Raw genomic sequence first — 54,862 nt, 5'->3', positions numbered from 1 at the left:
ACAATTGGCGTCACTTTCCAGGAGTATTCATGTTTGTTTGTGGGAACCAGCCTTGCGGCGCACGCTGGGAGCTGGACGAGGTCCAGATCCGCAATGAAGGGCAGGGGCCGGTGTTCCGTTGTCCGCAATGCGGCGCACGCAACCACGTCGAGGCGCGCACGGCGCGCGATGGCAGCACGGTCTACCGCCAGGTGCCCGCAAAGGCTGCGGAAAAGGCGCCCGCAAAGGCGCCCGCAAAGGCGACTTCAAAGGCGACTTCAAAGGCGGCCCCAAAGGCCCGCTCAAAGCCGGCACCGCGCTAGTGCCATCCGGCGGCAGGCCATGTCACCCTACCTGTGTGGGGTCAAATTCACATCGTTGACGGCTTAAGCTAGTTTGGGCAATACCGTTAAACACAACATGGACTTTGCCGATCTCCCTCAAAACTCCGCTTCCAATGCTGAATGCATGGGCTGGGCGAACGCTTCGCCGGATGTAATCGCGAAGGTGTTGAATTCGGCGCTGGCGGCGCAGGACCTTTCCGGGTTTGCCGCGCTGCTTTCGGATATCGCGCGCGACCGCGGCCTGAAGGGCGAGCGCGCCGCGCACCAGTCGATCTATGACATGCCGTACGCCAGCCTGCTGCCCAGGCAGAAGCACCTGCTGTCCGATGCATTCGAGCTGCTGCTCCTGCTCGGCCTGGAACTGCGTCCGCACGGCGCCGATGCCGATGCGGACATCGACACGGACGCCGACGAGTAAGCGTCCCCGCTGGCAGGCGCGGCGTCAGCCGCGCTCCAGCATGCCGATCTCGCGTACCGCCACCGACAGCATCGACAACCCCGCGGCCCCCGAGGCGCGCTGGTCCGCCAGCATGCGCGTGAAGCGTTCGAGCGCGCCGTGGCGGCTGGCCCGCCAGGCGTCGATCATGGCTTCAGGCGTATCGAGCCCGTCCGCGTGCGACTGCACGCTGACCGTCAGCGCGCGCTTGAGCCGCCCGAGGTCTTCCAGCGTGGTCGTGCGGGCCAGCAGGTCCCAGTGCGTGTCCGATGGCAGCGCCAGCGCGCGCTCGCGCAGCCAGCTGAAGCTCAGGTGGCTGTCCAGCGCGAAATAGACCCCTGCCACCAGATTCAGGCTGCGTTCGCATGCCGTCGCGACTTCGGCGATGTCGAGCGCGGCGGCGGAGATTTCGCTGCCGGCCACGCGCACGGCCAGCGCCTCGTCGACGCCTGCGTCCGTCAGCGCCCTAGTGCGCTCGGTCAACGCCGCGGCATCGGCCTGCGGCAGCAGCTGCGGTAGTTGCGGCACCAGCCACTGCGCCGCCTGCGCAAAGCGCGTCAGGTCTTCCGTGGTCTTGCTGCCGGTGCGCAGATAGCGGATGAACCACAGGCATGCGCGTTCCAGCAGCAGCGCCACGGCGCCGAACATGCGCGCTTGCTCGGCGTCGGCCACGCGGTTGTCGAGCGCATCGATTTCCTGCCACAGCGCGGTCAGGCCGAACACATCGCGCGCGATCAGGCAGGCGCGCACGATATCGGCCGGACGCGCGTCAGTCTCTTCCATGATCCGGTGCACGAAGGTGGCGCCGATGCGGTTGACCAGCATATTGGTCAGGTGCGTCGACAGGATCTCGCGGCGCAGCGGATGGCGCTGCATGGCCTCGCCGTAGCGCTGGCGCAGCGGCACCGGGAAGTAGTCGGAAAGCAGGCCGGAGACCAGCGCGTCTTCGGGCACGTCGGAGCCGAGCAGCTCGTCGTACAGCCACATCTTGCTGTAGGCCAGCAGCACGGCGCGCTCGGGCGAGGTAAGCCCTTCGCTGGCAAGCTTGCGCTCGGCGATTTCCTCGTCCGATGGCAGGAACTCCAGCGCGCGGTTGAGTCGCCCGGCGCGTTCCAGCCAGCGCACCAGCCGCCCTTCGCCGTCGAGCAGTGCGGCGCTGCTGCGCCCGGCCACGGACAGCGCCTGGGTCTGGTAGTAGTTGTCCTGCAGCACCAGCAGGCCGACCTCGTCAGTCATCTCGGCCAGCAGCTTGTTGCGCTGCTTCTCGGTCATCTCGCCGTCGCCGACCACCAGCCCGAGCAGGATCTTGATATTGACCTCGTGGTCCGAGCAGTCCACGCCCGCCGAGTTGTCGATGGCATCGGTGTTGATGCGCCCGCCCTTGCGCGCGAACTCGATGCGGCCCAGCTGGGTGAAGCCCAGGTTGCCGCCTTCGCCGACCACCTTGCAGCGCAGGTCGTTGCCGTTGACGCGCACCGCGTCGTTGGTGCGGTCGCCCGCCTGCAGGTGCGTCTCATGGCTGGACTTGACGTAGGTGCCGATGCCGCCGTTGTAGAGCAGGTCCACCGGCGCCATCAGGATCGCGTGGATCAGTTCGGCCGGCGACAGCGCCGCCGCCGTGATGCCCAGCACCGCCTGCACCTGCGGCGACAGCGGGATGGTCTTGGCGGTGCGCGGATAGATGCCGCCGCCGGCGGAAATCAGCGTGGCGTCGTAGTCGGCCCAGCTCGAGCGCGGCAGGCCGAACAGCCGCACGCGTTCCTGCAGGCTGCCCGCCAGATCCGGATCGGGATCGAGAAAGATATGCCGGTGGTCGAAGGCTGCCACCAGCCGGATATGCGGCGACAGCAGCATGCCGTTGCCGAACACGTCGCCCGACATGTCGCCGATGCCGGCCACGGTAAAGTCGGTGGTCTGGATATCGACACCCATCTCGCGGAAATGCCGCTTGACCGATTCCCACGCGCCGCGCGCGGTGATGCCCATCTTCTTGTGGTCATAGCCGACCGAGCCACCCGAGGCGAAGGCATCGCCCAGCCAGAAGCCATACTCGGCCGAGATCGCATTGGCGAAGTCCGAGAACGTGGCGGTGCCCTTGTCGGCGGCAACCACCAGGTAGGGGTCGTTGTCGTCGTGGCGCACCACCTCGGGCGGCGGCACCAGCTGGCCGCCGACGAGGTTGTCGGTCAGGTCCAGCAGCCCGCGCAGGAAGGTCTGGTAGCAGGTGATGCCCTCCTGCAGGAAGGCATCGCGGTCGCTGGGCGGGGGCGGGCGCTTGACCACGAAGCCGCCCTTGGAGCCCACCGGCACGATCACCGTGTTCTTGACCATCTGCGCCTTCATCAGGCCCAGCACTTCGGTGCGGAAGTCCTCGCGCCGGTCCGACCAGCGCAGCCCGCCGCGCGCCACGCGCCCGCCGCGCAGGTGCACGCCTTCCACGCGCGGCGAGTAGACCCAGATCTCGAACATCGGGCGCGGCTCGGGCAGGCCGGGCACCAGCGCGGGATTGAACTTGAACGACAGGTACGGGCGCGGCTGGCCTTCCTCTCCGCGGTGGAAATAGTTGGTGCGCACGGTGGCGCTGATCACGCCCAGGAACAGCCGCAGGATGCGGTCTTCGTCCAGGTTGGGCACCTTGTCCAGCGCCGCGCCGATGTCGGCCAGCAGCTTGTCGCAGCGCGCCTGGCGGGCGGTGTCGCCGGCCACCTGGCTGAAGGTGTCGAAGCGCGCCACGAACAGCGCGACCAGCATTGCGGCGATGGCGGCGTTGCCGGTCAGCGCGCGTTCGATATAGGCGTCGCTGAAGGTTGACCCCACCTGGCGCAGGTAGCGGGCGTAGGCGCGCAGGATGGTGACGTCGCGCGCGGCCAGCTCGGCGCGCAGCACCAGCCGGTTCAGGTCGTCGTTCTCGATCTCGCCGTGCCAGGCGCGCGCGAACGCATCCTCGAACAGCGCCTTGACGCGCGCGATGTCGAACTCCGCCGCGCCGCCGCCGTCGGCGATCTCCAGCCCGAAGTCGTGCACCCAGACCGGCACGCCGCTGTCGGGCTCGATCAGGTAGGGGCGTTCCTCATCCACGCGCACGCCCAGGTGTTCCAGCATCGGCAGGCTCAGCGACAGCGCGATCGGCTCGCCGGCGCGGTACACCTTGAAGCGGAATGCCCCCGGCGCGGCCTCGATCGGGCGGTACAGGTTCATCGCCATGCCATTGCCGCGCAGCGCCTTCTCCATCAGCTCGATATCGCGTACCGCGGTGCGGGCCGGGTAGTCTTCACGGTAGCCCGCGGGGAACGAGCCGCCATAGCGCCGCAGCAGCCGGTTGCCTTGCTCTTCGCCGTGGCTTTCGTGCAGTGCCTCGGCGAGGTCGTCCTGCCAGCGGCGGCTGGCGTGGACGATGCGCGTTTCCAGTTCGTGCGTGTCGACGTGCGGCATGCTGCCGGGATCGCCGCGCACGGTCAGCTGGATGCGCGCCAGCGGCGATTCGGACAGCAGCGGCGTGAACTCGCAACTGGTGCCGTGGAAGGCCGCGGTCAGCAGCTTCTGGATCTTCTGGCGCAGGTCGGTGTTGTACTTGTCCCGCGGCACGAACACCAGGCATGAGACAAAGCGGTCGAAGCGGTCGCGCCGCACGAAGAGCCGCGTGCGCTGGTGTTCCTGTAGCCGCAGGATGCCGGTGGTGATGTCGAACAGTTCATCCTCGGTGGCCTGGAACAGTTCGTCGCGCGGGTATTGCTCAAGGATGGTCACCAGCGACTTGTACAGGTGGCCCTTGGCGAGGAAACCGGCGCGCGCCAGGATATTGGCGCATTTGCGCCGCACCAGCGGGATCTCCGCGATCGGCGCCGTGTAGGCCGTCGAGGTGTACAGGCCGACGAAGCGCCGCTCGCCGAACAGCTGGCCGTTTTCATCGAGCAGCTTGACGCCGACGTAGTCGAGATAGCCCGGCCGGTGCACCGTGGCGCGCGAATTGGCCTTGGTCACGAAGATCGGCGAGCTGCCTTCGATGATGGCGGTGGCCGCGGCGGGCAGCGGCGTGAGGTCTTCGGCATCGCGCTCGCGCAGGCTTTCGCGCAGGATGCCCGCGCCGGAGTCCGGCACGCCGCGCAGGAAATAGCGCCCGTCCTGCGACACCAGCTGATAGTCGCGCTGTCCGAGGAAGGTGAAGTGGTCGTCCATCATCCATTCCAGGAAGGCGCGCGCCTCGACGCTGTCCGGCGAGGCGGCGTCCGGCGCCTGCGCCATGGCACTGATGGTGGTCCGGGTGATGTCGCACATCTGCGGCCAGTCTTCCACCGCCGCGCGCACATCGCCCAGCACCTGCGCGATGCCGCTGCGCAATGCCTCCAGCCGCGCGGCTTCGCCGCTGCGGTCGACCTCGAAATGGATAAACGATTCCAGGCGCGAAGTGTCGCCAGCCTTGCCGGCCCCGCCCGGGGCAATCCGCTCGATGCCGCCGCCCGGGCCTTGCCAGACCCGGAACACGGGATGGATGGCCGAGTGCAGGGCCAGTCCCTGGCGGTTGATCTCCATCGTCACCGAATCGACCAGGAAGGGCATGTCGTCGTTGACGATTTCGACCACGGTGTGATCGGAGTGCCAGCCGTGCTCTTCCAGGTTGGGGTTGTAGACGCGGATGCGTGCGCTGCCGGGGGTGAATTTCTGTGCCGTCTGCCAGTGCGCCATCACGGCGCCGTAGAGGTCGGCGACTTCGCGCTGCAGCAGGTCTTCGGCGTCGCCCTGGTCGTAGTAGTGCAGCAGGAAGGGCTCGACCACGCTGAATATCGCCGCCGGCAGCCGCTCGCGCGCGAAGCTGGCCAGCTCGTCCAGCAGGTGCGCGACTTTGTCTTCGTTCTCCTGCGGCATATTTCCTCCTGGAGGTGTCGATGGGCCGCCCCGGCATGTGCCGGGGCATGCTCATACTTTAGGAAAAAACCGCGTGCCCGGCGCAACAAAGTGGCGGGTATCGGCGATGGCGAGGGAGGGCAAGCGGTCCGGTCCCGCGGCAGCCTGCGGGACCGGCTTGCGCGGCGCTCAGAAGCGCGTCGCGGCGAGGGTGGGGCAGGTGGCAGGCCGGTGCGCGACCGGCGGCAGGCCGGGGCAAGGGACGGGCGGCACGGGCCTTTCCTGGCCGGCGGCTTCGGTGCCCGCGCGGATCTGGCGCGAAGTGTGGCCGTTCAGCGTGGTCTTCATCCGCTCCAGCAGGCTGCCCAGCGCCGCGCGCTCCTGCGAACTGAACGCGGCCACCGACACACTGTGCAGTGCGCTGAGGGCCTGCGCGGCGCGCTGCAGCCGGTTGGCCGCGCCTTCCGCAATACGGGGCGCCTCGGTCCCGGCGAACTCGATCCAGCCATCGCGCTGCAGCTCTTCCAGCATCGTCTCGGATCGCGCGGCATCGATCGGCATCGGGCCTGCCAGGGGCGCGCCGCGCACGAAGGCACCCTGGCGGATGGCCCGCAACAGCAGCCACTGGGTGTAATTCAGGCCCGAGGTGCGCAGCGTCTGGTTCAACGCACCCTGCCAGGCTGTTACCGCGTCAATCAGGGCAAGGACAACCGGCTCGCTGGGTTCGAGGGGTCTTGGTTGCATGAATGGCGTCTCCTGTAGTGATTTGCCGCCACTGCAATGCACTGGGCACCCCTGGAGGGGCGCGAGATGGCCGGAGCATGGCCGGCCCGGGCGGCACGGACGCCACAGCCTCTCTGGCGGGCTGGGTCGACCGATGGGCGAGACACTACCAGAATCCTTTGCCTGTTTTATGACACTGCGGGAATGTCCTGAGCCGGTGCAACGACATAGTGCCGCGCGCGTCTCGCGCAGCCCGTGCCGGTGTATGAATAAAGCGACTGGAAGTGATGATTTTAAATCACAGCCGGAATAATTGCGGCTGGCTACACTGCCTGCCTAAGACCCCGCCAACGCGCCTTCAGGCCTGCACGGGGCGCGCGGCGCGGGCACGGGCCCGGCCGTCAGACCGGAGATGACGATGTACAAGGAACGCATTCGCCTGGCCAGGCTTCACGACAAGGTAGTCTCGGCCGACGAGGCCGCCGCGCTGATCCGCGACGGCATGACGGTGGGCATGAGCGGGTTCACGCGCGCGGGCGACTGCAAGGAAGTCCCGTTCGCGCTGGCGCGGCGGGCGGCAACGGAGCCGCTGCGCATCACCCTGATGACCGGTGCCTCGCTGGGCAATGACATTGACCGGGTGCTGGCGGAGGCCGACGTGATCGCGCGCCGCCTGCCGTTCCAGTCCGATGCGACACTGCGCCGCAAGATCAACGCCGGCGAGGTGATGTTCATCGACCAGCACCTGTCCGAGACCGTGGAGCAGTTGCGCTCGGGCCAGATCGCGCCGGTGGACGTGGCGGTGGTGGAAGCCGTGGCCATCACCGAGCAGGGCGGCATCATCCCCAGCACCTCGGTCGGAAATTCGGCCAGTTTCGCCATGCTGGCGCGCAAGGTGATTGTCGAGATCAACCTGAACATGCCGCTGGAGCTGGAAGGGCTGCACGATATCTACTTCCCGGTGCAGCGCCCGTACCGCCAGCCGATCCCGCTGATCGCGCCCGAGCAGCGCATCGGCCTGCCGTATATCCCCATCGATCCCGAGAGGATCGCCGCCATCGTCATCACCGCCAAGGACGACAGCCCGTCCAATGCGCTGCCGCCGGATGCCGACACGCGCCAGATCGCGGGGCATCTCAATGAATTCCTGCAGCACGAAGTCCGCGCCGGCAGGCTCTCGCCCTCGCTGCAGCCGCTGCAGGCGGGCATCGGCACCATCGCCAATGCGGTGCTGCACGGCATGGTGGATTCACCGTTCCGCGACCTGCAGATGTATTCCGAGGTACTGCAGGACAGCACCATCGAGTTGCTGGATGCCGGGCGCCTGGCGTTTGCCTCGGCCTCGTCGGTGACGCTGACGCGCGAGGTGTACCAGCGCTTCCTGTCGAACCTGGACCGCTATCGCTCGCGCCTGGTGCTGCGTCCGCAGGAGATCAGCAACCATCCGGAGATCCTGCGCCGGCTGGGCCTGATCACCATCAACACGGCGCTGGAGTGCGACATCTACGGCAACGTCAATTCGACGCATGTGGGCGGCACGCACATGATGAACGGCATCGGCGGTTCCGGCGATTTTGCGCGCAATGCGCACCTGTCGGTGTTCGTGACCAAGTCGGTGGCCAAGGGCGGCGATATCTCCAGCATCGTGCCGATGGTGGCGCATGTGGACCATACCGAGCACGACGTCGACATCATCGTCACCGAGCATGGCCTGGCCGACCTGCGCGGCCTGGCGCCGCGCGAGCGCGCGCGCACCATCATTGCCAACTGTGCCGACGCGCAATACCGCGAACTGCTGGGCGATTACTTCCGGCGCGCCAGCGCGCACGGCGGCCAGACCCCGCACCTGCTGGAAGAGGCGCTGTCCTGGCATGTAGGCTTCCGCGAGCGCGGCACCATGCAGCCGGCCCAGGCGCTGGCCGCCTGAACACGAACTCCGCCAGAAAGCAAAACAGCCCGCGCAAGCGGGCTGTCTGCCTTGGTGCCGCCGGTTGGCGGCGGGGTGGGCTTACTGGGCCTTGCTGCCCTGGCTGGCGGGAGCCTTGGCGCCGTCGGTGTACGGATCGGCCTTGCCGGCCTTGGCACCGTCGGTGTACGGATCGAACTTGCCGGCCTTGGCGCCATCCGTGTTCGGGTCAACCTTTTTGCCCGAATTGGTCAGCTCCGACTTGGTCGACTGCTTGGCGCCGTCGGTGTACGGGTCGAACTTGCCGGACTTGGCCGCGTTCTGGTGCGGGCTGGCCTTCTTGGTGTGGCTGCCGCCGTAGAGGTCGCCGCCTTCGGTGTAGTTCTTCTGCGCATACACCTGGGTCGCGCCCAGTGCGGCCAGTGCTGCAACGATCAGGGTCGGTACGGTCTTCTTCAGCATCTCTCTAATCCTCGCGAATGACGGCCGCGCAGCGCCTGCGCGAAACCGGTTTGGGGGCCGGACGTTGGCCGGCGATTGCCGGCGCCCGTTGCGGAGCACCCGGTAAATGTACCGAGTCAGCGCGTGTCCGCAAAGTGAAAGTTTCTTCTACAAGCATTGAACGCCGACGGCGTTGCCGGCGTACTGTGCGTGATCAAATGCAACAGAAATCAGGTACATATGCATGGCCTGGTGTGCATTTTCAAGCGCCAGCCATAAAAAAAAACCGGCTGCCATGGCAGCCGGTCGTGACCCCTCGCGGGACGGTTTTCCCGTCCGTTTTATTCCAGTGTGATGTTCTGGTCGTGTGCGATCTTCTTGCGCAGGTCCAGTTCGCGCTTGATCTGCGCGGCGTACTGCGCCGGAGTGTTGCCGTCGGTATAGGCACCGCTGTCGGCCAGGCGGCGCTTGGCGTTCGGGTCCTGCAGCGCCTTGACCGCGGCATCGTGCACGCGCGTGATGATCGCGGCCGGCGTGCCGGCCGGGGCCACCAGGCCGTACCAGGCCATGTTGTTCATGTCCTTCATGCCGGCTTCGGCAAAGGTCGGCACGTCAGGCAGGCCTTCGACGCGCTTGGGCGCCGCCACGGCCAGCGCGCGCAGCTTGCCGGCCTGGATGTGGGGCATCGACGACGGCAGGTTGTCGAACTGCGCGCTGACCTGGCCGGCCAGCGTGTCGTTCAGCGCCGGGCCCGATCCGCGATACGGAATGTGGACCATGTCGGTCTTGGTGATGTCCTTGAACAGCTCGCCGTCCAGGTGCGAGATACTGCCCTTGCCGGCCGAGGCGTAGCTGTACTTGCCCGGATTGGCCTTCAGCATTGCGACGAATTCCTTCAGGGTCTTGGCCGGCACTTTCGGGTTGACCGTCAGCACATTGGGCACGTTGACCAGGTTGGTGATCGGCGCGAAGTCCTTGAGTGGATCGTAGGGGTTCCTCACGTTGGTGGCGGGGTTGGTCGCCATCGTGCTGACGGTGGCGATGCCCAGCGTGTAGCCGTCCGGCGCAGACTTGGCCAGCGCGTCGGCGCCGATCACGCCGCCGCCGCCGCCACGGTTCTCAACCACCACCGGCTGGCCCAGCTCGCGGCCCAGTGCCTCGGAAACCGCGCGCGCGACGATGTCGGTGGTGCCGCCGGCCGCGAACGGCACAATCAGGCGGATCGGCTTGGTGGGGTAGGACTGGGCCTGTGCCAGGCCGCCGTGGGCCAGGCCAAGGGCGGCGATGCAGGCGGCTGCGCCGGCGTTAAGGACTGCTTTCAAAGGGTGCCTCCGTTCTTCTTTCACTGATTCGCCAGGCGGGCTGCAGGCGATTCTGCGGGCACGAGACCATTGTCCGTGCCCCGCGCTGTCAGGGGTTCCCGTGCTGGCATGACCTGGCCGTGCCGGGGTGCGGTACGGCCGGCACCTTGCGATAGTTCCGCGATACGGAACTATGTTCCACAATGTGCGCGGGAGCGATTCAACCGGGAAAGCGCGTGCAAGGGAATTGGTAAGAACCCGCGTATCAAGAAACCGGCTGCGCTGCCGACCGCGCGCGGAAAGAAAGAGGGGAACGAAGGGGATCGCGAAAAAGCAAAAAGCCGGAAGCAAGGCTTCCGGCTTTTCCTGAATTCGCTGGTGGGGCGTGAGTGACTCGAACACTCGACCTACGGATTAAGAGTCCGCTGCTCTACCAACTGAGCTAACGCCCCAACGAAGAAAAAGATTGTAGCAAGGTATCTGATAAGACGCAATAGCCTTCGCGCAATTTTTCCAGGCCGCCTTGCACTGGCCGCTACAATGCCAGGCCGCCATGCGTATCCCGCGCGCGCCGAATCCACCCCTTTGCCCAGTCCATGCACGCCAGAGTCCTGCGCTATCTCGACGAGGTCGTCCGCCGCGGTTCGATCCGCAAGGCGGCCGAGCACCTGCACGTGGCACCGACCGCGGTCAACCGGCAGATCCTGGACCTGGAGGCGGAGCTGGGTGCGCCGCTGTTCGAGCGCATCAACAAGCGCCTGCGGCTGACGCCGCTGGGCGAGATGGTGCTGGCCCATGTGCGCCAGACCCTGCGCGAGCACGACGCGCTGCGCGAGCGCATCGAGGACTTCAAGGGCGCGCGCCGCGGCGAGGTCACGGTGGCGGTTACGGCGGGGCTGGCGGGGTCGCTGATGCCGTCGCTGGTGCATGATTTCCGCCAGCGCTATCCGGGCATCGTGGTGCGCGTCAATGACCTGCCGGTGGCCGACATCATCGCGGCGGTGGAGCAGGGCGATGCCGACCTGGGGCTCGGCTATGACCTGCCTGAGTTGCCCGCCTTCCGCGCGCTGGCGACCAGCGACTGGCAGATCGGCGCGGTGGTGCCGCCCGGCCATGCGCTGGCGGCCAGCCAATCGGCGCTGCTGAGCGAGTGCGTCGGCTATCCGCTGATCCTGCCGGCGCCGTCGCTGTCGATCCGGGCCATCCTGGATGCGGCGTTCGCCCGCAATGCGATCGAAGTCTCGCCGGTGGCGGAGTCCACCTCGACCGCGCTGATCCGGCAACTGGTGATGCTGGGCACCGGCATCGCCCTGCTGAACCCGCTCGATGTGATGGAAGAGCGCACCCGGCAGGCGCTGGTCTATGTGCCGCTGCGCGACCGCCACCTGCAGGGCCAGACGCTGACGCTGGTGGCGCGCGCCCGCGGCCCGCTCAGCGCCGCGGCCGAACTGATGGCCGAGCGCATCGGCGACGCGCTTGCCATATTGTTCGCGCAGGCCCGCTAGTCATGCAGTTGTCCACTTTTTGTGGACAGGATGGTCGGAATTCTGTGCTTGGGGGATGGCACCGCGCCGCCGTAGACTGGTGGTCATCCAGTCCCCCAATTCGCTTTACTGAAGGAATTCCCCCATGACCCTGATTGCCCTGAACGCCGACGTGCTGGTCACCATGGACGCCCAGCGCCGCGAGATCCGCGACGGCGCGCTGGTTGCCGAAGGACCCGCCGTGCAATGGGTCGGTCCCACCGCTGAACTGCCGCCGCAATACCGGCGCATGGTCGACGATGGCAGCGCGCAGGTGCTGGACATGCGCGGACGCGTGGTCACCCCTGGCCTGGTCAACACCCACCACCACATGTACCAGAGCCTGACGCGCGCGGTGCCGGCGGCACAGGATGCCGAGCTGTTCTCGTGGCTGACCAACCTGTACATGCTGTGGTCGCACCTGACCCCGGAAATGATCGCGGTGTCGACCAAGACCGCGATGGCCGAGCTGATGCTGTCGGGCTGCACCACCACCAGCGACCACCTGTATTTGTTCCCGAACGGCTCGCGCCTGGATGACTCGATCGCCGCGGCGCACGAGATGGGCATGCGCTTCCATGCCGCGCGCGGCTCGATGAGCGTGGGCCGCAGCAAGGGCGGCCTGCCGCCGGACGTGGTGGTGGAAGAGGAGGACGCGATCCTGCGCGACAGCCAGCGGCTGGTGGAGCAGTACCACGACAGCGCACGCCACGCGATGCTGCGCGTGGTGCTGGCGCCGTGCTCGCCGTTCTCGGTGTCGCGCGACCTGATGCGCGAATCGGCCAGCATGGCGCGGCACTACGGCGTGTCGCTGCATACGCACCTGGCCGAGAACGACAACGACATCGCCTACTCGCGCGAGAAATTCGGCCTGACGCCGGCGCAGTATGCCGAGGACCTGGGCTGGGTTGGCCACGATGTGTGGCACGCGCACTGCGTCAAGCTGGACGAGGAGGGCATCGCGCTGTTTGCCCGCACCGGCACCGGCGTGGCGCACTGCCCGTGCTCGAACATGCGGCTGGCGTCCGGCATTGCGCCGGTGCGTGCCATGCGCGACGCGGGCGTGCCGGTGGGGCTGGGCGTGGACGGGAGCGCGTCGAACGACGGCGCGCATATGCTGGGCGAGGCGCGCCAGGCGATGCTGCTGCAACGCGTCGGCTACGGGCCGGCGGCGATGAGCGCGCGCGAGGCGCTGGAAATCGCCACGCTGGGAGGCGCGCGCGTGCTCAACCGTGACGATATCGGCGCGCTGGCGCCGGGCATGTCGGCGGACTTCGTCGCCTTCGACATGTCGGAAGTCGGCTTTGCCGGCGGCGGCCATGACCCGGTGGCGGCGCTGGTGTTCTGCACCCCGGCCAATGTCGCGGCCAGCGTGGTCAACGGCAGGGAAGTGGTGCGCGACGGTGCACTGCTGACCGCCGACCTGCCCAATGTGCTGCTGCGCCATCGCGCGCTGGCGCGCACGCTGTTCGAGCGGGCCAGCCAGGGCGCCTGATGCAGGGTCGCCGTGGCGTGGGCACGTGCCTGCGCCACGGCGGATCAGGGAGGCAGGCGGGCCTGCAAAGCAAAAGGCCGGAAGCATTGCTGCTTCCGGCCTTTTTGTATTCGGTGGTGGGGCGTGAGTGACTCGAACACTCGACCTACGGATTAAGAGTCCGCTGCTCTACCAACTGAGCTAACGCCCCAACGAAGAACGAGATTCTAGCATGATTTCTGGCGCTGTCAAATGTTTGATGCAGTTGCCGCAGTAACCGCCCGCATTGTGACCAGCGTGCGAGGCTGCATGCGGATGGAACCGAACGGCAGCCGCGATGGTCTTCCGAATGAGCGCATTCGCATGGGTGGTACCCATACGATTTTGCCGGAGCCATGTTAGGATGTTTCTCCACTTGCATATGGAGGGCCGCACCGATGGATATCAAATTCCAAGAGCAAGAGCGCTACGACATCAATAACGAAGGCTTGTTGTTCCAGGCACTTGTCAATGGCGAGAAGGTGACTTGCGTGGTGACACGCGAAGCACTGTGGGAAGGCTTCAGTGCCGACCAGGTACTGTCGCTGGAAGAAGCATTCCGCGCCGGTCGCGAAACCATCGAACGCGCCGCCGTGGTGCTGATCGAGCAGGGCGCGCCCCAGCCAATCGTCGTCAAGCGCGCCCACGTGGCGCCGATCTGATGCGGATGGATGCCCCGGCCAGCCCCAGGCATGCCGCGGGCGCCCATCTGTTATCAGGCAGCAGAGCGTAGGGCCGTCCGGCCTTGCGTGCCAGCCGGCTCCGCCGGCGCAGGCAGATCCCAGTCTCCCCGTTTTTTTCAGTTTTATTGCAGCCGCATCGTTGCTGAGCGCTCGCGCGTGCGGGCGCTTCCGTTCATGCGCGCGCAGCCTGTGCCGCCGCGGTGCCCGGCCGCGACGCGCACTCTTCGAAGATCCGCGCCGTGCATTGCGCGCAGATGTCCGGCGAGAGCTGGCCGATGATCGTGTGCAGCGCCTGCCGCTTGGTCGGGAAGATATGGTCGGCGCCGAGCTTGTCGGCAAAGCCGGTCTGCGCCCAGGTCTGCAGCACCTGGGTGCGCGGGCGGTGGAAGTACAGGTCGCCGCCCAGCGCGCGCCGCTCGGACAGTTCGTATTCCCACATCTCGGCGCCGGCCAGGTCGATGAAGTTCATGCTCTTGGTCATCGCCAGCAGGTGCGTCTGGCCGGCATTGACCGTGCGCAGCCAGTGCAGGCGATCCGTCACGTACTGCACGGCGCCAAAATAGATCGCGCCCTCCATGCGCAGCAGCTTCAGCTGCGGGCATTCCGGCTGCGGCCGGCGCAGCTCGTCCAGCGGCGTGAAGCGCCGGCCGGGATCGTCGGCGTCCGGCACCAGGCTGCGCACCGCTGGCCGCGAAGTGCGGTACAGGTAGGCCACCAGCGACAGCACGGTGCCGAGCAGCACCGCCATCTCCAGCCGGATCACCAGCGTGGCGGCGAAGGTGCCGATGGCGATCGCGAATTCCGTACGGCTGAGCGTGAAGATGCGGCGCAGCCGCGCGATGTCGAGCAGGCCCCACGCCACCAGCAGCAGCATCGCGGAGATCGCCGCCATCGGGATCTGCGCCAGCAGCGGCGCGCTGACAGCCACCAGCGCCACCAGCCACAATGCCGAGAACATGCTCGCCAGCGGCGTGCGCGCACCGGCTTCGAAGTTGGGCACCGAGCGGTTGAGCGAGCCGCACGAGATATAGCCGGAGAAGAAGCCGCCCGCGATATTGGACAGGCCCTGGCCGATGAACTCGCGATTGGCATCGATATGCTGGCCGGAGCGCAGCGCCACCGCCTTGGCGATCGAGATCGACTGGCCCAGCGCGACGATGGTCAGCGCCGAGGCGATGCCCAGCAGGTCGGGCAGCTTGCGCCAGTCCACGTCGGGAAGATGGAAGCGCGGCAGCGCCGACGGGATCGGCCCGACCACGTGGACGTGATGGGTGCCGCCCGTGCCTGACTGGTTCAGCAGCAGCGCCATGCCATAGCCGGCCAGCAAGCCCAGCAGCATGAACGGCAGGCGCCGCGACAGCCGCTTGCACAGCAGCGTCACCGCGAGTGTGACCGCGCCTACCGTGACCGCGCCCCAGTTGATCGTGTCGATGTTCTCGAACAGGTGGCGCAGCACGCCGAAGGCGCTGGTGCCGGTGGGCACCGCCAGCCCGAACAGGTCCTTGAGCGCGTACAGGCCGATCAGCGTCGCCGCGCCGCAGGTAAAGCCAAGCAGCACCGACGGCGAGATGAAGTTGGCCAGCGAGCCCAGCCGCAGCGTGCCCACCGCCAGCTGCATCACGCCCACCACGATGGTGACCGCCAGCGCCAGCCCGATATAGGCCGGGCTGCCGGCAAACGCGAGCGGGCTCAGCATCGCGAACAGCGCCAGCGAATTGGCGTTGGTCGGCCCCGACATCACGTGCCAGCTCGAGCCGAACAGCGCCGCCACGATGCATGGCACCACCGCACTGTAGATGCCGTACTGCGGCGGCAGGCCGGCCAGCGTGGCGAAGGCCACCCCCTGCGGCAGGACCAGCACGGCGCCGAGCAAGCCGGCCACCAGGTCGGCGCGCAGCGTGGTCTTGTCGACGCGCTGGCTCCATGGGAACAGGCGCGGCAGGAGGGATCCGGATCGGGACGCGGGCATTGGCAATGACGGGGGAAACGGGCTCAGCCGGCCTCGTCGACGCGGTCAGGCGGCGGCGCGGCAAGCGATCCTGGTGGCTCAGCGGGCGGGTTTGGCTGCGGCGCCAGGCCGGCCAGCATGGCGTCGAGCGCGCGGTAGACCTCGGTCAGCCGTTCGGCGCCGAGCCGCTGCGCCAGCTCCTGGTAGCGTGCATCGATCAATGGCTCCATCTGCACGATGATGGCGTGCGCCGACGGCGTCAGGCTGACCAGCTGGCGGCGCTGGTCGGTGGCGGAGCGGGTCCGTTCGACCAGCCCGGCATCTTCCATGCCGCTCAGCATGCGCGTCAGGCTGGGGCTCAGGATCAGGCAGGCATCGGCCAGCTGGTTGGGCTCCATCGGCCCGCGTTCGTTGAGCGTGCGCATCACGCGCCATTGCTGTTCGGTGATGCCGAACTGCCGCAGGATCGGGCGAAAGCCGGCCAGCAATGACTCGCGCGCTTGCAGCAGCAGGTGAGGAAGGTTGCGATGGCGGAACATGGCCTGGCTGGTGTGGCTCATGCCCGCAGTGTAGCGGGCACGGCGCCGCGCGGCGAGCGGGGCTTGCCCGGACTTGCCGGGTCTTGCCTGAACCCGCGCGCGGGTTCAGGGCGCGTTCAGCGGCAGTCGAGCGTGGCGACCACGGGCGTGTGGTCCGACGGCTGCTCCCACTTGCGCGGCACGCGGTCGATCACGCAGGCGCTGCAGCCGCTGGTCAATGCCGGCGACAGCAGGATGTGGTCGATGCGCAGGCCGGCGTTGCGGCGGAATGCCATCATGCGGTAGTCCCACCACGAGAAGCTCTTCTCGGGCTGCTCGAACTTGCGGAACGCATCGGCAAGGCCGAGTTCCACCAGCCCCGCAAACGCGGCGCGTTCCTGTGGCGAGACCAGGTTCTGGCCTTCCCACTTCTTGGGGTCGTGCACGTCGCGGTCTTCCGGCGCGATATTGAAGTCGCCCAGCAGTGCCAGCCTGGGGTAGCGCTGCATTTCCTCGCGCAGCCAGGCTGTCATCGCCTCCAGCCACTTGAGCTTGTAGACGAACTTGTCCGAGTCCAGCGCCTGCCCGTTGGGAAAGTAGGCGCAGACCAGCCGCAGGTCGCCGTAGGTGCCCGCGATCACGCGCTGCTGCGCGTCCTCGAAGCCGGGGATGTTGCGCACCACGTCGGCGGGGGCGGGCATGCTGGCGTCGCGGGCGAGGATGGCCACGCCGTTGTAGGTCTTCTGCCCGGTGAAGATGCTGTGGAAACCGGCGTTCTCCAGCTCGGCCAGCGGGTACTTGTCGTCCGGCAGCTTCAGTTCCTGCAGGCACAGCGCGTCGATCGGCGCGCCGGCCTGGTCCTGCTCGGCCAGCCATTGCAGCACCTGCGGCAGGCGCACCTTCAGGGAATTGACATTCCAGGAGGCAATCCGCAGGGGACCGTTGGTAGGCAATGTCGCGCTCATGCCGTCATCCCGCCGTGGCGCAGCAGCGCGTCGATCTGTGGCGCGCGGCCGCGGAAGGCGACGAACGAGTCCATCGCCGGGCGGCTGCCGCCGACCGACAGGATCTCGCGCTGGTAGCGCGCGCCGGTCTCGCTGTCGAGCACGGTGCCCGACAGTTGCGCGGCCTCTTCGAACGCGGCGTACACGTCGGCCGACAGCACTTCGGCCCACTTGTAGCTGTAGTAGCCCGCCGCATAGCCGCCGGCGAAGATATGGCTGAAGGTGTTCGGCCAGCGCGACAGCGGATGCTGCGGCACCACGTGCACGCGGTCGTTGATCTGGCGCGACAGGTCCAGCACCGAGGCGGTGCCGGCCGGGTCGAAGTCAGTGTGCAGGTGCATGTCGAACGACGAGAACACGATCTGGCGCAGCGTCATCATGCCGTTCTGGAAGTTCTTGGCGGCCAGCATGCGGTCGAACAGCGCGCGCGGCAGCGGCTCGCCGGTGTCGACTTGCCGGGTCATGCCGGTCAGCACCTCGTACTCCCAGCAGAAGTTCTCCATGAACTGCGACGGCAGTTCCACCGCGTCCCATTCCACGCCGTTGATGCCCGACACGCCCAGCTCGCCGACCTGCGTCAGCATGTGGTGCAGGCCGTGGCCGAACTCATGGAACAGGGTGATCACTTCATCGTGCGTGAACAGCGCGGGCTTGCCGCCCACCGGCGCCGAGAAATTGCAGGTCAGGTAGGCCACCGGCGTCTGCACGCCGCCTTGTTCCAGCACCTTGCGCCCGCGCGCGTCGTCCATCCAGGCGCCGCCGCGCTTGCCTTCGCGCGCGTACAGGTCGATGTAGAACTGGGCCAGCAGCGCGCCGTCCGCGGTGGTGACGCGGAAGAAGCGCGCGTCCTGGTGCCAGGTCTGCGCCTGCTCGGGCTCGATGCGCACCGAGAACAGCTTCTGCACCACCCCGAACAGGCCTTCGAGCACCTTTGCTTCCGGGAAGTACTGCTTGACCTCGTGCTCGGAGAACGCATAGCGCTGCTGGCGCAGCTTTTCCGAGGCATAGGCCACGTCCCACGGCGCCAGCTCGGGCAGGTTCAGCTCGGCGGCGGCAAAGGCCTTGAGCTCGGCCCAGTCCTGCTCGGCATAGGGGCGCGCCTTGACGGCGAGCTCGTCGAGGAACTTCAGCACCTCGGCCGGCGATTCGGCCATCTTCGGCACCAGCGAGACTTCGCCGTAGCACTGGTAGCCGAGCATCTGCGCCTCTTCGCGGCGCAGCGCCAGCTGCTCGCGCATATTGGCGGTGTTGTCCCAGTCGGCCTGGCCCTGGCCGTGCTGCGGGCCCAGCTCCGAGGCGCGCGTGACGTTGGCTTCGTACAGGGTCTGGCGCAGCGCGCGGTCGTCCGCATACTGCAGCACCGGGAAGTAGGAGGGGAAGTGCAGCGTGAATTTCCAGCCGGCCTTGCCTTCCTTTTCCGCGGCGTGGCGGGCGGCTTCCTTCGCGTCGTCGGGCAGCCCGGACAGGCGGGCTTCGTCCTCGACATACAACCCATACGCGTTGGTGGCGTCGAGCACATGGTCGGAGAAGGCCTTGGACAGCTGGGCCTGCTGCTCCTGGATCCCGGCAAAGCGCGGCTTCTTGTCCTCGGGCAGCTCGGCGCCGCCCAGGCGGAAGCCGCGCAGCTCGTTCTCGATCAGCTGGTGGCGCGCCGCGCTCATGCCTGCGAACGCGGGGCTGGCGGCCAGCGCCTTGTACTTGTCGTACAGCGCCAGGCTCTGGCCGAGCGAGGACCAGAACTCGGTCATGCGCGGCAGGTTCTCGGCGTGGGCGCGGCGCAGTTCGGGCGTATCGGCCACCGCGCTCAGGTGGCTGACCACGCCCCAGGCGCGGCCCAGCGGCTCGGTTGCGGCTTCCAGCGCCTGCACGGCGTTGGCCCAGTCGGCGGGGGTGGCGGGGTCTTCGGCGCGGGCGACGGCCTGCTGCGCGCGCTCCAGCAGCACGTCCAGCGCCGGGCTGATGTGCTCGGGCCGGATCTCGGCAAAGCGGGGCAGGTCGGAAAAGTCCAGCAGAGGATTGGTAGCGTTGGCGGCTTGGTCCATGGCGTGTTCTCGGTTGGCTGGCCTCGGTCAGGCAATGATCCCGCAGATGGGGCCGGGGCGCCGGATTTTCCAGTGCCCCGGGTGGCTTATCGTGCGCTGCAAGTGCGCCGGGGGCCTTAGCCGGCGGTGCGCTCGGCGGCTTCCAGCGTGTTGACCAGCAGCATGGTGATGGTCATCGGGCCGACGCCGCCCGGCACCGGCGTGATATGGCCGGCGACTTCACGCACGCCGGCAAAGTCGACATCGCCGCACAGCTTGCCGTGGTCGTCGCGGTTCATGCCCACGTCGATCACCACCGCGCCGGGTTTGACCATGTCGGCCGTGATCAGGTTGCGCTTGCCGACCGCAGCCACCACCACGTCCGCGTCGCGGGTGTGGGCGCCGATGTCGCGTGTCTTGCTGTTGCAGATGGTGACGGTGGCGCCAGCCTGCAGCAGCAGCATCGCCATCGGCTTGCCGACGATATTGGAGGCGCCCACCACCACGGCGCGGGCGCCGCGCAGCGGGAACTGGATCGACTCCAGCATCTTCATGCAGCCGTAGGGCGTGCACGGGCGGAACAGCGGGGCGCCGGTCATCAGCGCGCCGGCATTGGCCACGTGGAAGCCGTCGACGTCCTTTTCCGGGGCGATCGCCTCGAGCACCTTGTGGCTGTCGATATGCTTGGGCAGCGGCAGCTGCACCAGAATGCCGTGGATGTTCGGGTCCAGGTTCAGTGCGTCGATGCGGGCCAGCAGTTCCGCCTCGGACAGGTCGGCCGGGTAGCGGTCGAGCGAAGAATGAAAGCCGTTGTCCTGGCAGGCCTTGACCTTGTTGCGCACGTAGACCTGGCTGGCCGGGTCCTCGCCGACCAGGATCACGGCCAGGCCGGGCCGGTGACCGCGCTCGGTCAGGCGGGCGGCGCGCAGGGCGGCTTCGGAGCGGATTTGTTTGGCAAGGGCGTTGCCGTCGATCAGTTGGGCAGGCATGGAGGCTGGGCGGGTTCGTGGCCGGGAGGGTGGAGGCGCCGCCCCGCGCCGGGGCGCGGGATGGGCCAAAGGCGGAATTATAAAGGTTGCTTGGGGCATGCCGCACGGAGCTTGACCGGGGGCAAGGGCAGCGCCGCGGCGGCGCTGGTAGCATCGGCCGCATGCACACCGCGCTCGCGTCCCTGCTGTCCGATCCCTTGCTGGCCTTGCTGTCCCTGGCGGGGCTGCTGTGGGCCCTGACGCGCCGGCCCTGGCAGCTGCTGCGGCGCAATGCGCTGCAGAACGCCTGGCTGGGCGCGATGGTGCTGGTGGCGCTGCTGTGGACAGTGCGCGCGACGCTGGCCGGCGGGCTGGTGATCCAGCTGCTCGGCGCCACGCTGATGGTGACGCTGTTCGGGCTGCCGCTGGCGCTGCTGTCGCTGTTCGTGGTGGATGGGTTGTCCCTGCTGGGTCTCGAGTACCTGGCCGGCCACGGCTGGGCCCAGTTCGGCTGGGACGCGCTGTGGGCGCGCTACGTCTGGCTGGCGCTGCTGCCGGCGCTGATTTCCGCGACGCTGCAGGCGGCCATGCGGCGCCTGCTGCCGCGGCATCCGTTTGTCTTTATCCTGGGGCACGGGTATTTCACGGGCGGCCTGGCCGCGCTCGGGGCCAGCGCGGCGCAGGCCGGCTGGCGCTACCTGATGGCGCCGGCGTCGCCCCTGAGCGTTGCCGACACACTGGTGGCGGGCATCATCCTGGCCTTCGGCGAGGCCTTCCTGACCGGCATGCTGGTCGCGATATTTGTGGTCTATCGGCCACAATGGGTGGTGACATTCCGGGACGAGGAATACCTGAACGGCTAATGGGGAAAGCAGGAAGCGGCAGGAAGGCGCTGCACCGGATGGCGCGCGGGGAGGGCAGCCGGTGCGGCCGTGGGCCGCACCGGGCAAGGCGGTCAGGCGCCAGGCGCCAGCCGCTCAGCTGTTGCGCGACAGCGCCAGGCGCAGCAGGTCGGCGACAGTGTTGACGTTGAGCTTTTCCATGATGTTGGCGCGGTGCGCCTCGACGGTCTTGATGGAAATGCCCAGGTCGTCGGCGATCTGCTTGTTCAGGCGGCCGGCCACGATGCGCTCCAGCACCTGCTGCTCGCGCGTGGTCAGCTTGCCCAGCAGGTCCTTGGCGGCGCGCTGCTCGCGCGCGGTGGAGTGGTCGGCGCGGGCCTTGGTCAGCATGCGCTCGACCAGCGCGCGCAGTTCGGACTCATCGAAGGGCTTTTCGATAAAGTCGATCGCGCCGCGCTTCATCGTCGATACCGCCATCGGCACGTCGCCGTGGCCGGTGATGAACACGATGGGAATGTCGATCTGCTCGGCCAGCATGCGCTCCTGCAGCTCCGGGCCGCTCATGCCGGGCATGCGCACGTCCAGGATCAGGCAGGACACCTGGCTGGCATCGTAGGCGGCGAGGAACTGCTCGGCGCTGCTGAAGCTGCGCACCTGATAGCCATTGCCCTCCAGCAGCCAGGTCAGCGAGTCGCGCATGGCTTCATCGTCGTCGACGATGAACACGGTCTCGCCGCGGTGGGGCGTGGGGTTTGGCGTTGCGGTCATGTAGTCTCCTGGGGACAACAATTCATTGCTGCGAAGTGTAACCGGCAGCGGCCCTCTGTGGCGAGACAGGCCCCCGGGATCCGTGGGGGAATGGCGTGGCCGGATTTTTCTGGAATCCCTTGGCGGGTCCGGGCGCGACGGCGCTCCGTGGTCCGGCCTATTGTTCGGCGAGCGCCGATTGCAGCGGCAGCATGATCTTAAATGTACAGCCGATGCCGTCGACATTGTTCTCCACCCACAGGCGGCCCTGGTGCGACTCGATGATCGAGCGGCAGATGTTCAGCCCCATGCCCATGCCGTCGGACTTGGTGCTGAAGAAAGGCTCGAACAGCCGCTCCTTGGTGGCCTCGTCGACGCCCGGGCCCTGGTCGATCACGTCGATATGGACGTTGTCGCCGATTTCGCCCGGCTCCACCCGCGCGTGCAGCCGCACCACGCCGCCGGCGCGCAGGGCGGGCAGGCCGGCCATGGCCTCGACCGCGTTCTTGAGCAGGTTCACCAGCACCTGCTCGATCAGCACCGGGTCGACATAGACCGTCAGCGGCGGCGTCGGCAGGCGGGTCAGGATGGTGACGCGGCGGCGCGTGGCCTCCAGGTCGGCCAGGCCCACCGCGTCGGCGACGATGTCGTGCAGCGCGGCCGCGCGCCGCTGCGGCTGGCTGCGTTTCACGAAGCCGCGGATGCGGCTGATGATGGTGCCGGCGCGCACCGCCTGCGCCGAGGTCTTCTCCAGCACCGGGATCAGGTCCTCCGGCGTGCTGCGGCCCGAATGCAGCCGTGCCACCGCGCCCATGCAGTAGTTGTTGATCGCCGCCAGCGGCTGGTTCAGCTCGTGCGCCAGCGACGAGGCCATCTCGCCCATGGTGGTCAGGCGGCTGGTGAACTGCAGCCGCTCCTCATGCTGGCGCGCCATTTCCTCGGCGGCCTTGCGCACGGTGATGTCGGTGGCGATCTGCATCTGCGCCAGGTGGCCGTCGACCCACTGGATATAGCGGCGGCGCACTTCGAACCATTTCTGCATGTCCGGCACGAACACCTCGCGTGCATCCGACGCGTACGGCATCAGCTCGGAGGCCGGCAAGCCGGCGTAGGCGTCGACGTAGTCGGTGTTGTCGCTGGAGACCTGGTCCTTGTCGAGTTCGTCGCCGGCCAGCTTCAGGTGGCCCTCGGCCTCCCAGCCGAACAGCTGCCGGTAGTAGCGGTTGGCAAAGAGCAGTTCGGCCTTGTCGGTGGCCAGCACCGACACCGCGGCATCCAGGCTCTCCAGCACCGTGGTGAAGCGGTCGTGCGCGGCGGCCAGTTCCTCGCGCGCGCGCTTGGGCTCGGTGATGTCCGTCATCGAGCTCATCCAGCCGGTATGGCGGCCGCGGCTGTCCACCAGCGGCGACACATACATGCGCGCGTAGAAGCTGCTGCCGTCGCGGCGCATGACGCGCATCTCGTAGCCGCCGGCGGGCGACTTGCCCTGCAGCGTCAGGTCGATCTGCTTCTGCATCTCCTGCTGGTCGTTGGGCGGCCAGTAGGGGAAGGGTGGCAGGCGCCCGACCAGGTCGTTCTCCTGCCAGCCGGTCATGCGGCAGAAGGCCGGGTTGACGTAGGTGATGCGGCCGTTCAGGTCGAGCGCGCGCAGGCCGATCAGCATCGAGTTTTCCATCGCGCGCCGGAACGAGGTCTCGGCCAGCAGCGCGCGCTGCGCCTCGGAGCGGCGGCTGGTATGGCGCCACATGCTCCACAGGCTCCACAGCAGGAAGCAGGACAGCCCCACCACCAGCCACAGCAGCATGTTGTTGGGCAGGTTCGACGGCGGCGGGTAGGCGTCGGCGCGCAGCGACAGCGAGTGGCCCGGCGGATCCAGCAGCACCTCGTACGACAGCGCATTGCCCGGCACCGGCCGCAGCGAGGTGCTGGCCCGGGTCTGGTTGTTCTTGTCGATCAGCGAGAAGCGGTAGCGCTCGGTCAGCTCGGGCGGCAGCAGGTGGGTCAGGATGCCGTTGATCGAGTACAGCGCACCCAGCGTGCCGAGGAACTCGTTGTCGCGCACGATCGGCACTTCCATCAGCATGAAGCTGTCGCCGCGGTCGTTGACCAGCGGGCGCGAGTAGACCACGCGCTGGGTCTCGCGCGCGGCGTCGAAGGTGTCGAGCACTTCGGGCTCGAGCGGCTGGTCCTGGTTCTCGCGCAGGCGGCTGGCGAATTCCGAGGTCGACGGCAGCGACCAGCGGCCGCGCTTGGTGGCATCGAGCCAGTTGATGAAGACGATCTCGGGGTTCTCGCGCAGGATTTCCTGCGCCGCGGTGCGGTAGGCGCCTTGCTCCAGCTGCGCGGCGGCGATGTCGCGCGCCAGCGAGGCCAGCTGGTCCTGGTTGCTCAGCAGGGACAGGCGCACGCGTTGCTGCGCCCAGGCGGCGTCGCGGTACAGGGCGTCGCGCTGCTGCTGGCGCTCGGTCTCGTGCAGCGACCACAGGATCACGCCCATCGCCACCGTGAAGAGCACAATGGCCACCAGCGGGATGAACATGAACCAGCTGGTGGCTACCAGGTTGCGCCAGCGCATCCACCACAGTCCGCGCGGCGGCGCCACGGGAGTACCGTCATCGGGGCCCAGCACCTCGATCGGACCAAGTCCGGCCGCCGGAGAGGGGGCGTGCGGGCCGTGCGGCCCATGCGCGGGGTCGCCGCCCGCCGCCTTGGCTGTACCCGACACGTCGGAGGGAAGCACGGCGGCACGCAGGCTGCGGAAAAAACGATCGAGGCGGCTGAAAAACGGCATGGGAGGGATTGACGGCTGACCGACCAGTGTACCGAGATTATTGCGGTGCGTCGCTTGGGGAAAGCGCCAATGAAATCCCGGCCGCGCCTGCCGCGGCGGGCCGGCTTGCGGGACAGGGCTGGCGGGGCGGGCAGTGATTCTTTGTGCGCCGCCGCATAATTCCACATTATAAAAAACGATATCGCAATTTGAAAATTTCGCTTGTGCTGGACTTTCGCCTTCCATAGAATCGGTCCGACCCAAGAATGCGGGCGGAAGCCATGCGCCTGCCGCGCGGAGGAACCGGAACAGGTTTCCCGGCGGCGGCCCCGATGCAAGGCAGCATGGCGCCCGGAATCCGCAAGTCGGTGCGAGTCATACGTAGAGTCGTGTCCGGGCGCTGCCAGCGCGGGCGCGGAAGCAAAGAATTCACCCAGGAGACAGTCATGTCCGCCGTACCAGAGCAGATTCTCGGCGCCTCGAGCGCCAACGACGCCGATCCCCAGGAAACCCATGAATGGCTCGACGCCCTGCAGGGCGTCCTGGCCGCCGAAGGCCCGTCGCGCGCCGCTTTCCTGATCGACAAGCAGATCGAATACGCACGCGTGAACGGCGTCACCCAGCCGTTCCACGCCGAGACGCAGTACATCAACACGATTCCGGTCGAGCAGCAGGCCCGCATCCCCGGCGACCAGGACATCGAGCACCGGATCCGCTCGTACACCCGCTGGAACGCCATGGCGATGGTGCTGCGCGCCAACAAGCACACCAACGTCGGCGGCCACATCTCGTCGTTCGCCTCGGCGGCGACGCTGTATGACGTCGGCTACAACCACTTCTGGCGCGCCCCGTCGGAACAGAGCGGCGGCGACCTGGTCTTCGTGCAGGGCCATTCGGCCCCGGGCGTGTATTCGCGCGCCTTCCTGCTGGGCCGCCTGACCCAGGACCAGCTTGACAACTTCCGCCAGGAAGTGGACGGCAAGGGCATCTCTTCGTACCCGCACCCGTGGCTGATGCCGGACTTCTGGCAGTTCCCGACGGTGTCGATGGGCCTGGGCCCGATCATGGCCATCTACCAGGCCCGCTTCATGAAGTACCTGGACAGCCGCGGCCTGGCCAAGGCCGGCGACCGCAAGGTCTGGGCCTTCCTGGGCGACGGCGAGACCGACGAGCCGGAATCGCTGGGCGCGATCGGCATGGCCGGCCGCGAGAAGCTCGACAACCTGGTCTTCGTCATCAACTGCAACCTGCAGCGCCTGGACGGCCCGGTGCGCGGCAACGGCAAGATCATCCAGGAGCTGGAATCCGAGTTCCGCGGCGCGGGCTGGAACGTGATCAAGGTGGTCTGGGGCAGCAAGTGGGATTCGCTGCTGGCGCGCGACACCAAGGGCCTGCTGATGAAGCGCATGATGGAGTGCGTGGACGGCGAGTACCAGACCTTCAAGGCCAAGGACGGCGCCTATGTGCGCGAGCACTTCTTCAACACGCCTGAGCTCAAGGCGATGGTGGCCGACTGGTCCGACGACGACATCTGGCGCCTGAACCGCGGCGGCCACGACCCGCACAAGATCTATGCCGCCTACAAGGCTGCCAGCGAGCACAAGGGCCAGCCCACGCTGATCCTGGCCAAGACCATCAAGGGCTATGGCATGGGCGATGCCGGCCAGGCCATGAACGTGGCCCACCAGCAAAAGAAGATGCCGGTGGACGCGATCCGCAAGTTCCGCGACCAGTTCAGCATCCCGGTCGCCGACGACAAGCTGGAAGACGTGCCCTACGTCACCTTCGAGGAAGGCTCGAAGGAACTGGAATACATGCGCCAGGCGCGCATGAACCTGGGCGGCTACCTGCCGGCCCGCCGCCTGAAGGCCGAGGCGCTGCCGGTGCCCGAGCTGAAGGCGTTCGAAGCGCTGCTCAAGGCCACCGGCGAAGGCCGCGAAGTGTCCACCACCATGGCCTTCGTGCGGATCCTGAACACGCTGCTGAAAGACAAGCAGATCGGCAAGCACGTAGTGCCCATCGTCCCGGACGAGTCGCGCACCTTCGGCATGGAAGGCCTGTTCCGCCAGGTCGGCATCTGGAACCAGGAAGGCCAGAAGTACGTGCCGGAAGACCACGACCAGCTGATGTTCTACAAGGAATCGCAGACTGGCCAGGTGCTGCAGGAAGGCATCAACGAAGCCGGCGCCATGTGCGACTGGATCGCCGCCGCCACGTCGTACTCGACGCACGGCGTGCAGATGATCCCGTTCTACATCTACTACTCGATGTTCGGCATCCAGCGTATCGGCGACCTGTGCTGGGCCGCCGCCGACATGCGCTCGCGCGGCTTCCTGCTGGGCGGCACCGCCGGCCGCACCACGCTGAACGGCGAAGGCCTGCAGCATGAAGACGGCCACTCGCACGTGTTCCACGCGGTGATCCCGAACTGCATCTCGTACGACCCGACCTTCCAGTACGAACTGGCGGTCATCATGCAGGACGGCCTGCGCCGCATGTACGCCGAGCAGGAAGACGTCTACTACTACCTGACGGTGATGAACGAGAACTACGAGCATCCGGAAATGCCGGCTGGCGTAGAGCAGGACATCGTCAAGGGCATGTACCAGTTCCGCAAGGGCGTCGAGAACAGCAACGCGCCGCGCGTGCAGCTGCTGGGCTCGGGCACGATCTTCCGCGAGGTGATCGCCGCCGCCGACCTGCTGAAGAAGGACTGGGGCGTCGAGTCCGACCTGTGGAGCTGCCCGAGCTTCACCGAACTGGCCCGCGACGGCCAGGCCGCCGAGCGTTTCAACCTGCTGCACCCGGCCGAGACCCAGCGCGAAGCGTTTGTCGCGCAGAAGCTGAAGTCGGCCCGCGGCCCGGTGATCGCCTCCACCGACTACATTCGCGCCTTCGCCGAGCAGATCCGTCCGTTCGTGCCGCGCCGCTACGTGGTGCTGGGCACCGACGGCTTCGGCCGCTCGGATACGCGCGAGAAGCTGCGCCACTTCTTCGAAGTGGACCGCTACTGGGTCACGCTGGCCGCGCTCAAGGCGCTGGCCGACGAGGGTGCGATCGGCCGCGACAAGGTCGCCGAGGCCATCAAGAAGTACAACCTCGACCCGAGCAAGCCCAACCCGATGTCGGTCTGATCCGGCAGCCAGCACCCACCCCCGCAGTACGGCAACGCCGTGCCGCGGGCGCCCCGGCCAGAGCCCGGACGGCGCCTTGCGGCATGGCGGCGTGACAGAAGCGGGCGGCGAAGGTAATCTCGCCGCTTGCGGACGTCGCGCGTGCCGGCCTGCCCAGGAGACACTGAATGAGTCAAGCGATTGAAATCAAGGTGCCGGATATCGGCGACTATGACGCCGTGCCCGTCATTGAAGTGCATGTGAAACCCGGCGACAGCATCAACGCGGAAGACGCGCTGGTGACGCTGGAGTCGGACAAGGCCACCATGGACGTGCCCTCGCCGCAGGCCGGCGTGGTCAAGGAAGTCAAGATCAAGGTTGGCGACAACGTGGCCGAAGGCTCGGTGCTGGTGATGCTGGAGGCCGCCGGCCAGGCCGCAGCCGCTCCGGCGCCGGCACCTGCTGCCGCAGCCCCGGCCCCGGCTCCCGCCGCAGCCCCCGCACCGGCTCCGGCTCCGGCACCCGCCGCGGCGCCGGCCGGCGGCGGCGTGATCGAAGTCAAGGTGCCCGATATCGGCGACTACGACGCCGTGCCGGTCATCGAAGTCCATGTCAAGCCGGGCGACACCATCAACGCCGAAGACGCCGTGGTGACGCTGGAATCGGATAAGGCCACCATGGACGTACCGTCGCCGCAGGGCGGCGTGGTCAAGGAAGTCAGGGTCAAGGTCGGCGACAACGTCTCGGAAGGCACGCTGCTGCTGATCCTGGAAGGCGCAGCCACGGCTGCCGCCCCGGCCGCTGCCGCCGCGGCACCGGCCCCGGCTGCCAGCGCGCCCGCTCCGGCGCCGGCCCCTGCGGCTGCCCCGGCTCCGGCCGCGGCGCCTGTTGCCGCGCCGGCCGCCGCTGGCGCAACCGGCAAGGCCGCCCATGCCAGCCCCTCGGTGCGCAAGTTCGCGCGCGAGCTGGGTGTCGACGTGTCGCGCGTGCCGGGCACCGGTCCCAAGGGCCGCATCACCCAGGAAGACGTGCAGAACTACGTCAAGGGCGTGATGACCGGCCAGGCCGCCGCGCCCGCACAGGCCGCCGCGGCTGCCGCCGGTGGTGGCGAGCTCGGCCTGCTGCCGTGGCCGAAGGTCGATTTCACCCGCTTCGGCGAGATCGAAAGCAAGGCCCTGTCGCGCATCAAGAAGATCTCGGGCGCCAACCTGCACCGCAACTGGGTCATGATCCCGCACGTCACCAACCATGACGAAGCGGACATCACTGAACTGGAAGCCTTCCGCGTCCAGCTGAACAAGGAAAACGAGAAGGCCGGCATCAAGGTGACGATGCTCGCGTTCATGATCAAGGCCACGGTGGCGGCGCTGAAGAAGTTCCCGAACTTCAACGCATCGCTGGATGGTGACAACCTGGTGCTGAAGAAGTACTTCAACATCGGTTTCGCCGCCGACACCCCGAACGGCCTGGTCGTGCCGGTGATCAAGAACGCCGACAAGAAGGGCGTGCTGGAAATCAGCCAGGAAATGAACGAGCTGGCCAAGCTGGCCCGCGACGGCAAGCTCAAGCCCGACCAGATGCAGGGCGGCTGCTTCTCGATCTCGTCGCTGGGCGGCATCGGCGGCACGTATTTCACGCCGATCATCAACGCGCCGGAAGTTGCCATCATGGGCGTGTGCAAGTCGTACCAGAAACCCGTATGGGACGGCAAGCAGTTCGTGCCGCGCCTGACGCTGCCGCTGTCGCTGTCGTGGGACCACCGCGTCATCGACGGTGCCGAGGCCGCGCGCTTCAACACGTACTTCGGGCAACTGCTGGCGGACTTCCGCCGGATCCTGCTGTAAGCGGGGTCGCGCCGGGCGGGCGGGGCGACAGCCTGGCCTGCCCGGCGCACCACGCGCAACCGGGAGCGAGCCATGACTACCTGTGTGGTCGTCAGGAAGGGCGCCGAAGTGGCGATCGCCGCGGACGCGCTGGTCACGTTCGGCGATACGCGCCTGTCGCGCGCCTACGAGCGCAACCAGAAGGTGTTTCCGGTGGGCGACGGCTTTATCGCGCTGGCCGGGACCACGGCGCACTTCCCGGTCATGCGCACGCTGCTGGCGGGCCTGGGCGAAGAGTGCCGGCTGGGTTCGCGCGACGACGTGTTCCGTACCTTCCTGAAGGTGCACGAGAAGCTGAAGTCGGACTACTTCGTCAACACCAAGGAAGACGATGACGATCCCTACGAGTCGTCGCAGATCGTATGCCTGATCGCCAATCCGGCGGGCATCTTCGGCGTCTACTCGTACCGCGAGGTGTTTTCGTTCGACCGTTTCTGGGGCATCGGCTCGGGCCGCAACTACGCGCTGGGCGCGATGCATGCGGTGTACGACCGGCCGGACCTGGATGCGGGCGAGATCGCGCGCATCGGCGTCGATGCGGGCGTTGAGTTCGACAAGAGTTCGGCGGGTCCGATCGAGGTCCATACCGTGCAACTGCACCAGGGCGATGCCCCGGCGGCGGCTGGCGGTACGGCGAGCGGCAATGCGGCACCCGGCAGCACGGCAACCAACAACGACGGCGCGCCCTGAAGCCGAAAGGCAGGCGCGCATAGAGGAGCAAACATGAGTGTGATCGAAGTCAAGGTGCCGGATATCGGCGATTTCGACGCGGTGGAAGTGATCGAGGTGCTGGTCAAGGCCGGCGACACGGTCGAAGTGGAACAATCCCTGATTGTGCTGGAGTCCGACAAGGCCAGCATGGACGTGCCGTCGTCGGCCGCCGGCAAGGTGGTCGAGGTCAAGGTCAAGGTCGGCGACAAGGTCGGCCAGGGCGCGGTGATCTGCACCATCGAGGCCCAGCAGGCCGCGGCCGCCCCGGCGCCCGCGCAGGCTCCGGCTCCGGCGCAGGCCCCCGCGCCTGCCGCCGCCGCGCCGGCACCTGCACCCGCGGCCGCCAGCCACGGCGGCGGCGCCGATATCCAGTGCGAGATGCTGGTGCTGGGCGCCGGCCCCGGCGGCTACTCTGCCGCCTTCCGCGCCGCGGACCTGGGCATGAACACCGTGCTGGTGGAGCGCTACGGCACCCTCGGTGGCGTCTGCCTGAACGTAGGCTGCATCCCGTCCAAGGCCCTGCTGCACAACGCCGCCGTGATCGACGAAGCCAAGGCGCTGGCCGCCCACGGCATCCTGTTCGGCGAAGCCAAGATCGACCTCGACGGCCTGCGCCACTACAAGAACCAGGTGGTCGGCAAGCTGACCGGCGGCCTGGCCGGCATGGCCAAGGCGCGCAAGGTGCAGGTGGTGCGCGGCGTCGGCAACTTCCTCGACCCGCATCACCTCGAAGTTGAGCTGACCGAAGGCGAGGGCAAGCAGACCACCGGCAAGAAGACCGTGATCCGCTTCGAGAAGGCCATCATCGCCGCCGGCAGCCAGGCGGTGAAGCTGCCCTTCATCCCGGAAGACCCGCGCATCGTCGACTCGACCGGCGCGCTGGAGCTGCCCGAAGTGCCCAACAAGATGCTGGTTATCGGCGGCGGCATCATCGGCCTGGAAATGGCCACGGTGTACAGCACGCTGGGTGCCGACATCGACGTCGTGGAAATGCTCGACGGTCTGATGGGCGGTGCTGACCGCGATCTGGTCAAGGTCTGGGAAAAGAAGAACAAGGACCGCTTCGGCAAGGTCATGCTGAAGACCAGGACGGTGGGCGTGGAAGCCAGGCCGGACGGCATCTACGTCAAGTTCGAGGGCGAAGCCGCGCCGGCCGAGCCGCAGCGCTACGACCTGGTGCTGGTGTCGGTGGGCCGCTCGCCCAACGGCAAGCGCATCAGCGCCGAGAAGGCTGGCGTTGCGGTGACCGACCGCGGCTTTATCGACGTTGACAAGCAGATGCGCACCAACGTGCCGCATATCTTCGCGATCGGCGACGTGGTCGGCCAGCCCATGTTGGCGCACAAGGCCGTGCACGAAGCCCACGTGGCCGCCGAAGCCGCGCATGGCGAGAAGGCCTACTTCGATGCCAAGCAGATTCCGTCGGTGGCTTTCACCGATCCGGAAGTGGCCTGGGCCGGCCTGACCGAGGACGAGTGCAAGGCGAAGGGGATCAAGTACAGCAAGGGCGTGTTCCCCTGGGCGGCTTCGGGCCGCGCCATCGCCAACGGCCGCGACGAAGGCTTCACCAAGCTGATCTTCGACGAGGAAACCCATCGCGTGATCGGTGGCGGCATCGTCGGCACGCATGCCGGCGACCTGATCAGCGAGGTCTGCCTGGCGATCGAGATGGGCGCCGATGCGGTGGATATCGGCAAGACCATCCACCCGCACCCGACGCTGGGCGAGTCGATCGGCATGGCGGCGGAGATCTACGAGGGCACGTGCACGGACGTGCCGCCGCCGCGCAAGCGCTGAGCGCTGCTTGCTGCAAACGGAAAAGCCCGCCTGAACTGGCGGGCTTTTTCATGGGCAATTACGCAATTAACCGCCAGGATTCTTTCGGCGCCTGCAGGTTCTGGCTGCCAGGACGCGTCTGAGTCGCGGCCAGGGTGCCTGCAGCGGCAGAGCCGGCCCAATACCCTCGAAGCCTATACTGACCACATGGCTGCCGGTCATTGGCGCCATAAAGGATCCGCCATGAGCAATCGCCGCTATGTCGTGACGATCGACCAGCCCAGGGACGTTGCCGACGAGCAGATGGCAGAGTACATCAAGCATGCCATCGCCGGCTGGGGGGCAGGATTGCCTCCGCCTCCGGCGGACAGCCCGTTCTTCGACCTGGATGTGCTGTCGGTCACCGTGACCAGCAAGCAGCACAAGGACCATCCATGACGGATGCGTCCCGTTCAGGGACCTACCCCGGCCGTTACTGGCACTTCCTGGATGACGGCCGCATGCAATGCGATCTGTGCCCGCGCCACTGCCGCCTGCATGGCGAGCAGCGGGGCGCTTGCTTTGTGCGCCAGCGGGTCGGCGATCGGATGGTGCTGACCGCTTACGGCCGCTCGTCGGGCTTCTGTATCGACCCTGTCGAGAAGAAGCCGCTCAACCACTTTTACCCGGGCTCCGCTGTCTTGTCGTTCGGCACGGCCGGCTGCAACCTCGCCTGCAAGTTCTGCCAGAACTGGGATATCAGCAAATCGCGCGAAATGGAGACCCTGGCCGCTGCGGCCATGCCCGAAGCGATCGCCGCAGCGGCTGCCGCACAGGGTTGCAAGAGCGTGGCCTTCACCTACAACGACCCGGTGATCTTCGCCGAATACGCCATGGACGTGGCCGATGCCTGCCACGAACGTGGCATCAAGGCGGTGGCGGTGACCGCCGGCTATATGGGCGCGGAGGCGCGGCGTGATTTCTACGCCAGGATGGATGCGGCAAACGTCGACCTGAAAGGCTTTACCGATGCGTTCTATGTTGCCTTCACGGGGGCGCACCTGCAGCCGGTACTGGAGACGCTCCAGTACCTGAAACACGAAACCGATGTCTGGCTGGAGATCACGACACTGCTCATTCCCGGCAAAAACGACAGCGATGACGAGATTCGCGCCGAGGCCCGGTGGATCGCCAGGGAACTGGGCCCCGACGTCCCGCTGCACTTCACCGGATTCCATCCGGACTACAAGATGCGCGACGTGCCGCCGACCCCATGTTCCACGCTTGCGCGCGCTCGCGAGCACGCGCTGGCGGAGGGATTGCATTACGTCTACACCGGCAATGTCCACGACACCGCCGGCGCCACCACCTATTGCCCCGCTTGCCGCGCGCAGCTCATTGTGCGCGACTGGCATGCGATCGAAAGCTATCGCCTGACTCCCACGGGAACTTGTCCGGACTGCTGTACGCGGATTGCAGGATGTTTTGGGAATTTTGAGCGTCAGTTCGGGCGGCGGCGGATCCCTGTGCGCATCGGGGAATAGGCCGGCATGCAGGCACAAGGCCCGAAACCGCCAGCCCGCCTGCTGGACCAGGCATCCTTGCCACAGCCGCTGATCACTGGCGACCGCTCTGGTGCAAGCGTGAAGAGGAAAAAAAAGCCCGACCTCTGGAGGTCGGGCTTAACGATACTTTGGACTAGGAGACCGCGGTACCGAGGAGACATCGGCAGATAAGGCAGTGCCGGTGCAAGTCGGTCAGGGCACTACCTTCATCGTTGGCAAAACACACCGCAAACGCCAGGCGTCGATATGCTTTGCCAACGGACCGGCCGCAGCCGGTCCATCTTCAACACAGACAGCTATCAGGCAGCCGTCGTCTTCTTGGCCGTGGCCGTGCGGGCCGTGGCGCTGGCTTGCTGGGCAGCCTTGGTGGCAGCCGTGGCAGCAGCCTGGAAGTTGGTTTCAGCGATTTCGACCGCTTGCTTGGTCGCCTTCTGCACCGACTCGTAGGCGTTGTTGGCAGCGGAGATCGCCGACTTCACGATGGCCACGGTCGATTCCGAACCGGCCGGGGCGTTCTTGGCGAAGTTGTCGACCAGGGCTTGCACCTTCTTCGTGCCTTCGGCCAGTTGGGCTTCGGCTACCTTGGTGAACTCGCTCTGGGTTTCCGAAGCGATTTCATACAGGTGACGGGTGTAGGCCAGGGTCTTTTCTGCGACCGGCTGCACGGCTGCGGCCTGGATGGCCAGCAGTTCCTGCGCGTCCTTGGCCGACAGCGCCTTCTTGGCGTTGTCAACGCTTTCCGCGAAGGTGGTCTTGACGACCTGCAGGTTCAGTTCGACGAGCTTTTCGACGCCTTCAAATGCCTTGGTGGTCAGGCCGAACAGCGTTTCGAGGTTGGCCTTTTGCGCTGCTGCAACTTGTTCCGGGGTGAGGATCATTGCTGGTCTCCAGTGGTGAACTTCAAGGTCAAGCAAATTAAGCCGCCTAGATGTCAGGACCGTGACGGTGTTGAACCCGCTTCGGCCACCCCAGGCGTGTGGGTAGGTTTAGGTGCACTTTTATGTTTGGTGCGCCGCAACAATTCCCATTTTAGGGACGCCGGATGCAATGTCAAGTGGATTTTGTGCGATGCACAAGAGCTTGTTGCAGGCGAGTCGGAGAAGTGGCTGCGGCGCCATCCGGGAGCCCTCCGGGCGATGGCGGGGCAGGGGTGCTACCATCGCAGCCTGCCCGCTCCCGCACGGCTGGCCGCCGCCGGGAATCCAACAAGACATGAACAGAATCGCCAGGCCAATCCATGCTCGCCTTCTACGCCGACCACTTTGTGCTGCCTTTGCCACCCGGGCACCGTTTCCCGATGTGCAAGTACAGCATGCTGCGCGACGCCGTCTCGGCACAGGTGCCGGGCCTGCGCCTGGCGGAGGCCCCGCGCGCCGGCGACGACGCGCTGTTGCTGGCGCACACGCCCGAGTATGTGCATGCGGCGTCGGCCGGCACGCTTGACGCGGCGCGCCAGCGCGAGATCGGATTCCCGTGGTCCGAGGCCATGGTGGAGCGCTCGCGGCGCTCGGCCGGCGCCACCATCGAGGCCTGCCGGACGGCGCTGCGCGAGGGCATTGCCGTGAACCTGGCTGGCGGCACGCACCACGCCTATGCCGACAAGGGCGGCGGCTTCTGCGTCTTCAACGACGCCGCCATCGCGGCCCGGGTGCTGCAGCGCGATGGCGCCGTGCGCCGCGTGGCCGTGATCGACCTGGACGTGCACCAGGGCAACGGCACCGCATCGATCCTGCAGGGCGATCCGTCGGTGTTCACGCTGTCGCTGCACGGCGAGAAGAACTATCCGTTCCGCAAGGAAGCCAGCGACCTGGATGTTGGCCTGCCGGACGGCTGCGATGACGATGCCTATGCGCAGGCGCTGCAGGCCGCGCTGGACACGCTGTTCAGCCGCTTCGAGCCGGAGTTGCTCATCTACCTGGCTGGCGCCGACCCGCATGAGGGCGACCGACTCGGCCGCCTCAGGCTGACCACGGCGGGCCTGGCTCGGCGCGACCGCCTGGTGTTCGATGCCGCGCAGGCTCGCCAGTTGCCGGTGGCGGTGGCGATGGCCGGCGGCTATGGCAACCAGATCGAAGACACTGTCGCCGTGCACGCGCAGACCGTGCGCCTCGCGGCGCAGTATCACGCGAGCCGCGCACAACTGGCGGTGGCGTCATGAGCGATGTGATGGAGTCAGGCCACGCAGCCGTGACCAGCCCTCGCGCCACGCTGTGGGTGACGTCGATGCCGTGGCTGTTCGTACTGATCTGGAGCACGGGTTTTATCGTTGCCAAATACGGCATGCCGTATGCGGAGCCGATGACCTTCCTGTTCCTGCGCTTTGCCGGCGTGCTGGTGCTGATGGTGCCGTTCGTGGTGCTGGCGCGCGTGCCGCTGCCGCGCCGCCCAGGCACGGCGGTGACAGACTGGCGCGCGGTCGGGCATATCGCCGTGGCTGGCCTCTTGTTGCAGGCGGGCTACCTGGGCGGCGTGTGGGCCGCGATCAAGCTTGGCATGCCGGCGGGCGTGTCGGCGCTGATCGTCGGCATGCAGCCGATCCTGACCGCGGTGATCGCCACGCGCATGGGCGAGCGCATCGGCGCGCGCCAGTGGCTGGGCCTGCTGCTGGGCATCGCCGGCGTGGCGCTGGTGGTGGCCAACAAGCTGGGGGCCAGCGGGCTGACGCCGGCAAGCCTCGCGCTGGCGGGCGGTGCCTTGCTCAGCATCACCGTCGGCACGGTCTATCAGCGGCACTTCTGCCCGGTATTCGACCTGCGCATGGGCTCGGTGATCCAGTTTGCCGCGGCCGCGCTGGCGTGCGTGCCGTTCATGTTCCTGTTCGAAACCCGTGTGGTGCAGTGGAATGCCGCCATGCTGGGCGCGCTGGCGTGGTCGGTGGTGGCACTGTCGATCGGAGCGATCTCACTGTTGTTCCTGCTGATCAGGCAGGGCGCGGCGACCAAGGTGTCGAGCCTGATGTACCTGACGCCGCCCACCACCGCAGTGATGGCCTGGCTGCTGTTCGGCGAGCGCTTTCCGCCGCTGGCGGCCGCGGGCATGGTGCTTGCGGCGCTTGGTGTTGCGCTTGTCATCCGCCGCTAGCCGCCGCGCGTTCGTTCCGCTGATGCGGCTGTTTCAGAGTATTCCTATTCCGTCCTGTTGCGCGCCCTGTCTCTTTCCCGCCCCATGAAACCGCAAGCCGAATCGCGCCGTGCCTATCCGTACTTCCAGCCGATCACCACGCGTTGGATGGACAACGATGTCTATGGCCACGTTAACAACGTTGTCTACTACAGTTATTTTGACACCGTGGTGAATACCTACCTGATCCGGCAGGGCGTGCTCGATGTCGCTTCGGGCGACACCATCGGGCTGGTGATCGAGACGCAGTGCAACTACTTCTCTTCGCTGAGCTTCCCCGAGACCGTGGTAGCGGGTTTGCGCGTGGCCAGGCTGGGCACGTCCAGCGTACGCTATGAAGTCGGGCTCTTCAGCGGCGACAACGAGATCGCCGCGGCGCAAGGGCATTTCATCCACGTCTATGTCGATCGCGCCACGCGCCGTCCGGTACGGCTGCCGGGTGCGCTGCGCGAGGCGCTGCTGCCATTGGTGGTGACGGGTGCGCAAGGGTAAGCGGGGCAACAGGAGATGAACAAGATGTCCCACGAGATGCAGCTCGGTTCGCAGGACGCCGCGGACTGCGTGGATCGCGCGATCCTCACGCGGCGTTCGGTGCGGGCGTTTCTCGATACGCCCGTGCCGCGCCGCACCGTCGAAGAGATCCTGGCCGTGGCCAGCCGCGCGCCTTCGGGCACCAACGCGCAGCCGTGGCGCGTCTATGTGCTCTCCGGCGAGGCCAAGGCGAAGCTGTGCGCCAATGTGCTGGCCGCCTACGAGGACCCGGAGCGCGACAGCAAGTACCTGGAGGAGTATCCGTACTACCCGCGCGAATGGGCCGATCCCTATCTGTCGCGGCGGCGCAAGGTGGGCTGGGACCTGTACGGCCTGCTGGAGATCAGCCGCGAGGACAAGGCGCGCATGCACGAACAGCACGCGCGCAATTTCCGCTTCTTCGACGCGCCGGTGGGGATGATCTTCACCATCGACCGCATCATGGAGCAGGGCAGCTGGCTGGACTACGGCATGTTCCTGCAAAGCATCATGGTCGCCGCCAGGGCGCGCGGGCTGGATACCTGCCCGCAGGCGGCGTTTACGCAGTTCCACAAGGTCATTGCCAGTCACTTGCTGCTGCCGCCCGAGGAAATGGTGGTGTGCGGCATGTCACTGGGGTTTGCCGATCCGGAGGCCATTGCAAACCGGCTGGCCACGGAACGTGAACCGGTCAGTGGGTTCGCGCGTTTTCTCTCATAGTGAAATCTGTTTCAACATGTAACGATGGATGCCGATATAGCAAGCGACTTTCCCGTATTGGCGGCGTCGTTACCAAGGGGTAGCAAGGTGAATCGGACTGCGCTTGGGTCAAGCGTGCCATGGTTCGATAGCAAACGTGATTCATCGCGTACTTTTTTCGCAATGTGGAAATGTTTGCTAATCGAACTTTAAGGAGCGTCTGTAAGTCTTTAATCTTGCTAACAATTTCTTTCTTTCCTACACTAGCGCCATCCCTGATGCGCTGAACGAATCATGTTCCGGTCTGATTCCATTTTTTCCAGATTCTTCGGCTCCACGCCCCTGTCCGCCGTTGCCGCCGCAGTGCTGGTGTCGGTGTCGATGGTCGCGGCGCCTGTGGCCGACGCGGCCACCACGTCCGCAAGCACCCAAAAAACGTCTAAGAAGCACGCAAAATCGGCTAACGCCGAGAAAAATGGTGCTTCGAAGACAGCTACCAAGAGCTCTCACAGCAAGGTGGCCAAGAGCGAGGCAGCGTCCTCGCGCAAGGTCATCGTATTGAAGAACGGCAAGCGCCACGTCGTGATGGCGCAACGCGCGGCACCGGTGCGTGCCGCGTTTACGCCCGCCAAGCCCTCGCTGGGCGAAGCCATGGGCCTGCGCGCCACGGACGATGCCCTGGCGCTGCGCTCCAGCGTGGCCCTTGTGATGGACCAGAACTCGAACGAGGTGCTGTTCCAGAAGAATGCCAGCGCCGTGCTGCCGATCGCCTCGATCACCAAGCTGATGACCGCGCTGGTGGTGATGGACGCGCGCCTGCCGATGGACGAAGTGCTGACCATCTCCGAGGATGACCGCGACACCGAGAAGCACAGCAGCTCGCGCCTGCGCTTCGGCACGCAGCTGCCGCGCCAGGAACTGCTGCTGCTGGCGCTGATGTCGTCCGAGAATCGCGCCGCCTCGGCGCTGGGCCGCAACTATCCGGGTGGTCTGCCGGCCTTCGTGCAGGCGATGAACCGCAAGGCCCAGGAGCTGGGCATGAACGACAGCCACTTTGTCGATTCCAGCGGCCTGTCGAGCGGCAATGTGTCGAGCGCGACGGACCTGGTGCGCATGGTCAATGCCGCGTACCGCAACCCGACCATCCGCGAGTTCTCGACGCAGACCGAGCATGAGGTCAACGTGCTGGGCCGCACCCAGCACTACGTCAGCACCAACCGCCTGGTGCGCGGCGGCAACTGGGACATCGGGCTGCAGAAGACCGGCTTTATTTCCGAAGCTGGCCAGTGCCTGGTGATGCAGGCCAAGGTCCAGGGCCGCAATGTCGTGATGGTGTTCCTGGATTCCGTCGGCAAGCTGTCGCGCTTTGCCGATGCCACCCGCGTCAAGGACTGGCTGGAGCATTCGCCGGCGCCGTCGTCCCCGCAGCCGCGCGCCTTCCCGGCATCGCCGAACCTGACGCAGGGCCCGAACAGCGCGCACGCGGTGCTGGCATCTCAGCAATCGCGCGGCATCTGATACGGAACGCCTGACCGAAAAAAACGCGCCGTCCTGCGGCGCGTTTTTCTTTGGTGCCGGCGGCAGCCGTCAGAGCAGCTTGCCGGGATTCATGATCCCGGCAGGATCGAACACGGCCTTGATCTCGCGCATCAGGCGCAATTCCAGCGGATCCTTGACAGCCAGGAAGGCATGGCGCTTGAGCTGGCCGATGCCATGCTCCGCGCTGATGCTGCCGCCATGGCGCATGACTTCGTCCAGCACCGCATCAGTCACGGCGTCACCCCGGGTGGCGGCCCAGTCTTTCGGCGCGCCGGCCGGGCGCGACAGGTTGTAGTGCAGGTTGCCGTCGCCGAAGTGCCCGAAGACAAAGGGGCGGATGGCGGCATCGAGCGCGCGCAGCCGCGTTTGCATCGAGGCCATGAAGGCCGGGATCAATTCGATCGGCAGCGACACGTCGTGCTTCAGATGCGGGCCGTCGGCGCGTTGCGCCTCCGAGATTTCCTCGCGCAGCTTCCACAGCGCCTGTAGCTGCGCGAGCGAGGCGGACACGGCGGCGTCGAGGCACAGCTCGCGCTCGAGCGCTGCACCGATGACGCGCTCGAGCAGCGCGTTCAGTGCGGCTTCATCGGTGGTGTCGGCCAGTTCCACCAGCACGTAGGCGGGGTAGCGCTGCGCGAACGGCTCCTGCACGCCCTCCGCATGGGTCAACACCAGGTCCAGGCAGTCGCCGGTGAAGAACTCGAACGCCTGCAGGCGCGCGCCGCATTGTTCGAACAGCAATTCATAGAGCGCCAGCGACTGCGCGGGCGAAGCCACCGCCGCCAGCACTACTCTGCGGGTATCGGTGCGCGGGAACAGCCGCAGCGCCGCGGCGGTGATCACGCCCAGCGTGCCTTCGGAGCCGATCAGCAACTGCTTCAGGTCGTAGCCGGTATTGTCCTTGCGCAGCGTGCGCAGGCCGTGGAAGACCTCGCCGTTGGGCAGCACGGCTTCCACGCCCAGCACCAGCTCGCGCGTCATGCCATAGCGCACCACGTTGACGCCGCCGGCATTGGTCGCCAGGTTGCCGCCGATCTGGCAGGAGTCTTCGGCCGCGAGCGACAGCGGCAGCAGGCGGTTGGCGTCCTGTGCCGCGCGGCGCAGGTTGCCCAGGATGCAGCCGGCCTCGGCGACCATGGTGTTGGCGACGGTGTCGAGCGCGCGCACCGCGTTCATGCGGTCCAGGCTGAGCACCACGTTTTGCGCCTGCGCATCGGGCGTGGCGCCGCCGCACAAGCCGGTATTGCCGCCGCGCGGAACCACCGGTACCGCGGCCTGCTGGCACAGCGCCAGCGCGCGCGAGACCTCATCCACGGTACGCGGCCGCAGCACGGCCTGGGCCTGGCCACGGTAGATGCCGCGCCAGTCGGACAGCCATGGCGCGATGTCGTCAGGGTTAGTCAGGACGGTGTCGGCGCCGAGGGCTTCGGTGAGCCGCTGGGCGAATGGTCCGTTTTGCATGATGGCGGTGTGGTTTCAGGAAAGGGAAGGGTGGCTCTCGGCGGAAGCCGCCGGTGCGGCATCGGCACGCACGCGCAACGAGAGGCCAAGCCGGCGTGCCGCGCACTGCAGGTGTGCGACGGCTGCTGCGCGGGCTGCGGTGGCATCGCCGATGCGGATGGCGTCGACGATCGCTTCGTGCTCGGCATGCACGGTCTCGGCCAGCCCTGGCTGGCGCAGCGTATTGGCGCGCGCGGTGGCCACGGCCTGGTGCAGCTGCAGGTTCAGGTATTGCAGCAGCTGGCGGTAGTACGGATTGTGCGTGGCGGCGGCGATGCCGATATGAAAGGCCGCGTCGATATCCGCCGCCGGCTGCGGATCGTACAGGTGGGCGTGCAGGCGCTGCAGCAAGGCGCTCAGCGCGGCCACGTCTTCGTCGGTGCGGCGCACGGCGGCCAGCGCCGCGGCGGCGCCTTCCAAGTCGATGCGCAGGTCGTACAGGTCAGCCAGCCCGCTGGCGTCGATATCGGGCTCGCGCGGCAACTGGAAGCCGGATACACCCGTGCGTGAGCGCACCGTGCAGCCGACCCCCTGGCGGGACTCGACAAAGCCCTGCGAGCGCAGGTGTTCCGTGACTTCGCGGATAACCGCGGCGCTGACGCCGTACTGCTCGGCCAGTTGCCTGCCGGTCGGCAGCCGGCTGCCGACGGGGTAGGCGCCGCTTTCGATATCGGTGCGCAGCTGGCGGGTGACCTGTTCGGTGAGGGTGACGGCGCGGGTTCGCATGGCGGCCGATTATAAGGTTTGCTGGTTATCTGAAAACTAAGGGTAAACCATTGAATGAAGCTGGCCGGTGCTCCAAAGCAAAACGCGCGGACTGCCGTGATGGCAGCCCGCGCGCTGGCGGTGGCGGGTACAGCGGGGATCAGGCCGCGGCTTCGGTCACATAGCCCATGCCGCGCGAGATCTGAAGTGCCGTGTCTTTCAGGTTTTGCAGCCAGCTGTCCTGCAGCCGGTCGGCCGGCGCCGACAACGACAGCCCGGCCACCAGCCGGCGCGAGTCGTCATAGATGCCGGCGGCGATGCAGCGCACGCCAAGTTCCAGTTCTTCGTTGTCGCGCGCATAGCCGTTGGAGCGCACCCAGTTCAGTTCCCGCTCCAGCTTGGTCAGGTCGGTGATCGAGGTGCGGGTATGCCCGGCCAGTCCGGTGCGGGTGGCGTAGTTGCGCACGCGCGCCGACTCATCGGCGGCCAGGAACAGCTTGCCGACCGAGGTCAGGTGCAGCGGCGCGCGGCCGCCGATGGCGCGCACCACCTGCATGCCCGAGCGCTCGCTGTAGGCGCGTTCGATATAGACGATCTCGTCGCCCTGGCGCACCGACAGGTTCACGGTCTGCCCGGTGACGCGGTGCAGCGCGCGCATTGGCGCCAGTGCCGCGTCGCGTACCGACAGGCGCGCCTTGACCAGGTTGCCCAGTTCCAGCAGGCGCATGCCAAGCCGGTAGCTGCCGGGGTCGGAACGGTCGACAAAGCGGCAGGCCACCATGTCGTTGAGGATGCGGTGGGCGGTGGAGGGGTGCAGCCCCGTGGCCAGCGACAGCTCTTTCAGGCTGACCGGGTCGGCGTGCTGCGCGAGGGCGTCCAGCAGGGTCATCATGCGCTCGATGACCTGGATGGACGTCTTGCCGGGTGACTTGTCTGCGTCGGACATAGCTGGAAAAAGGAGAAATGTTGCCTTGCGGCATTTTTAAGCGTCTGCCTGATTCTATCTCGCATTGTGAAAATTTCAATAGGTGAAATGACATTACGGTAAGAATCGGTCCGTGATGTCGCCCCCGGAAGTGCTGTGTGTTGCACCGGATTCACGGCGCCGGTGAACGGTTTGTGCGCCACGCGCGACGCCAAGCGCGCATAATTGCGGGGTTTCGGGGTCTGGAGAAGTCAACAATGCGAGTCGGTCTGTTCGCTACCTGCCTGGTGGACCTGATGCGTCCGGAGATCGGGTTTTCCGTGCTCAAGCTGCTGGAAGGCGCCGGCTACGAGGTCATGGTGCCCGAGGCGCAGACCTGCTGCGGGCAGCCGGCCTACAACTCGGGCGAGCGCGCGGTATCGCGCGACCTGGCGGAGAAATTCCTGCGCGAGTTCGAGATGTTCGACTACATCGTGGTGCCGTCGGGCAGTTGCGGCGGCATGATCCGCCACCATTACGCCGACTTGCTGCGCGACGACCCGGAACTGAACGGCCGCTATGAGCGCCTGCGCGAGCGCGTGTTCGAGCTGACCGACTTCCTGGTCAACGTGGCCAGGATCGAGACGCTGCCGTCGACCTTCTCCGGCCATGTCACCTATCACGATTCCTGTTCCGGCCTGCGCGAACTGGGCGTCAAGCAGCAGCCGCGCGCGCTGCTCTCGCGCCTGCCGGGCGTGCAGCTGACCGAGATGAAGGACTGCGAGGCCTGCTGCGGTTTCGGCGGCACGTTCTCGGTCAAGTACGGCAATATCTCCACGGCCATCGTCGACGAGAAGTGCGCCAACATCAAGGCCAGTGGCGCCGATGCCGTGGTGCTGGGCGACCTGGGCTGCATCCTCAATATCGAAGGCCGCCTGCGCCGCACCGGCGACAGCAGCACGCGCGTGCTGCATATCGCGCAGGTGCTGGCTGGCGACGCCTGACATCCGCTGAAATCCGGGGAATCGCCACGATGCAAGTCCACAGCATGGAATTCAAGACGCGCGCCGGCCAGAAGCTGGCCGACCAGCGCCTGCAGCAGAACCTGAAGAAGCTTTCGACCAAGTTCGTCACGGCGCGCGCCGACGCGATCCGCGATATCGACTTCGACGCCACGCGCGAGGCCCTGAAAGAGCGCCGCAACCGCGCGCTGGAAAACCTCGACGTCTGGCTCGCCACCTTCGAAGAGAACGCGACCAGGCGCGGCGCCACGGTGCTGTTTGCCGAGACCACCGCCGATGCCGCGCGCCTGGTGGCCGGAATCGCGCAGAAGCACGGCGTGAAGAAGGTCATCAAGAGCAAGTCCATGGTGACCGAGGAAATGCGCCTGAACCAGGTGCTCGGCGAGATGGGCGTGCAGAGCATCGAGACCGACCTGGGCGAGTACATCCTGCAGATCAATGACTCGGAGCCGCCGTCGCACATCATTGCGCCGGTGGTGCACAAGGACAAGGACGAGATCGCCGACCTGTTCGCCAGGGTCCACCACAAGCCGCGGCTGACCGAGATCCCGGAGATGACGCGCGAGGCGCGCGAAGTGCTGCGGCCCGAGTTCCTGAGCGCCGACATGGGCGTCACCGGCGGCAACTTCATCATTGCCGAGACCGGTTCGGTGGCGGTCGTCACCAACGAGGGCAACGAAGGCATGTGCACGGTGATGCCGCGCGTGCACGTGGCCGTGACCGGCATCGAGAAGGTGCTGCCGACGCTGGAAGACCTGGCCACGGTGATGCGCCTGCTGCCGCGCTCGGCCACCGGCCAGGCGATCTCCAACTACTTCTCGCTGCTGACCGGCCCGCGCGCCGAGGGCGAGCGCGACGGCCCCGAGCATATGTACTTCGTGCTGGTCGATGGCGGCCGCAGCGGGCTGATCGGCGGCGACTTCCAGGAGATGCTGCGCTGCATCCGCTGCGGCGCCTGCATGAACCACTGCCCGGTCTACCAGAAGATCGGCGGCCACGCCTACGGCTGGGTTTATCCGGGCCCGATGGGCAGCGTGCTGACGCCCAGCTATGTCGGCCTGGCCAATGCGGTGGACCTGCCGCAGGCGGCGACCCTGTGCGGCGAATGCAACCGCGTTTGCCCGGCGTCGATCCCGCTGTCCGACCTGTTGCGCAAGCTGCGCGAGAAACAGATGGAGCGCGGGCTGCGCCCGTGGCAGGAGCGCTTCGCGCTGCAGGCGTGGGGCTACGTCGCCAAACGCCCGGAGCTGTATGCCCTGGCGACGCGCATCGGCGCCTGGGTGCTGGGCCGCATGGGCGGCAGCAACAAGCTGATTGCCAGCCTGCCGCTGGCAGGCAAGGGCTGGACCGAAACCCGCGACATGCCGGCCCCGTCGGGCCGCACGTTCCGCGAACTGTACAAGGAAAGGAGGGCGCGTTCATGAGCGCAGCCAACAGCGAGGCACTGGCACGCATGCGTGCCGCCCTGGACCAGCACCTGGCGGGGGCGATGCCGGCCGCCGACCTGGTGCGCGCATGGCGCGACGCCGGCAGCGCGTTGGCGCTGCCGCCGGTCTACGGTCAGGCCATGGAGGAGTTGCTGCGCCGGATGGAGATGTCCGCGGTCTTCGCGCAGGACAGCTGCTCGTTCTCGAGCACGGCGGTGACGGACCAGCTGCGGCGCTGGCTGGACAAGGCCGCGACAGTCTGAAGCCCGCGGTGCGGCGCGTCAGCGCCTCATCATCGCCGTCAGCGTATCGACGAACTCCAGCGCCAGCCGCGACAGCGGTTCGGTCTGCATATGGAAAATCTGCACTGAGGCATTGACCTTGGTGCGCACCGGCACCGCGACAATATTGGGCCAGGCCGCGCCAAACACGGTCATGGCGTCGACCAGCGCGATGCCGGCGCCGGCCTGCGCCAACGCGCGCGCCACATGCGCCTGCTCCACCTGGACACGCATGTCGGGCTGGTCGCCCTCGTTGCCGAACATCTCATGCACCAGCAGGCCGAACGGGACATCCGGCCCGTAGCCGATCAGGTCTTCGCCGGTCAGGTCGGCCGGGCGCACCCACTTGCGCGCGGCCAGTGGATGCCCTGCCGGCACCAATGCCACGATCGGGTTCTTCACCAGCAGCCGTGCCTCCAGGTTGGGATGCACCAGCGGCATGTTCGACACCGCCAGGTCCACCTGCCCCGACAGTACCGCACGCAGCATATTGCCCGGAATCTGCGTGCGCACCACCACCCGCACCGCCGGGTGCGCCGCGCGGAAGCCGGCGATCGCGCGCGGCAGCACGGTCTGGCCCAGGTTGGGGCTGCATGAGATGCGCAGGCTGCCGGTGCGGTTGGCGGCAAGGTCTTCGGCGATCTCGTTGACGCGCTCGATGCCCTCGTAGACCGCATTCACTTCCCCCAGCAGGCGCCGCGCCTCCGGCGTGGGGTAAAGGCGTCCCTTGGTGCGGCGGAACAACTCCAGTCCAAGGCGTTGCTCGGTGTGCGACATCAGCCGGCTGATTGCCGGCTGCGATACATAGAGCAGCTTCGACGCACCGCTGATCGAGCCGGTCAGCATGACCGCGCGGAACACCTCGATCTGGCGCAGGTTCATTTTCATGGCATTAACCTGATGTTAAGGCTGGCGGACATATAAGCATATGACAGTCAATGGCGCCAACCCTACACTGAATTCCATCGAAACACGCCGGGCCTTTGCAAGGCAGGCACGGCACCACCTTGAAACGCGGCGGCCGCGATGCGGTGCAAGGCGCACCGGCAGTGTGCAGGCATAAACCTGGAGGAAAGGACTGTATGAGCGACATCCATCTCACCTATCTCAACGGCAAGGACATCGCACGCCTGGAGATGACCGACGCCGAGATCCTGGACGCGGTCGAACAGGCGCTGGTGGCGCAGGGCAACGGGCAGACCGTGATCGAGCCGCGCGTGCACCTGATTCCCGACCCCGCCTTCAACGGCCACTTCAATGTGCTGCGCGGCTACGTGGCGCCGCTGGGGCTGGCCGGGGTCAAGATCGTGGGTGACTTCGTCGACAACTACAAGCTCGGCCTGCCATCGGAAATGGCCATGCTCAACCTGTTCGATCCGCGTACCGGCATCCCGGTGGCGATGGTTGACGCCACCTTCATCACCGATGCGCGCACCGGCGCGCTCACCGCGCTCGGCGCCAGGTACCTGGCGCGCCGCAACAGCAAGGTGCTGGGCCATATCGGCGCGCGCGGCACCTCTTACTGGAATGTGCGCCTGCTCGACAGCCTGTTCGATTTCGACGAGATCCGCGTGCACTCGCGCCGACCGGAAAGCCGCAACGCCTTCGCCGCGCGGCTGGAGCGCGATCTCGGCAAGAAGATCGTGGTGACCGAAGACTGGGAATCGTGCGTGCGCGATGCCGACATCGTGGTCGAGGCTTCGCGCCTGGAGCGCCCGACGCCGATGCTCAAGACCGAATGGATCAAGCGCGGCGCCTTTGTCGTGCCCTATGGCACCATGAGCGCAGTCGAGTTGTCGCTGACCGACATCATGGCCAGGCTGGTGGTGGACGACTGGGGGCAGTGCAAGGGGGGCATGTTCGGCTCGCTGCGCGCGCATGTGGAAGCCGGCAAGCTGTCGGAACAGACACTTTATGCCGAACTGGGCGAGATCGCCGCCGGGCGCAAGCCGGGCCGCCAGAGCGATGACGAGACCAACCTGTTCTGGCACCGCGGGCTGTCCCTGAGCGATATTGCGCTGGGCCACGCCATCCTGAAGAAGGCCGAAAGCCGCGGCCTGGGCCAGAGGCTGGTCTACGCATGATCGCCAGCGCCCGCATGTACTCGGTGAGCGCGGCGGCCGGGCAGGCATGGCGTGCACTGCTGGCGCAGGTGGCCGAGCGCGCCGGCGTGGACCTTCCCTATGTCGAGCATGCCGCACCCGCTCCGGTCAGCGCGCTGTGGGCGCGGCCGGATTGCGGCTGCGTGTTCATGTGCGGCTATCCCTTTGCGCGCGCGCCGGTCTCGCCGCAACTGCTGGCGGCGCCGGTGCCGGCGCTGCCGCGCTACGGCGGGCGCCCGGTCTATTTCACCGAGTTCATTGTGCGCGCCGATGCGCCTGAGCAGACGCTGGCGCAGACCTTCGGCGGACGGCTGGCATGCATGCTGCCTGAGTCCAACTCGGGCTACAACGCGCCGCGTCACCACCTGATGCGGCTGGCGCCGGCGGGCACACGTGCGTTGTATCGCGCGACCGAGGTGCCCACGCCGACCCCGCGCGAAGTCATCGCAGCGGTGACCGGCGGACGTGCCGAGGTGGGTGTGGTCGACAGCTACGTACTGGACCTGCTGCGCCGCTTCGAGCCCACGCTGGTGGCGCAGCTGAAAACGCTGGAGGTCACCAAAGCCACGCCGATTCCGCCGCTGGTGGCCGCGGCGCGGATCGATCCGCGGCAGTGCGAGCGCGTGCGTACCGCGCTGCTGGCGCTGCATGAGGACACAACCGGCACCGCGCTGCTCGCCATGCTGGGGCTGGCACGCTTTGCCGCGGTGCGGCCCGCCGACTATGCCGTGTTGCCCGCCATGGCGCGCGAAGCCGACCAGGCGGGATTTGCATTGACCGATGCCGGAGCCGGCGCGGTGGGGGAGCCAGGCCTGATAACCGCCGAATAGGGGAACTGAGATGAAGTCCGCTGTGAATCCCGCTGTAGAGACAGAAACTGCCGTGAAGCCCGCCGTACTGGCAGGCCTGCGCCGTGTGGCGATGCATGGCGTGCTCGCCTGCGTGGCGGCCTGCGCGCCGTGGCTTGCGGCCACTTCCGCGCTTGCCCAGCCGCCGGGCTATCCCGCCAAGCCGGTGCGCATCGTGGTGCCGTTTGCTGCCGGCGGCCCGGCCGACGTGCTCGGCCGGGTGGTTGGCGAGGGCATAGCCAAGGCCATTGGGCAGAGCGTGCTGGTCGATAACAAGGCCGGCGCGGCGGGGAACATCGGCGTCGACATGGCGGCCAAGGCAGCGCCTGACGGCTATACGCTGGTCGTCGTGCCGGTGGGCAATATCGCGGTGAACCCCACGCTGATGCCGAACCTGCCGTACAAGCCGTCGGACCTGGCGCCGGTGGCAATGCTGGCCACCGTCGAGAACGTGCTGGTGGTCAATGCCGCCACGCCGGCCCGGTCGCTGGCGGACCTGCGCAAGCTGGCCACGCAGAAGCCGGGCGAACTGAGCTTCGCGTCGCCCGGCGCGGGCAGCCAGGCCCACCTGGCGGGCGAGTTGCTGCAACTCGACGCCCATATCAAGCTGAACCATGTCCCGTACAAGGGCATCAACCCCGCGATGACCGATGTGGTCGGCGGCCAGGTGACGATGATGTTCGCGCCGCTTTCGGTGGCGCTGCCGTATATCAAGTCCGGCAGGCTGCATGCGCTGGGGGTTGCCAGTGCCAGGCGGTCGGCGATCCTGCCCGAGGTGCCGACCATCGCCGAGCAGGGCTTCCCGAAATTCGAGGCGGTTTCCTGGTACGCGTTGATGGCGCCGGCCGGTACCCCCGCGGAGATCGTGCGCAAGCTCAGCCAGCATGTCGATGCCGTGCTGGCCGACCCCTCGCTCAAGGAGAGACTGGCGACGCTGGGCATGGAGGCGGCGGGCGGCACGCCGCAGCAGCTTGCCGCCACCATCCAGAAGGAAAGCACGCGCTGGGCCGGCGTGATTCGCCAGCGGAACATCACGATCGACTGAGTGTTGATGGCGCTTCGCCTGCCACTTGGCGCACGCGGTGCTGCAAAACAAAACGGGGAGCCGAAGCTCCCCGTCCTTTCAGCGCTGCAGGTCTTCTTCAACCCAGCAGCAGCGCGTCGTCGTCCAGCTGCTCGTGGCGGGTCTGCTCGAACATGCGCAGCAGGTCCGGCACATCCAGCCCCTTGCGCTTGTCGCCCGACACGTCCAGCACCACCTGGCCCTGGTGCAGCATCACCGTGCGCTGGCCGTAGTCCAGCGCCTGGCGCATGCTGTGCGTCACCATCATCGTGGTCAGCTTGCTTTCCTCGACGATGCGGGCGGTCAGTTCCAGCACGAAGGCGGCGGTCTTCGGGTCCAGCGCGGCGGTGTGCTCGTCCAGCAGCAGGATGCGCGACGGCTGCAGCGAGGCCATCAGCAGGCTCACTGCCTGGCGCTGGCCGCCTGAGAGCAGGCCGATGCGGTCCGTCAGGCGGTTTTCCAGGCCCAGGTTGAGCAGGCGCAGTTTCTCGCGGAACAGCTCGCGAGAGGCGCGGTTCAGGGCCGGGCGGAAGCCGCGGCGGCTGCCGCGGGCCATCGCCAGCGCCATGTTTTCCTCGATGGTCAGCGCCTCGCAGGTGCCGGCCATCGGGTCCTGGAACACGCGGGCCACCAGGTGGGCGCGGTCCCATGCGGGCTGGCGCGTGACGTCGGTGTCAGCGATGGTGATGCGGCCCGCGTCGACCATCTGGTCGCCGCTGATCGCGTTCAGGAAGGTCGACTTGCCGGCGCCGTTGGAGCCGATCACGGCCACGAACTGGCCGCTGGGGATCTCCAGGCTGAGCCCGCGCAGCGCGCGGGTCTCGATCGGGGTGCCCGGGTTGAAGGTGAGCTTCAGGTCTTGTGCGCGCAGCATCTCAGGCACCTCCGTTCTTGCGGGCGAACAGCTTCTTGCGGGTCGCCGGCAGCACCAGCGCGATCGTCACCAGCGCGGCGGTGACCAGGTTCAGGTCCTGCGCCTTGAGGCCGATGAATTCGCTGTTCAGCGCCAGCGCGATGAAGAAGCGGTACAGGATGGCGCCCAGCACCACGGCCAGCGTGGTCCAGATCAGGCGGCGTGCCGGCAGGATGGTCTCGCCGATGATCACCGCGGCCAGGCCGATCACGATGGTGCCGATGCCCATCGAGATATCGGAACCGCCCTGGGTCTGCGCGAACAGCGCGCCGGCCAGTGCCACCAGCGCGTTGGACAATGCCATGCCAGCCAGCGTGGCGCGGCCGGTGGGGATGCCCTGGGCGCGGGCCATGCGCGGATTGGCGCCGGTGGCGCGCATCGCCAGGCCCAGCTGCGAGCTGAAGAACCAGTCCAGGCCGACCTTGGCCACCACCACCACCACGAACAGCACCAGCGGGCGCAGCACGTAGTCGGGCATCCACTCGGGTTGCAGGATGGTGAACAGCGTCGGTTCGGTGATCAGCGGCACATTGGGCCGGCCCATGATGCGCAGGTTGACCGAGTACAGGGCGATCATCATCAGGATACTGGCGAGCAGATCCATGATCTTCAGGCGCACATTGAGCCAGCCGGTGATGAAGCCTGCCAGCGCGCCGGCCGCGATCGCCGCGGCGGTGGCCACGAACGGGTCCTGGCCGGCGGCGATCAGCGTCGCGGCCACGGCGCCGCCGAGCGGAAAGCTGCCATCAACGGTCAGGTCGGGGAAATTGAGGATGCGGAAGGAGATCAGCACCCCGAGCGCCACCAGGCTGAAGATCAGGCCGATCTCCAGGGCGCCCAGAAGGGAAAAGAGGGACATGGGGGGAATCCTGTTGCAGGGTCCGGCGTCTGCCTTGGCGCCGGTTTCGGGGCGGGTGGGCCGGCGTGCCCGGGTGGGGCTGCCGGCCGCCTCGCCCTGTTCTGTTCCGCCGGGCCGGGTAGGCCAGGCGGAGCATCCGCCGTCTTGCGGCGGCGGGTTGGCAGGGCTTTGCAGTGCTTACTTGATGACCGTCTTGGCTTCCTTGACCAGCTCCGGCGACAGCGTGACGCCTTGCTTGGCGGCGGCGCCGGTGTTGACGAACAGTTCCAGGTTGTCGCTGGTCTGCGAGGCGATCGCGCCCGGCTTCTCGCCCTTCAGGATGCGCACCACGACCTTGCCGGTCTGGTGGCCCAGGTCACCGTAGTTGATGCCCAGCGCGGCCACGGCGCCACGCTTGACGCTGTCGGTATCGGCGGCGACCAGCGGGATCTTCGATTCGTTGGCGACCTTGACCAGGGACTCATACGCCGACACCACGTTGTTGTCAGTGTTGGTGTAGATCACGTCGACCTTGCCGATCAGGCTCTTGGCGGCCGGGCCGATGTCCACGGTACGCGGCGCGGCGGCTTCCTTGAGCGTCAGGCCTTCCTTGGCCAGCAGCTCCTTCAGTTCCTTGACCACCACCACCGAGTTGGCTTCGCCAGGGTTGTAGACCATGCCCACGGTCTTGGCCTTCGGCACCACGCGCTTGATCAGGGCGACCTGCTTGTCCAGCGGCAGCTTGTCCGACACGCCGGTCACGTTGGTGCCGGTTGCCGACCAGCTCTTGACCAGCTGCGCGGCGACCGGATCGGTCACGCCCGAGTACACTACCGGCACGGTCTTGGTGGCGGCAACCACGGCCTGGGCCGACGGGGTGGCGATGGCAACGATGGCGTTCGGGTTGTCGCCGACAAACTTGCGGGCGATCTGCGCCGCGGTGCCGGTGTTGCCCTGGGCGCTCTGGTATTCCCACTTCAGGCTCTTGTCGGCGTCATAGCCGGCGGCCTTCAGTTCGTCGCGCACGCCGTCGCGGATGGCGTCCAGCGCGGGATGGTCGACGATCGACAGCACCTTGACGGTCTGGGCCTGCACGGCACCGCCGTACAGCAGTGCCAGCGCCACGGCGCCGCCCAGGATGGACTTGGTTGCTGCGAGACCCTTGATGGACTTCATTATCTGTGCTCCCCCGAAACTCGGTTCTGGATTGGATACGGCCGCGGATGGTTCGGTCCGCTGTCCTGGCCCGCGCGCATGCTGGCGTACAGTGCCGGTCCGGGCGGGCGCGGCGGCTTCCTGCGGCTGGAGGGAGCGTGCGCGGGCGCGTCGGATGCGACAGCGATAAGCCTGCGAGGATACCATTTCCCGCGCACGAAATGGACAGTCATCATGCGGATGTGAGGCATCGGATGCCGCCAGACGCCCGCTATCCGCCATCGGGGCGCATTTTATTGCGCGGGATTCATGATTTGCTTGTGGATTACCCCGATTGCGCTGGCCACATCTTCATGCAATTGCGTGTTCCAGGCGTCGAGATTTTCCTCGAGCTGGGCCAGCGTGGTGGCGCCGACGATGGTGCTGGCGGCGAACCAGCGCGAGTAGCACCAGGCCAGTGCCAGCGTGGCAGGGGACAGGCCGGCACTTTTCGCCAGTTCGACATAGCGGGCCGAGGCCGCCATGGTCTCCGCGCGCATGTAGCGCGGGCTCCAGTCGGCGGGGAAGCGCGACAGGCGGCCCCTGGCCCCGGCGTTGAAAACCGGGCTGGCCGCGTCGCCCGCCAGGTATTTGCCGGTCAGTTGCCCGAACGCCAGCGGGCTGTACACCAGCAGGCTGACATCGGTGCGGAAGCACGCTTCATCCAGCCCCTGCTCGAAGGTGCGGTTGACCAGGTTGTACGGGTTCTGGACGGTGGCGATGCGCGGCAGCCCGTGTTGCTCGGCCAGGCGCACGAACTCGGCCACGCCCCACGGGGTCTCGTTCGATACGCCCACGTAGCGGATCTTGCCGGCGCGCACCAGTTCGCCCATGACCTCGAGCTGGGCCTGGATCGAGGTGCACTCGCGCTCATTTTGCGGATCGAAGCTGAGCTGTCCGAAGATCGGCGCATTGCGCGCCGGCCAGTGGATCTGGTACAGGTCGATATAGTCGGTCTGCAGCCGGCGCAGCGATTCGTCCACCGCGGCGCGAATACCCGCCGGGGTCAGGTCGTCGCCGTTGCGGATCCACGGCATGCGGCCCGGGCCCGCCACCTTGGTGGCTAGCACCACGCGGTCGCGCGGCTGGCGCCTGAGCCAGGTGCCGACGATGCGCTCGGTCTGGCCGTAGGTGGCGGCGCTCGGCTTGACCGGGTACATCTCGGCCGTGTCGATGAAATTGATCCCGCGCGAGAAGGCGTAGTCCAGCTGGCTGTGGCCTTCGGCTTCGGTGTTTTGCTCGCCGAAGGTCATGGTACCCAGGCAGATGCGCGAGACCTGCAGGTCGCTGCGGCCGAGTCGGATGGTTTCCATGGCGGTTTGCGTGTCGTTGGCGTGCGAGGGGCTCAGCCGCGCAGCGCCGCGGCGCAGTCGCGCACCAGCGCCGGGCCGCGGTAGATCAGGCCGCTGTAGACCTGCACCAGCTTCGCGCCGGCGTCGATCTTGGCGCGCGCATCGGCGCCACCGAAGATGCCGCCGACGCCGATGATCGGCACCGCGTCGCCGACCACGCCGTGCAGCGCGCGCACCACGCGGGTCGATGCTTCAAATACCGGGCGGCCGGACAGGCCACCGGCTTCCTCGGCGTGCGGCAGGCCCTTGACCGCCTCGCGCGAGATGGTGGTGTTGGTGGCGATCACGCCATCGATCCTGTGCCGTACCAGCGCGTCGCCGATATTGCCGATCTGGTCGGCATCCAGGTCCGGTGCGATCTTCAGCGCCAGCGGCACATAGCGCTTGTGCTGGTCGGCCAGGCGCTGCTGCGCGTTCTTCAGCGTCGACAGCAGGCTGTCCAGCTCGCTCGCGCCCTGCAGCTGGCGCAGGTTCTTGGTGTTGGGCGACGAGATATTCACCGTCACGTAGCTGGCGTGCGGATAGACGCGCTCCAGGCAGTACAGGTAGTCGTCGTTGGCGCGCTCGATCGGGGTATCGGCGTTCTTGCCGATGTTCAGCCCCAGCACCCCGCCCTCGGCCTTCCAGCGCGATGCCCGCACGTTGGCGACGAAGGCATCGACGCCGCCATTGTTGAAGCCCATGCGGTTGATCAGCGCATCCGCCTGCGGCAGCCGGAACATGCGCGGGCGCGGATTGCCCGGCTGCGCGCGCGGCGTGACCGTGCCAACTTCGACAAAGCCGAAACCCAATGCGGCCAGCCCGTCGATATAGGCCCCGTCCTTGTCCAGCCCGGCGGCCAGCCCGACCGGATTGGGAAAACGCACCCCCATGACCGTGCGCGGATCCTCGGCAATCTTGTTGCCGATGCAGCCGCCCAGGCCCATGCGATGGGCGCGCAGCAGGTTGTTCAGCGTGAAATGGTGGGCGTCCTCGGCATCCATCGAGAACAGGGCGGGGCGAAACAGGGGGTAGAGCGCGTTGAGCACGTGGCAGGCGGCCGGCGGGGCGGCGCAGAAGTCAGGACCAGGCCGGCATTGTAGCGGCTGGGCCGCCTGCCCGCGCGGACCGGCCGCGGGTTCCGCCTACTCGTGGGTGGCCGGCGGAGCCGGGCTGGCCTCGGCGCCATCCCCGGCTCCGGCTTCGTCCTCGAACGCGTGCCAGTGGTTGCCGGTCAGCACCTGCAGCGGCCGGAAGCGTGCCTTGTAGGCCATCTTGCGGCTGTCGGCGATCCAGTAGCCCAGGTAGAGATGCGGCAGGCCCAGCTCAC

At 67.1% G+C, this 54,862-nt stretch carries 47 protein-coding genes and 2 tRNA genes (1 of these 49 cut by a window edge); 23 read left to right on the top strand and 26 right to left on the bottom strand.

Translation table 11 applies throughout. The features are described 5' to 3' along the window. The first annotated feature begins 399 nt into the window (after positions 1-399). Complete coding sequence (locus ACZ5MJ_RS11835) at positions 400-741, top strand: hypothetical protein (RefSeq protein WP_464219508.1); 342 nt, start codon at positions 400-402, stop codon at positions 739-741. Between the two features lie 24 nt (positions 742-765). Here the strand turns inward: ACZ5MJ_RS11835 and ACZ5MJ_RS11830 are convergent, their stop codons facing one another. Further along, positions 766-5,622 (bottom strand): NAD-glutamate dehydrogenase, encoded by a 4,857-nt coding sequence (locus ACZ5MJ_RS11830; protein ID WP_464219507.1) that lies wholly within the window; start codon positions 5,620-5,622, stop codon positions 766-768. Positions 5,623-5,790: 168 nt separating this feature from the next. Further along, positions 5,791-6,345 carry a MarR family transcriptional regulator gene (locus ACZ5MJ_RS11825; RefSeq protein ID WP_464219506.1) on the bottom strand — a complete coding sequence of 185 codons (555 nt, stop codon included), beginning with the start codon at positions 6,343-6,345 and terminating at the stop codon, positions 5,791-5,793. Between the two features lie 397 nt (positions 6,346-6,742). Between ACZ5MJ_RS11825 and ACZ5MJ_RS11820 the strand changes: the two genes are divergently transcribed. Further along, the gene (locus ACZ5MJ_RS11820; protein ID WP_464219505.1) at positions 6,743-8,251 is read left to right on the top strand and encodes an acetyl-CoA hydrolase/transferase family protein; all 1,509 of its coding nucleotides are present in this window, start codon (positions 6,743-6,745) and stop codon (positions 8,249-8,251) included. A gap of 81 nt (positions 8,252-8,332) precedes the next feature. Here the strand turns inward: ACZ5MJ_RS11820 and ACZ5MJ_RS11815 are convergent, their stop codons facing one another. From ACZ5MJ_RS11815 to ACZ5MJ_RS11800, 4 genes are all read right to left on the bottom strand, one after another. Continuing rightward, positions 8,333-8,692 (bottom strand): hypothetical protein, encoded by a 360-nt coding sequence (locus tag ACZ5MJ_RS11815; protein WP_464219504.1) that lies wholly within the window; start codon positions 8,690-8,692, stop codon positions 8,333-8,335. A 147-nt stretch (positions 8,693-8,839) separates the two neighbouring features. Further along, positions 8,840-8,968, bottom strand: a complete 129-nt coding sequence (locus tag ACZ5MJ_RS11810; protein ID WP_464219503.1) for a hypothetical protein — start codon at positions 8,966-8,968, stop codon at positions 8,840-8,842. 44 nt (positions 8,969-9,012) lie between these two features. Then, positions 9,013-9,993 carry a Bug family tripartite tricarboxylate transporter substrate binding protein gene (locus ACZ5MJ_RS11805; RefSeq protein WP_464219501.1) on the bottom strand — a complete coding sequence of 327 codons (981 nt, stop codon included), beginning with the start codon at positions 9,991-9,993 and terminating at the stop codon, positions 9,013-9,015. A gap of 355 nt (positions 9,994-10,348) precedes the next feature. Continuing rightward, positions 10,349-10,424: transfer RNA gene (locus tag ACZ5MJ_RS11800), tRNA-Lys, on the bottom strand. A 144-nt stretch (positions 10,425-10,568) separates the two neighbouring features. Here ACZ5MJ_RS11800 and ACZ5MJ_RS11795 point away from each other — a divergent pair. Then, on the top strand, positions 10,569-11,477 hold the full coding sequence (locus ACZ5MJ_RS11795) for a LysR family transcriptional regulator (protein ID WP_464219499.1): 909 nt from the start codon (positions 10,569-10,571) through the stop codon (positions 11,475-11,477). A gap of 124 nt (positions 11,478-11,601) precedes the next feature. After that, positions 11,602-12,990 (top strand): 8-oxoguanine deaminase, encoded by a 1,389-nt coding sequence (locus ACZ5MJ_RS11790; protein ID WP_464219497.1) that lies wholly within the window; start codon positions 11,602-11,604, stop codon positions 12,988-12,990. A gap of 114 nt (positions 12,991-13,104) precedes the next feature. Here ACZ5MJ_RS11790 and ACZ5MJ_RS11785 read toward each other — a convergent pair. Then, positions 13,105-13,180 (bottom strand) — tRNA-Lys (locus ACZ5MJ_RS11785). Positions 13,181-13,406: 226 nt separating this feature from the next. Between ACZ5MJ_RS11785 and ACZ5MJ_RS11780 the strand changes: the two genes are divergently transcribed. Next, positions 13,407-13,670 carry a DUF1488 family protein gene (locus ACZ5MJ_RS11780; RefSeq protein WP_018006788.1) on the top strand — a complete coding sequence of 88 codons (264 nt, stop codon included), beginning with the start codon at positions 13,407-13,409 and terminating at the stop codon, positions 13,668-13,670. 193 nt (positions 13,671-13,863) lie between these two features. Here the strand turns inward: ACZ5MJ_RS11780 and ACZ5MJ_RS11775 are convergent, their stop codons facing one another. From ACZ5MJ_RS11775 to folD, 5 genes are all read right to left on the bottom strand, one after another. Next, the gene (locus tag ACZ5MJ_RS11775; RefSeq protein ID WP_464219496.1) at positions 13,864-15,660 is read right to left on the bottom strand and encodes a SulP family inorganic anion transporter; all 1,797 of its coding nucleotides are present in this window, start codon (positions 15,658-15,660) and stop codon (positions 13,864-13,866) included. Positions 15,661-15,683: 23 nt separating this feature from the next. After that, positions 15,684-16,199 carry a homoprotocatechuate degradation operon regulator HpaR gene (gene hpaR / locus ACZ5MJ_RS11770; protein ID WP_464219495.1) on the bottom strand — a complete coding sequence of 172 codons (516 nt, stop codon included), beginning with the start codon at positions 16,197-16,199 and terminating at the stop codon, positions 15,684-15,686. A gap of 95 nt (positions 16,200-16,294) precedes the next feature. After that, positions 16,295-17,122 (bottom strand): exodeoxyribonuclease III, encoded by an 828-nt coding sequence (xth, locus tag ACZ5MJ_RS11765; RefSeq protein WP_464219494.1) that lies wholly within the window; start codon positions 17,120-17,122, stop codon positions 16,295-16,297. After that, on the bottom strand, positions 17,119-19,203 hold the full coding sequence (locus tag ACZ5MJ_RS11760; protein ID WP_464219493.1) for a M3 family metallopeptidase: 2,085 nt from the start codon (positions 19,201-19,203) through the stop codon (positions 17,119-17,121). The genes xth and ACZ5MJ_RS11760 overlap by 4 nt, the downstream gene beginning before the upstream one ends. Before the next feature lie 116 nt (positions 19,204-19,319). After that, entirely contained in the window at positions 19,320-20,171 is an 852-nt protein-coding gene (folD, locus tag ACZ5MJ_RS11755) for a bifunctional methylenetetrahydrofolate dehydrogenase/methenyltetrahydrofolate cyclohydrolase FolD (protein ID WP_464219492.1), read from the bottom strand. Positions 20,172-20,332: 161 nt separating this feature from the next. Here folD and ACZ5MJ_RS11750 point away from each other — a divergent pair, with 161 nt between their 5' ends. After that, positions 20,333-21,013, top strand: a complete 681-nt coding sequence (locus ACZ5MJ_RS11750; RefSeq protein WP_464219490.1) for an energy-coupling factor ABC transporter permease — start codon at positions 20,333-20,335, stop codon at positions 21,011-21,013. Between the two features lie 114 nt (positions 21,014-21,127). Here ACZ5MJ_RS11750 and ACZ5MJ_RS11745 read toward each other — a convergent pair whose 3' ends face one another. Then, a complete protein-coding gene (locus ACZ5MJ_RS11745) occupies positions 21,128-21,760 on the bottom strand; it encodes a response regulator transcription factor (RefSeq protein ID WP_464219489.1) in 633 nt (210 codons plus the stop codon). Positions 21,761-21,917: 157 nt separating this feature from the next. Further along, positions 21,918-24,530 (bottom strand): PAS domain S-box protein, encoded by a 2,613-nt coding sequence (locus ACZ5MJ_RS11740; protein WP_464219488.1) that lies wholly within the window; start codon positions 24,528-24,530, stop codon positions 21,918-21,920. 425 nt (positions 24,531-24,955) lie between these two features. Between ACZ5MJ_RS11740 and aceE the strand changes: the two genes are divergently transcribed. The 6 genes from aceE to amrS all read left to right on the top strand — a co-directional run bounded on the left by aceE (position 24,956) and on the right by amrS (position 33,515). Continuing rightward, complete coding sequence (gene aceE, locus ACZ5MJ_RS11735; protein WP_464219486.1) at positions 24,956-27,643, top strand: pyruvate dehydrogenase (acetyl-transferring), homodimeric type; 2,688 nt, start codon at positions 24,956-24,958, stop codon at positions 27,641-27,643. Between the two features lie 167 nt (positions 27,644-27,810). Beyond that, positions 27,811-29,466: a dihydrolipoyllysine-residue acetyltransferase gene (gene aceF, locus ACZ5MJ_RS11730; protein ID WP_464219484.1), complete on the top strand. Its 1,656-nt coding sequence runs from the start codon at positions 27,811-27,813 to the stop codon at positions 29,464-29,466. A 72-nt stretch (positions 29,467-29,538) separates the two neighbouring features. Then, the gene (locus ACZ5MJ_RS11725) at positions 29,539-30,195 is read left to right on the top strand and encodes an Ntn hydrolase family protein (RefSeq protein WP_432259871.1); all 657 of its coding nucleotides are present in this window, start codon (positions 29,539-29,541) and stop codon (positions 30,193-30,195) included. A 33-nt stretch (positions 30,196-30,228) separates the two neighbouring features. Further along, positions 30,229-32,013 carry a dihydrolipoyl dehydrogenase gene (gene lpdA, locus ACZ5MJ_RS11720; RefSeq protein WP_464219483.1) on the top strand — a complete coding sequence of 595 codons (1,785 nt, stop codon included), beginning with the start codon at positions 30,229-30,231 and terminating at the stop codon, positions 32,011-32,013. A gap of 222 nt (positions 32,014-32,235) precedes the next feature. Further along, positions 32,236-32,430, top strand: a complete 195-nt coding sequence (locus tag ACZ5MJ_RS11715; protein ID WP_464219482.1) for a hypothetical protein — start codon at positions 32,236-32,238, stop codon at positions 32,428-32,430. Then, positions 32,427-33,515: an AmmeMemoRadiSam system radical SAM enzyme gene (gene amrS, locus ACZ5MJ_RS11710; protein WP_464219480.1), complete on the top strand. Its 1,089-nt coding sequence runs from the start codon at positions 32,427-32,429 to the stop codon at positions 33,513-33,515. The genes ACZ5MJ_RS11715 and amrS overlap by 4 nt, the downstream gene beginning before the upstream one ends. 320 nt (positions 33,516-33,835) lie before the next feature. Here amrS and phaP1 read toward each other — a convergent pair whose 3' ends face one another. Further along, on the bottom strand, positions 33,836-34,414 hold the full coding sequence (gene phaP1, locus ACZ5MJ_RS11705; protein ID WP_078195975.1) for a TIGR01841 family phasin PhaP1: 579 nt from the start codon (positions 34,412-34,414) through the stop codon (positions 33,836-33,838). A 359-nt stretch (positions 34,415-34,773) separates the two neighbouring features. Here phaP1 and ACZ5MJ_RS11700 point away from each other — a divergent pair, with 359 nt between their 5' ends. The 4 genes from ACZ5MJ_RS11700 (at position 34,774) to ACZ5MJ_RS11685 (ending at position 37,886) form a co-directional block, all read left to right on the top strand. Beyond that, on the top strand, positions 34,774-35,694 hold the full coding sequence (locus ACZ5MJ_RS11700; RefSeq protein WP_464219479.1) for a histone deacetylase family protein: 921 nt from the start codon (positions 34,774-34,776) through the stop codon (positions 35,692-35,694). Further along, the gene (locus ACZ5MJ_RS11695; RefSeq protein ID WP_464219478.1) at positions 35,691-36,617 is read left to right on the top strand and encodes a DMT family transporter; all 927 of its coding nucleotides are present in this window, start codon (positions 35,691-35,693) and stop codon (positions 36,615-36,617) included. The genes ACZ5MJ_RS11700 and ACZ5MJ_RS11695 overlap by 4 nt, the downstream gene beginning before the upstream one ends. A gap of 84 nt (positions 36,618-36,701) precedes the next feature. Continuing rightward, positions 36,702-37,148, top strand: coding sequence for an acyl-CoA thioesterase (locus ACZ5MJ_RS11690; protein ID WP_464219477.1), 447 nt, complete (start codon positions 36,702-36,704; stop codon positions 37,146-37,148). Between the two features lie 15 nt (positions 37,149-37,163). Continuing rightward, positions 37,164-37,886: a nitroreductase gene (locus tag ACZ5MJ_RS11685; protein WP_464219476.1), complete on the top strand. Its 723-nt coding sequence runs from the start codon at positions 37,164-37,166 to the stop codon at positions 37,884-37,886. A gap of 242 nt (positions 37,887-38,128) precedes the next feature. Here the strand turns inward: ACZ5MJ_RS11685 and ACZ5MJ_RS11680 are convergent, their stop codons facing one another. After that, entirely contained in the window at positions 38,129-38,365 is a 237-nt protein-coding gene (locus ACZ5MJ_RS11680) for a hypothetical protein (protein WP_464219475.1), read from the bottom strand. Between the two features lie 16 nt (positions 38,366-38,381). Between ACZ5MJ_RS11680 and pbpG the strand changes: the two genes are divergently transcribed. Continuing rightward, entirely contained in the window at positions 38,382-39,383 is a 1,002-nt protein-coding gene (gene pbpG, locus ACZ5MJ_RS11675) for a D-alanyl-D-alanine endopeptidase (RefSeq protein WP_464219474.1), read from the top strand. Between the two features lie 69 nt (positions 39,384-39,452). Here the strand turns inward: pbpG and ACZ5MJ_RS11670 are convergent, their stop codons facing one another. From ACZ5MJ_RS11670 to ACZ5MJ_RS11660, 3 genes are all read right to left on the bottom strand, one after another. Next, on the bottom strand, positions 39,453-40,865 hold the full coding sequence (locus ACZ5MJ_RS11670; RefSeq protein WP_464219473.1) for an FAD-binding oxidoreductase: 1,413 nt from the start codon (positions 40,863-40,865) through the stop codon (positions 39,453-39,455). 15 nt (positions 40,866-40,880) lie between these two features. Continuing rightward, entirely contained in the window at positions 40,881-41,630 is a 750-nt protein-coding gene (locus tag ACZ5MJ_RS11665; protein ID WP_464219472.1) for a FadR/GntR family transcriptional regulator, read from the bottom strand. A gap of 139 nt (positions 41,631-41,769) precedes the next feature. Continuing rightward, positions 41,770-42,555 (bottom strand): IclR family transcriptional regulator, encoded by a 786-nt coding sequence (locus ACZ5MJ_RS11660; protein ID WP_432259883.1) that lies wholly within the window; start codon positions 42,553-42,555, stop codon positions 41,770-41,772. A 236-nt stretch (positions 42,556-42,791) separates the two neighbouring features. Between ACZ5MJ_RS11660 and ACZ5MJ_RS11655 the strand changes: the two genes are divergently transcribed. From ACZ5MJ_RS11655 to ACZ5MJ_RS11645, 3 genes are read left to right on the top strand one after another with little or no spacing between them, the layout of a single operon-like run. Continuing rightward, the gene (locus ACZ5MJ_RS11655; protein WP_432259884.1) at positions 42,792-43,517 is read left to right on the top strand and encodes a (Fe-S)-binding protein; all 726 of its coding nucleotides are present in this window, start codon (positions 42,792-42,794) and stop codon (positions 43,515-43,517) included. Between the two features lie 29 nt (positions 43,518-43,546). Beyond that, complete coding sequence (locus tag ACZ5MJ_RS11650) at positions 43,547-44,959, top strand: LutB/LldF family L-lactate oxidation iron-sulfur protein (protein WP_464219470.1); 1,413 nt, start codon at positions 43,547-43,549, stop codon at positions 44,957-44,959. Beyond that, positions 44,956-45,225 carry a hypothetical protein gene (locus tag ACZ5MJ_RS11645; protein ID WP_464219469.1) on the top strand — a complete coding sequence of 90 codons (270 nt, stop codon included), beginning with the start codon at positions 44,956-44,958 and terminating at the stop codon, positions 45,223-45,225. Before ACZ5MJ_RS11650 ends, ACZ5MJ_RS11645 begins: the two co-directional genes overlap by 4 nt. An 18-nt stretch (positions 45,226-45,243) precedes the next feature. Here ACZ5MJ_RS11645 and ACZ5MJ_RS11640 read toward each other — a convergent pair whose 3' ends face one another. Next, positions 45,244-46,131 (bottom strand): LysR family transcriptional regulator, encoded by an 888-nt coding sequence (locus ACZ5MJ_RS11640; protein WP_464219467.1) that lies wholly within the window; start codon positions 46,129-46,131, stop codon positions 45,244-45,246. A 194-nt stretch (positions 46,132-46,325) separates the two neighbouring features. Here ACZ5MJ_RS11640 and ACZ5MJ_RS11635 point away from each other — a divergent pair, with 194 nt between their 5' ends. The 3 genes from ACZ5MJ_RS11635 (at position 46,326) to ACZ5MJ_RS11625 (ending at position 49,238) form a co-directional block, all read left to right on the top strand. Continuing rightward, complete coding sequence (locus ACZ5MJ_RS11635; protein ID WP_464219466.1) at positions 46,326-47,327, top strand: ornithine cyclodeaminase family protein; 1,002 nt, start codon at positions 46,326-46,328, stop codon at positions 47,325-47,327. Next, on the top strand, positions 47,324-48,175 hold the full coding sequence (locus ACZ5MJ_RS11630; RefSeq protein WP_464219465.1) for a phosphate/phosphite/phosphonate ABC transporter substrate-binding protein: 852 nt from the start codon (positions 47,324-47,326) through the stop codon (positions 48,173-48,175). Before ACZ5MJ_RS11635 ends, ACZ5MJ_RS11630 begins: the two co-directional genes overlap by 4 nt. Positions 48,176-48,266: 91 nt before the next feature. Continuing rightward, positions 48,267-49,238, top strand: a complete 972-nt coding sequence (locus ACZ5MJ_RS11625; protein WP_464223707.1) for a Bug family tripartite tricarboxylate transporter substrate binding protein — start codon at positions 48,267-48,269, stop codon at positions 49,236-49,238. Between the two features lie 97 nt (positions 49,239-49,335). On the opposite strand, the gene ACZ5MJ_RS11620 is transcribed toward ACZ5MJ_RS11625, so the two are convergent. From ACZ5MJ_RS11620 to ACZ5MJ_RS11595, 6 genes are all read right to left on the bottom strand, one after another. Then, entirely contained in the window at positions 49,336-50,130 is a 795-nt protein-coding gene (locus tag ACZ5MJ_RS11620; RefSeq protein ID WP_464219464.1) for an ABC transporter ATP-binding protein, read from the bottom strand. 1 nt (position 50,131) lies between these two features. Beyond that, entirely contained in the window at positions 50,132-51,028 is an 897-nt protein-coding gene (locus ACZ5MJ_RS11615; protein ID WP_464219463.1) for an ABC transporter permease, read from the bottom strand. A gap of 177 nt (positions 51,029-51,205) precedes the next feature. Continuing rightward, positions 51,206-52,183, bottom strand: coding sequence for an ABC transporter substrate-binding protein (locus tag ACZ5MJ_RS11610; RefSeq protein ID WP_432259892.1), 978 nt, complete (start codon positions 52,181-52,183; stop codon positions 51,206-51,208). A gap of 272 nt (positions 52,184-52,455) precedes the next feature. Beyond that, positions 52,456-53,514 (bottom strand): aldo/keto reductase, encoded by a 1,059-nt coding sequence (locus ACZ5MJ_RS11605; protein WP_464219462.1) that lies wholly within the window; start codon positions 53,512-53,514, stop codon positions 52,456-52,458. Between the two features lie 32 nt (positions 53,515-53,546). Next, entirely contained in the window at positions 53,547-54,581 is a 1,035-nt protein-coding gene (locus tag ACZ5MJ_RS11600) for a quinone-dependent dihydroorotate dehydrogenase (protein ID WP_464219461.1), read from the bottom strand. A 96-nt stretch (positions 54,582-54,677) separates the two neighbouring features. After that, on the bottom strand, positions 54,678-54,862 hold the 3' portion of the coding sequence (locus ACZ5MJ_RS11595; RefSeq protein WP_464219460.1) for an arginyltransferase. It continues 616 nt past the right edge of the window; 185 of the gene's 801 nt are visible here — the last part of the coding sequence; its start codon lies off the right edge, out of view — the gene reads right to left on this strand; it ends in the stop codon at positions 54,678-54,680.

The organism is Cupriavidus sp. LA-1, assembly GCF_055385985.1.
The sequence above is the reverse complement of the archived record's forward strand: the minus strand, read 5'-3'. Positions and strand labels throughout refer to the sequence as shown.

Bases quoted from the DNA above. Each gene is read 5' to 3' on its own strand.
- ACZ5MJ_RS11835 (WP_464219508.1), top strand. From the start codon at position 400: ATGGACTTTGCCGATCTCCCTCAAAACTCCGCTTCCAATGCTGAATGC.
- ACZ5MJ_RS11830 (WP_464219507.1), bottom strand. From the start codon at position 5,622: ATGCCGCAGGAGAACGAAGACAAAGTCGCGCACCTGCTGGACGAGCTG.
- ACZ5MJ_RS11825 (WP_464219506.1), bottom strand. From the start codon at position 6,345: ATGCAACCAAGACCCCTCGAACCCAGCGAGCCGGTTGTCCTTGCCCTG.
- ACZ5MJ_RS11820 (WP_464219505.1), top strand. From the start codon at position 6,743: ATGTACAAGGAACGCATTCGCCTGGCCAGGCTTCACGACAAGGTAGTC.
- ACZ5MJ_RS11815 (WP_464219504.1), bottom strand. From the start codon at position 8,692: ATGCTGAAGAAGACCGTACCGACCCTGATCGTTGCAGCACTGGCCGCA.
- ACZ5MJ_RS11810 (WP_464219503.1), bottom strand. From the start codon at position 8,968: ATGGCAGCCGGTTTTTTTTTATGGCTGGCGCTTGAAAATGCACACCAG.
- ACZ5MJ_RS11795 (WP_464219499.1), top strand. From the start codon at position 10,569: ATGCACGCCAGAGTCCTGCGCTATCTCGACGAGGTCGTCCGCCGCGGT.
- ACZ5MJ_RS11790 (WP_464219497.1), top strand. From the start codon at position 11,602: ATGACCCTGATTGCCCTGAACGCCGACGTGCTGGTCACCATGGACGCC.
- ACZ5MJ_RS11780 (WP_018006788.1), top strand. From the start codon at position 13,407: ATGGATATCAAATTCCAAGAGCAAGAGCGCTACGACATCAATAACGAA.
- ACZ5MJ_RS11775 (WP_464219496.1), bottom strand. From the start codon at position 15,660: ATGCCCGCGTCCCGATCCGGATCCCTCCTGCCGCGCCTGTTCCCATGG.
- hpaR (WP_464219495.1), bottom strand. From the start codon at position 16,199: ATGAGCCACACCAGCCAGGCCATGTTCCGCCATCGCAACCTTCCTCAC.
- xth (WP_464219494.1), bottom strand. From the start codon at position 17,122: ATGAGCGCGACATTGCCTACCAACGGTCCCCTGCGGATTGCCTCCTGG.
- ACZ5MJ_RS11760 (WP_464219493.1), bottom strand. From the start codon at position 19,203: ATGGACCAAGCCGCCAACGCTACCAATCCTCTGCTGGACTTTTCCGAC.
- folD (WP_464219492.1), bottom strand. From the start codon at position 20,171: ATGCCTGCCCAACTGATCGACGGCAACGCCCTTGCCAAACAAATCCGC.
- ACZ5MJ_RS11750 (WP_464219490.1), top strand. From the start codon at position 20,333: ATGCACACCGCGCTCGCGTCCCTGCTGTCCGATCCCTTGCTGGCCTTG.
- ACZ5MJ_RS11745 (WP_464219489.1), bottom strand. From the start codon at position 21,760: ATGACCGCAACGCCAAACCCCACGCCCCACCGCGGCGAGACCGTGTTC.
- ACZ5MJ_RS11740 (WP_464219488.1), bottom strand. From the start codon at position 24,530: ATGCCGTTTTTCAGCCGCCTCGATCGTTTTTTCCGCAGCCTGCGTGCC.
- aceE (WP_464219486.1), top strand. From the start codon at position 24,956: ATGTCCGCCGTACCAGAGCAGATTCTCGGCGCCTCGAGCGCCAACGAC.
- aceF (WP_464219484.1), top strand. From the start codon at position 27,811: ATGAGTCAAGCGATTGAAATCAAGGTGCCGGATATCGGCGACTATGAC.
- ACZ5MJ_RS11725 (WP_432259871.1), top strand. From the start codon at position 29,539: ATGACTACCTGTGTGGTCGTCAGGAAGGGCGCCGAAGTGGCGATCGCC.
- lpdA (WP_464219483.1), top strand. From the start codon at position 30,229: ATGAGTGTGATCGAAGTCAAGGTGCCGGATATCGGCGATTTCGACGCG.
- ACZ5MJ_RS11715 (WP_464219482.1), top strand. From the start codon at position 32,236: ATGAGCAATCGCCGCTATGTCGTGACGATCGACCAGCCCAGGGACGTT.
- amrS (WP_464219480.1), top strand. From the start codon at position 32,427: ATGACGGATGCGTCCCGTTCAGGGACCTACCCCGGCCGTTACTGGCAC.
- phaP1 (WP_078195975.1), bottom strand. From the start codon at position 34,414: ATGATCCTCACCCCGGAACAAGTTGCAGCAGCGCAAAAGGCCAACCTC.
- ACZ5MJ_RS11700 (WP_464219479.1), top strand. From the start codon at position 34,774: ATGCTCGCCTTCTACGCCGACCACTTTGTGCTGCCTTTGCCACCCGGG.
- ACZ5MJ_RS11695 (WP_464219478.1), top strand. From the start codon at position 35,691: ATGAGCGATGTGATGGAGTCAGGCCACGCAGCCGTGACCAGCCCTCGC.
- ACZ5MJ_RS11690 (WP_464219477.1), top strand. From the start codon at position 36,702: ATGAAACCGCAAGCCGAATCGCGCCGTGCCTATCCGTACTTCCAGCCG.
- ACZ5MJ_RS11685 (WP_464219476.1), top strand. From the start codon at position 37,164: ATGAACAAGATGTCCCACGAGATGCAGCTCGGTTCGCAGGACGCCGCG.
- ACZ5MJ_RS11670 (WP_464219473.1), bottom strand. From the start codon at position 40,865: ATGCAAAACGGACCATTCGCCCAGCGGCTCACCGAAGCCCTCGGCGCC.
- ACZ5MJ_RS11665 (WP_464219472.1), bottom strand. From the start codon at position 41,630: ATGCGAACCCGCGCCGTCACCCTCACCGAACAGGTCACCCGCCAGCTG.
- ACZ5MJ_RS11660 (WP_432259883.1), bottom strand. From the start codon at position 42,555: ATGTCCGACGCAGACAAGTCACCCGGCAAGACGTCCATCCAGGTCATC.
- ACZ5MJ_RS11655 (WP_432259884.1), top strand. From the start codon at position 42,792: ATGCGAGTCGGTCTGTTCGCTACCTGCCTGGTGGACCTGATGCGTCCG.
- ACZ5MJ_RS11650 (WP_464219470.1), top strand. From the start codon at position 43,547: ATGCAAGTCCACAGCATGGAATTCAAGACGCGCGCCGGCCAGAAGCTG.
- ACZ5MJ_RS11645 (WP_464219469.1), top strand. From the start codon at position 44,956: ATGAGCGCAGCCAACAGCGAGGCACTGGCACGCATGCGTGCCGCCCTG.
- ACZ5MJ_RS11640 (WP_464219467.1), bottom strand. From the start codon at position 46,131: ATGAAAATGAACCTGCGCCAGATCGAGGTGTTCCGCGCGGTCATGCTG.
- ACZ5MJ_RS11635 (WP_464219466.1), top strand. From the start codon at position 46,326: ATGAGCGACATCCATCTCACCTATCTCAACGGCAAGGACATCGCACGC.
- ACZ5MJ_RS11630 (WP_464219465.1), top strand. From the start codon at position 47,324: ATGATCGCCAGCGCCCGCATGTACTCGGTGAGCGCGGCGGCCGGGCAG.
- ACZ5MJ_RS11625 (WP_464223707.1), top strand. From the start codon at position 48,267: ATGCATGGCGTGCTCGCCTGCGTGGCGGCCTGCGCGCCGTGGCTTGCG.
- ACZ5MJ_RS11620 (WP_464219464.1), bottom strand. From the start codon at position 50,130: ATGCTGCGCGCACAAGACCTGAAGCTCACCTTCAACCCGGGCACCCCG.
- ACZ5MJ_RS11615 (WP_464219463.1), bottom strand. From the start codon at position 51,028: ATGTCCCTCTTTTCCCTTCTGGGCGCCCTGGAGATCGGCCTGATCTTC.
- ACZ5MJ_RS11610 (WP_432259892.1), bottom strand. From the start codon at position 52,183: ATGAAGTCCATCAAGGGTCTCGCAGCAACCAAGTCCATCCTGGGCGGC.
- ACZ5MJ_RS11605 (WP_464219462.1), bottom strand. From the start codon at position 53,514: ATGGAAACCATCCGACTCGGCCGCAGCGACCTGCAGGTCTCGCGCATC.